The sequence below is a fragment of the Paenibacillus massiliensis 2301065 = DSM 16942 genome (assembly GCF_000377505.1).
Taxonomy (GTDB): Bacteria; Bacillota; Bacilli; order Paenibacillales; family Paenibacillaceae; genus Paenibacillus; species Paenibacillus massiliensis.
The window spans coordinates 115,343-173,013 of sequence record NZ_KB898190.1; the positions used below are offsets into that span (position 1 = coordinate 115,343).

At 51.2% G+C, this 57,671-nt stretch carries 50 protein-coding genes and 1 pseudogene (1 of these 51 cut by a window edge); 6 read left to right on the forward strand and 45 right to left on the reverse strand.

The annotated features are described in order from the left end of the window. From D328_RS0113205 to D328_RS0113265, 13 genes are all read right to left on the reverse strand, one after another. Positions 1-195 carry the beginning of an IucA/IucC family protein gene (locus tag D328_RS0113205; protein ID WP_018885495.1) on the reverse strand. The gene continues 1,635 nt to the left of window position 1, outside the view, so only the first 195 of its 1,830 coding nucleotides appear in the window; it begins with the start codon at positions 193-195; its stop codon lies off the left edge, out of view. Further along, positions 189-1,559: a diaminobutyrate--2-oxoglutarate transaminase gene (locus D328_RS0113210; protein ID WP_018885496.1), complete on the reverse strand. Its 1,371-nt coding sequence runs from the start codon at positions 1,557-1,559 to the stop codon at positions 189-191. Before D328_RS0113210 ends, D328_RS0113205 begins: the two co-directional genes overlap by 7 nt. Before the next feature lie 145 nt (positions 1,560-1,704). Beyond that, positions 1,705-2,139 carry a response regulator transcription factor gene (locus D328_RS0113215; RefSeq protein ID WP_018885497.1) on the reverse strand — a complete coding sequence of 145 codons (435 nt, stop codon included), beginning with the start codon at positions 2,137-2,139 and terminating at the stop codon, positions 1,705-1,707. Positions 2,140-2,178: 39 nt separating this feature from the next. Further along, positions 2,179-4,062 carry a helix-turn-helix domain-containing protein gene (locus D328_RS0113220; protein ID WP_018885498.1) on the reverse strand — a complete coding sequence of 628 codons (1,884 nt, stop codon included), beginning with the start codon at positions 4,060-4,062 and terminating at the stop codon, positions 2,179-2,181. A 339-nt stretch (positions 4,063-4,401) separates the two neighbouring features. Continuing rightward, positions 4,402-5,481 (reverse strand): hypothetical protein, encoded by a 1,080-nt coding sequence (locus D328_RS29065; RefSeq protein WP_018885499.1) that lies wholly within the window; start codon positions 5,479-5,481, stop codon positions 4,402-4,404. Positions 5,482-5,666: 185 nt separating this feature from the next. Further along, the gene (gene mmsB, locus D328_RS0113230) at positions 5,667-6,830 is read right to left on the reverse strand and encodes a multiple monosaccharide ABC transporter permease (RefSeq protein WP_018885500.1); all 1,164 of its coding nucleotides are present in this window, start codon (positions 6,828-6,830) and stop codon (positions 5,667-5,669) included. Further along, on the reverse strand, positions 6,814-8,364 hold the full coding sequence (mmsA, locus tag D328_RS0113235; RefSeq protein WP_018885501.1) for a multiple monosaccharide ABC transporter ATP-binding protein: 1,551 nt from the start codon (positions 8,362-8,364) through the stop codon (positions 6,814-6,816). Before mmsA ends, mmsB begins: the two co-directional genes overlap by 17 nt. 35 nt (positions 8,365-8,399) lie before the next feature. Next, the gene (chvE, locus tag D328_RS0113240; protein ID WP_018885502.1) at positions 8,400-9,485 is read right to left on the reverse strand and encodes a multiple monosaccharide ABC transporter substrate-binding protein; all 1,086 of its coding nucleotides are present in this window, start codon (positions 9,483-9,485) and stop codon (positions 8,400-8,402) included. Positions 9,486-9,964: 479 nt separating this feature from the next. Beyond that, complete coding sequence (locus D328_RS0113245; RefSeq protein WP_018885503.1) at positions 9,965-11,215, reverse strand: response regulator transcription factor; 1,251 nt, start codon at positions 11,213-11,215, stop codon at positions 9,965-9,967. Between the two features lie 47 nt (positions 11,216-11,262). Continuing rightward, positions 11,263-13,368, reverse strand: coding sequence for a sensor histidine kinase (locus D328_RS29070; RefSeq protein WP_233426198.1), 2,106 nt, complete (start codon positions 13,366-13,368; stop codon positions 11,263-11,265). A gap of 127 nt (positions 13,369-13,495) precedes the next feature. Next, complete coding sequence (locus tag D328_RS0113255; RefSeq protein ID WP_018885505.1) at positions 13,496-14,503, reverse strand: substrate-binding domain-containing protein; 1,008 nt, start codon at positions 14,501-14,503, stop codon at positions 13,496-13,498. A gap of 328 nt (positions 14,504-14,831) precedes the next feature. Then, a complete protein-coding gene (locus D328_RS0113260; RefSeq protein WP_018885506.1) occupies positions 14,832-15,824 on the reverse strand; it encodes a proline dehydrogenase family protein in 993 nt (330 codons plus the stop codon). A 385-nt stretch (positions 15,825-16,209) separates the two neighbouring features. Further along, positions 16,210-17,019: a helix-turn-helix transcriptional regulator gene (locus tag D328_RS0113265; protein WP_018885507.1), complete on the reverse strand. Its 810-nt coding sequence runs from the start codon at positions 17,017-17,019 to the stop codon at positions 16,210-16,212. Positions 17,020-17,107: 88 nt separating this feature from the next. On the opposite strand from D328_RS0113265, the gene D328_RS31025 reads away from it, so the two are divergent. Then, positions 17,108-17,272, forward strand: a complete 165-nt coding sequence (locus D328_RS31025) for a hypothetical protein (RefSeq protein ID WP_154659052.1) — start codon at positions 17,108-17,110, stop codon at positions 17,270-17,272. A gap of 100 nt (positions 17,273-17,372) precedes the next feature. Here the strand turns inward: D328_RS31025 and D328_RS0113270 are convergent, their stop codons facing one another. From D328_RS0113270 to D328_RS0113350, 16 genes are all read right to left on the reverse strand, one after another. Continuing rightward, complete coding sequence (locus D328_RS0113270; protein WP_018885508.1) at positions 17,373-18,335, reverse strand: ABC transporter ATP-binding protein; 963 nt, start codon at positions 18,333-18,335, stop codon at positions 17,373-17,375. Further along, on the reverse strand, positions 18,335-19,312 hold the full coding sequence (locus tag D328_RS0113275) for an ABC transporter ATP-binding protein (RefSeq protein WP_018885509.1): 978 nt from the start codon (positions 19,310-19,312) through the stop codon (positions 18,335-18,337). Before D328_RS0113275 ends, D328_RS0113270 begins: the two co-directional genes overlap by 1 nt. Before the next feature lie 38 nt (positions 19,313-19,350). After that, complete coding sequence (locus D328_RS0113280; protein WP_018885510.1) at positions 19,351-20,688, reverse strand: M20 family metallopeptidase; 1,338 nt, start codon at positions 20,686-20,688, stop codon at positions 19,351-19,353. A 120-nt stretch (positions 20,689-20,808) separates the two neighbouring features. Next, on the reverse strand, positions 20,809-22,392 hold the full coding sequence (locus D328_RS0113285; protein WP_018885511.1) for an ABC transporter substrate-binding protein: 1,584 nt from the start codon (positions 22,390-22,392) through the stop codon (positions 20,809-20,811). A 487-nt stretch (positions 22,393-22,879) separates the two neighbouring features. Then, positions 22,880-23,779 (reverse strand): ABC transporter permease, encoded by a 900-nt coding sequence (locus D328_RS0113290; protein WP_018885512.1) that lies wholly within the window; start codon positions 23,777-23,779, stop codon positions 22,880-22,882. 42 nt (positions 23,780-23,821) lie between these two features. After that, entirely contained in the window at positions 23,822-24,832 is a 1,011-nt protein-coding gene (locus D328_RS0113295) for an ABC transporter permease (protein WP_018885513.1), read from the reverse strand. A gap of 386 nt (positions 24,833-25,218) precedes the next feature. Then, the gene (locus tag D328_RS0113300) at positions 25,219-26,757 is read right to left on the reverse strand and encodes a PucR family transcriptional regulator (RefSeq protein WP_018885514.1); all 1,539 of its coding nucleotides are present in this window, start codon (positions 26,755-26,757) and stop codon (positions 25,219-25,221) included. 666 nt (positions 26,758-27,423) lie between these two features. After that, complete coding sequence (locus tag D328_RS0113305; RefSeq protein WP_018885515.1) at positions 27,424-28,065, reverse strand: aspartate/glutamate racemase family protein; 642 nt, start codon at positions 28,063-28,065, stop codon at positions 27,424-27,426. Positions 28,066-28,382: 317 nt separating this feature from the next. Continuing rightward, positions 28,383-29,333 (reverse strand): aminopeptidase, encoded by a 951-nt coding sequence (locus D328_RS0113310; RefSeq protein WP_018885516.1) that lies wholly within the window; start codon positions 29,331-29,333, stop codon positions 28,383-28,385. Positions 29,334-29,361: 28 nt separating this feature from the next. After that, a complete protein-coding gene (locus D328_RS0113315; protein ID WP_018885517.1) occupies positions 29,362-30,030 on the reverse strand; it encodes an AroM family protein in 669 nt (222 codons plus the stop codon). A 374-nt stretch (positions 30,031-30,404) separates the two neighbouring features. Beyond that, a complete protein-coding gene (locus tag D328_RS0113320; RefSeq protein ID WP_018885518.1) occupies positions 30,405-31,358 on the reverse strand; it encodes a DUF1177 domain-containing protein in 954 nt (317 codons plus the stop codon). A gap of 266 nt (positions 31,359-31,624) precedes the next feature. Continuing rightward, positions 31,625-32,017, reverse strand: coding sequence for a DUF6713 family protein (locus tag D328_RS0113325; RefSeq protein ID WP_018885519.1), 393 nt, complete (start codon positions 32,015-32,017; stop codon positions 31,625-31,627). 143 nt (positions 32,018-32,160) lie between these two features. Then, positions 32,161-32,805: a DUF3885 domain-containing protein gene (locus tag D328_RS0113330; protein ID WP_018885520.1), complete on the reverse strand. Its 645-nt coding sequence runs from the start codon at positions 32,803-32,805 to the stop codon at positions 32,161-32,163. Positions 32,806-33,096: 291 nt separating this feature from the next. Beyond that, complete coding sequence (locus D328_RS0113335) at positions 33,097-35,253, reverse strand: glycoside hydrolase family 6 protein (protein ID WP_018885521.1); 2,157 nt, start codon at positions 35,251-35,253, stop codon at positions 33,097-33,099. 1,081 nt (positions 35,254-36,334) lie between these two features. Beyond that, entirely contained in the window at positions 36,335-37,423 is a 1,089-nt protein-coding gene (locus D328_RS0113345; RefSeq protein ID WP_154659054.1) for a hypothetical protein, read from the reverse strand. Between the two features lie 18 nt (positions 37,424-37,441). Further along, on the reverse strand, positions 37,442-38,653 hold the full coding sequence (locus D328_RS0113350; protein WP_018885524.1) for a glycosyltransferase family 4 protein: 1,212 nt from the start codon (positions 38,651-38,653) through the stop codon (positions 37,442-37,444). Positions 38,654-38,889: 236 nt separating this feature from the next. On the opposite strand from D328_RS0113350, the gene D328_RS0113355 reads away from it, so the two are divergent. Genes D328_RS0113355 through D328_RS0113365 form a run of 3 tightly spaced genes read left to right on the forward strand, consistent with a single transcriptional unit; the run spans position 38,890 to position 42,111 of the window. Next, positions 38,890-40,167, forward strand: coding sequence for a nucleotide sugar dehydrogenase (locus D328_RS0113355; protein WP_018885525.1), 1,278 nt, complete (start codon positions 38,890-38,892; stop codon positions 40,165-40,167). A gap of 52 nt (positions 40,168-40,219) precedes the next feature. Continuing rightward, positions 40,220-41,200, forward strand: a complete 981-nt coding sequence (locus D328_RS0113360; protein WP_018885526.1) for an NAD-dependent epimerase/dehydratase family protein — start codon at positions 40,220-40,222, stop codon at positions 41,198-41,200. Beyond that, a complete protein-coding gene (locus tag D328_RS0113365; protein ID WP_018885527.1) occupies positions 41,197-42,111 on the forward strand; it encodes an NAD-dependent epimerase/dehydratase family protein in 915 nt (304 codons plus the stop codon). The genes D328_RS0113360 and D328_RS0113365 overlap by 4 nt, the downstream gene beginning before the upstream one ends. Positions 42,112-42,453: 342 nt before the next feature. Here D328_RS0113365 and D328_RS0113370 read toward each other — a convergent pair whose 3' ends face one another. The 3 genes from D328_RS0113370 to D328_RS0113380 form a co-directional block, all read right to left on the reverse strand. After that, positions 42,454-43,248 (reverse strand): glycosyltransferase family 2 protein, encoded by a 795-nt coding sequence (locus D328_RS0113370; protein WP_018885528.1) that lies wholly within the window; start codon positions 43,246-43,248, stop codon positions 42,454-42,456. A 15-nt stretch (positions 43,249-43,263) separates the two neighbouring features. Further along, positions 43,264-44,418 carry a glycosyltransferase family 2 protein gene (locus D328_RS0113375; protein WP_018885529.1) on the reverse strand — a complete coding sequence of 385 codons (1,155 nt, stop codon included), beginning with the start codon at positions 44,416-44,418 and terminating at the stop codon, positions 43,264-43,266. Positions 44,419-44,600: 182 nt separating this feature from the next. Next, on the reverse strand, positions 44,601-45,530 hold the full coding sequence (locus D328_RS0113380) for a LysR family transcriptional regulator (RefSeq protein ID WP_018885530.1): 930 nt from the start codon (positions 45,528-45,530) through the stop codon (positions 44,601-44,603). A 118-nt stretch (positions 45,531-45,648) separates the two neighbouring features. Here D328_RS0113380 and D328_RS29075 point away from each other — a divergent pair, with 118 nt between their 5' ends. Then, positions 45,649-45,855, forward strand: coding sequence for a DMT family transporter (locus D328_RS29075; RefSeq protein ID WP_018885531.1), 207 nt, complete (start codon positions 45,649-45,651; stop codon positions 45,853-45,855). A gap of 26 nt (positions 45,856-45,881) precedes the next feature. Next, positions 45,882-46,466, forward strand: a complete 585-nt coding sequence (locus D328_RS0113390; RefSeq protein ID WP_018885532.1) for an LOG family protein — start codon at positions 45,882-45,884, stop codon at positions 46,464-46,466. Positions 46,467-46,588: 122 nt separating this feature from the next. On the opposite strand, the gene D328_RS0113395 is transcribed toward D328_RS0113390, so the two are convergent. The 13 genes and pseudogenes from D328_RS0113395 to D328_RS0113455 all read right to left on the reverse strand — a co-directional run bounded on the left by D328_RS0113395 (position 46,589) and on the right by D328_RS0113455 (position 57,560). After that, entirely contained in the window at positions 46,589-47,299 is a 711-nt protein-coding gene (locus tag D328_RS0113395; RefSeq protein ID WP_018885533.1) for a glycosyltransferase, read from the reverse strand. Next, positions 47,296-48,132: a dTDP-4-dehydrorhamnose reductase family protein gene (locus tag D328_RS0113400; protein ID WP_018885534.1), complete on the reverse strand. Its 837-nt coding sequence runs from the start codon at positions 48,130-48,132 to the stop codon at positions 47,296-47,298. The genes D328_RS0113395 and D328_RS0113400 overlap by 4 nt, the downstream gene beginning before the upstream one ends. 63 nt (positions 48,133-48,195) lie before the next feature. Continuing rightward, positions 48,196-49,287, reverse strand: coding sequence for a non-hydrolyzing UDP-N-acetylglucosamine 2-epimerase (wecB, locus tag D328_RS0113405; protein WP_018885535.1), 1,092 nt, complete (start codon positions 49,285-49,287; stop codon positions 48,196-48,198). After that, the gene (locus D328_RS30030; RefSeq protein WP_018885536.1) at positions 49,284-50,876 is read right to left on the reverse strand and encodes a glycosyltransferase family 4 protein; all 1,593 of its coding nucleotides are present in this window, start codon (positions 50,874-50,876) and stop codon (positions 49,284-49,286) included. Before D328_RS30030 ends, wecB begins: the two co-directional genes overlap by 4 nt. 5 nt (positions 50,877-50,881) lie before the next feature. Next, positions 50,882-51,976 (reverse strand): CgeB family protein, encoded by a 1,095-nt coding sequence (locus tag D328_RS0113415; protein ID WP_018885537.1) that lies wholly within the window; start codon positions 51,974-51,976, stop codon positions 50,882-50,884. 53 nt (positions 51,977-52,029) lie between these two features. Continuing rightward, positions 52,030-53,100 carry a CgeB family protein gene (locus D328_RS0113420; protein ID WP_018885538.1) on the reverse strand — a complete coding sequence of 357 codons (1,071 nt, stop codon included), beginning with the start codon at positions 53,098-53,100 and terminating at the stop codon, positions 52,030-52,032. 305 nt (positions 53,101-53,405) lie between these two features. Next, the gene (locus D328_RS29085) at positions 53,406-53,786 is read right to left on the reverse strand and encodes a FliH/SctL family protein (RefSeq protein ID WP_018885539.1); all 381 of its coding nucleotides are present in this window, start codon (positions 53,784-53,786) and stop codon (positions 53,406-53,408) included. A 1-nt stretch (position 53,787) separates the two neighbouring features. Next, positions 53,788-54,084, reverse strand: a complete 297-nt coding sequence (locus tag D328_RS29090) for a hypothetical protein (protein WP_018885540.1) — start codon at positions 54,082-54,084, stop codon at positions 53,788-53,790. Next, complete coding sequence (locus tag D328_RS0113435) at positions 54,081-54,413, reverse strand: hypothetical protein (RefSeq protein ID WP_018885541.1); 333 nt, start codon at positions 54,411-54,413, stop codon at positions 54,081-54,083. The genes D328_RS29090 and D328_RS0113435 overlap by 4 nt, the downstream gene beginning before the upstream one ends. 27 nt (positions 54,414-54,440) lie before the next feature. Then, complete coding sequence (locus D328_RS0113440; RefSeq protein WP_018885542.1) at positions 54,441-54,728, reverse strand: hypothetical protein; 288 nt, start codon at positions 54,726-54,728, stop codon at positions 54,441-54,443. Positions 54,729-55,295: 567 nt separating this feature from the next. Beyond that, a pseudogene (locus D328_RS29095) lies at positions 55,296-56,012 on the reverse strand (sugar phosphate nucleotidyltransferase); the annotation flags it as partial. Continuing rightward, positions 56,009-56,803: a glycosyltransferase family 2 protein gene (locus D328_RS0113450; RefSeq protein WP_026281165.1), complete on the reverse strand. Its 795-nt coding sequence runs from the start codon at positions 56,801-56,803 to the stop codon at positions 56,009-56,011. The gene D328_RS0113450 and the pseudogene D328_RS29095, both read right to left, overlap by 4 nt. Further along, positions 56,769-57,560, reverse strand: coding sequence for a glycosyltransferase family 2 protein (locus D328_RS0113455; RefSeq protein ID WP_018885545.1), 792 nt, complete (start codon positions 57,558-57,560; stop codon positions 56,769-56,771). Before D328_RS0113455 ends, D328_RS0113450 begins: the two co-directional genes overlap by 35 nt. Positions 57,561-57,671: the final 111 nt, after the last annotated feature.

Below are 57,671 nucleotides of genomic sequence, written 5' to 3' on the forward strand. Positions count from 1 at the left end.
GACGCGCAATTTTGCGCTATTCGCCAGCAGCAAGCTTAGTGATACGGCTGAGCCCTGCTGTGCCGCAGCTTCAAGCTCGGCGACTGACTCTATCGCGTCTTTGTTTTCCCGCAGGAAAGCATTAAGCAGCGAACGAGCGGTCATACTCTCGGCCATCCCCTGTGCCGTCGTCACTGTCATCCGTTCTGTCAGCATGACAGATCCTTGCGGGCTGCCCGCACCGATTCGCAGAACCGATCAGCGATATCGTCCAGTTGCTCCTCCGTCACGATGAGCGGTGGCAGAAAACGCATGACTGCGGAATGCCGACCTCCGACCTCCAAGATAAGTCCACGTCTCAGGCATTCCTGCTGGATTTGCGCTGCTAACCGCGGAGCTGCAGGTATATGGCCCAGATGATCCGGCTTACCATGCTCATCGACGATCTCTACCCCGATCATCAAGCCTAGCCCGCGTACATCCCCGATGCAAGGCTCCTGCTCCGCCAACTGGCGTAGTCTTCCTTGCAGGCGCTCACCCAGTTGACGAGCCCGCTCAGGCAGCTCTTGCTCTTTGATATAGCGAAGTGCTGCGAGTCCGGCTGCCATGGCTAGCTGATTGCCACGGAAAGTACCAATATGCGCACCTGGCCGCCACACATCGTAGCGTTCATGATAGACGACAACGGAGAGTGGCAGACTGCCTCCAATCGCTTTTGACAGCACGATGGCATCTGGCTCAATCCCGGCATGCTCAAAGGCAAATAGCTTTCCGGTACGTCCAAATCCCGTCTGAACCTCATCCACAATGAGGGGAATTTGTTGCTCTTGGGTAATACGCCGCAGCCCCTTCAGCCATTCAGCTGGAGCTGGTATCGAGCCTCCCTCACCCTGAACAGGCTCAACAATCATCGCCGCTGGCTTCACGATCCCGCTCTCTGGATCACGCAGCACATTCTCGATATAACGGAGACCCAGTCGCTGTGTCTCATCGCCTCCAACACCAAAAGGACAACGATAAGCATACGGATAAGGCAGGAAATGAACATCGGGCATCTGGCCTGATATTTGCTCCTTCTGCCCCAGCGTACCGCTGATGCTCATCGTCGCATGGGTCGAGCCATGATAGCCTCCATGGAACGCCAGCACGCTTCGTCTGCCAGTCGCCGTCTTCATCAGCTTGATCGAGGCCTCAACGGCATCGCCGCCGGTTGGGCCACAGAACTGAATACGGGCATGACGGGCAAAGGACGGAGGCAAGCTCGCGAATAACTCGTCAATAAAGCTCTCCTTAAGCGGAGTTGTAAGATCAAGCGTGTGCAGAGGAATTTTCTGATCGAACACATTCCTCATCGCCTCAATCACCACCGGATGATTATGCCCAAGCGCCAAGGTTCCTGCGCCGGCTAAGCAGTCGTAATAGACCTTACCGTCCATATCCTTGATATGGACTCCCTCCGCTTCGGCAATCACGATCGGAAGGCGTCTAGGATAGGAGCGGGCCGAAGATTCACGCTCCTGCTGGCTTTGTAGATAACGGCTGTTGGCAGATGCTTCTGTTGCCGCTGTAGCTGGATGCATACGGGTTCACTCCTTGGATACGATTTATGCCCTACCGCTAATGATAATCATTATCAGTAAGTTGCCTAAATCATACCATTTATGGAGTAGAACTGAATATTATCCAGCAGGATTATATTCATACTCTTATCGTGTTAATTTGGGGTTAGTCTTGCGTTCTACTGTGGCTTTTTAGCTTCTCTGCCAGCAGAAAGACGAAATCTCCTCCTGTCTGCTCGATACAGAGCGTTTTCTTAATATTCTGAATATGCTTTTTAACGGTATTAACGCTAATATATAATTCCTCCGCAATTCTACGAATACTGTAGTGGCGGCACAGCAGCTCAGCAATCTCAAGCTGCCTCCCGCTCAGCACCACAGACTCCGCCGGCCCTGTCGACTGTGGGTTACGTGTAGTCGCAGCTACGGGGAGGGCCTCCTGATCAACCGCCTCATACTCCATTTTGACCTGAATACAATCGCGGATGTTCATCTGGATCACCCAATTCATAATGATGCTGTGCAGCTCAGCCAGCTCCTCGCGCTCCCGTTCATTACCCGCGCTGGAGGCGACCGTTAGACTCAGTTTAGTAACAGGCATAGGTCCCTCACCATCCGAATTGGAATATTTACTTTTTAATTACAAATTATGAATACGAAAATTAGAAGTAATGGGCGGCAGCAATGTCTCTTCAATCTCATCAATGACCCTGTTCATCGCCAGTGGCCCGTAATAACCAGTCCATAATGCAGTGTGAAAATGACGCACTCGTCCACTCCGAACAGCACTCATACTACTCCACAAAGGATGCTGCTCATATAGCTGAGTCTGCTCCTGATTCAAATTATCTGTCAGCACAAATAACCGATCCGCCTGCAACTCTGACAACGTCTCTAACGGAATTAAGGAGCTAGTGCCGGCCTGCTTCACTGCGAGCGCTGGCGGAGCAAGGCCAAGATCCTCATACAACAGGCGCGCAGTTCGATGCCGCTCCGTATGTAGTCGTATGCTGCCATCACGTGGTCGAATCAATGCCACCGTCTGTTCATGACCAGCTTCTATTCTGCGACGCAGTCGATCCAGCTTGGTATTGAAGCCATCTAGGATCTCAAGAGCCTGATGCTGTCGACCTACCAACTCGCCAAATCTAAGCAGGGTGACACGCCAATCCTCATTGCGATCAAACATTACTGTCGGCGCTATGCCGAGCAGCTCCCCATAACAGTGCTCCTGAAATGACGTACAGACAATAAGATCAGGTTGTAGCTCGCCCAAGGCTTGCAGATCAGGCTGCTCCTTCGTTCCGAGGTGGTACATGCTTCCCATGAACTGCTTCAGAGGTAAAGGAAGTCCATCCGTTACAATACTGCAAGCCACACTACCTACCGGACAGACACCAAGGGATAGCAGTTGATCTGAATATTGATAATCAAGCACTACGATTCGCTCGGGCTTGCGTTCAAGCTCCAATATTCCTCTCATATGAGGCATGCGAATCCTGTCGTCCACGTAGGCCAGTCCTCCGGTACACATCAGGGTTAGTGACAATAGGGCACGGAAGGATTGCGTGGCGCTCACCCTTTGATGATAACTATCGAATTTGGCAGGGACAATGACCGTTTGCGACGATGAACTTGGAGAAATACGACAATTATCGCAATTTACTCCTGTCATAAATGGATTGGCTGTATGTGTCTGTCTATAGCCTCTTGGAGACTGTCCGATCTTTTTCTTGAACAACCGACTGAAATAGTAGCTATCTGGATACCCGACCTCTTCTGCAATTTGTGCAACGGGCTGCCCGCTTTGCTCCAACAGTCGCTTTGCACGCTCCATACGAATGCCAATTAAATGCTCCATCGGCCCATGTCCGAAGCGAGTCTTGAAGCCTCTTTGCAATTGACGCGGGCTTGTTAGTAATCGCTCAGCCAAAGAGGACAGCGTAATAGGCTCGTTGTAGCAAGCCTCCATATGCCAGAGAGCGGAAGCGATCATATCTTGCTCCTCTGTCTTATCAGCGGCTCCTTCCAGCCGCTCCAGCTCTGTTAGCAGCAGCTGCACGAAGGCATAGAAGCGTTGCTTCGCCTCCAGACGCGCCAGCGGGTCCTCCTGATGCCATAATCTGTCCATATCGGACGCCATGCTTCTATACATGGCAGTGGACCCGGGAGGACCGCCATAACAAGAACCAAAACGATCCACAGCCAGCTCTGGCTCAAGCAGCCCGCTCGGTAATTGCTGTGGAAGAGAGGCTTTGTACAACACCAGGACGTATTCCAGCCCGTTCGACACCTGACTGATATGAAGGCGTGTTCCTTTCCCGACATGAACGACAGGTGAGCCCTCAGAGCTGCAAATTACATCGCCAGCCTCAATTCGAGCCATCCCTGCCCCTGATATGAGGAATAGCTCTGCAGGTGCAACATAATCCAGCTCTTCTCCCAGCTGCAGCTGGCTATGTCGAATATCGACAATATCAATGGAAGCGCAAGTCCATAACAGCATTTGATCGCGTGTCACCATTCGTGCTCCAACCCCCGTTTCCAGAATTTATGTTAGTTCTATTATAGTTTCACTGAGAATCATTATCAAATATCGTTTCAGAAGTATCGAATTCAACAGAATTTAATCTAGAAGCATTGAATTCATTCGAGCCTAGATCTGCGTTCCTACCAGCAAGACTCTTCAAATATAACTAAGCTATAACGATAGCAAAAGCATGATAACAGTAACAATATATATTCAGCAAAATAAATAGACCTCATAGATCCGTTATCACGTCTCTGAGGTCTATCGCAGTAGCGCAAGTATTTTAAAAGATAATTATAAAGAAGATGATTATATACGTCGTCTCTTTAACCGTCACAAAGGTGACATATAACGACCATACGTAACGTCCAGCTCCGCAAATTGGTTCTGCTCCCGTGACAGGAACGTGACGGACTCACCTTCTGCTCCCATCCATTGCACACCTAGCATGAATCCTTGCGGTGTGCGAGCAGCCCACAGGAATGAGAACATCTCTGGCAGGACCTCCCCACCATCGTCCACTCGCCAAGCTGAATAGCCCTCAAGCTGCGCAGGATAATCCTGCACGATCAGTCCATCCTTGCTGTCAAGCACAAGGCTGGCCAGCAGTTCTTGGCCTTTCGGCTCGAATTGGACCAGGTATAGCTTACCCTGTGAGTCAATCTGCTCTAAGGGCCAGATATGTTGAATCTGACGCTTCCGGGTATTCTCCAGACGGCTGACGAGCGCAGCGGATGTCTGCTCTTCACGTATAGAGGTCATGTCCAGTTGAGCAGCTTCAGGCATGTCTTGCTCCATTGTCAGAAAATAGGTCTCATTGGGCTCTGCCTTCCCCTCGACAACCTCATAGAGACTGCCAGGCAGGTGATCAAAATTCTGGGCCGTCTGGCGGCCATTATCCGCCTCATTCCGCTCCTGTACACTCATATATCGAACAGCGAGGCGCTGGCCATGGTAGCCTACGGCGAGATTGTATCTCTGACTCGGTACCTTGCCCTCGTTTGGCGAATCAACTAACAATCTGCTGCCTGACGGATCTGCGAAGCCTAAGGAGCCCTCGGTCAATAGTAGGGAAGGATTGAGAACTGCAAGAGGTTCCGCAGACGACACCGATGATGAAGATGATATTGATGACGATGATGTCGATGACACCGCTGATGAGGAGCCTGGACTCGAATGGCTTGCCGTTGGAGTTGTGGATGCTGAAGCACCTTCGCTGTCTAGCATGTGCTCACTGCTCGTACCCAAGCCGCTGTCCGTCTTAGTTACACCTTGGGTGTTCACCCCCTCTTGCGTCTGTGCCGGGACTGGCTGTTCCCGATCTGCAGCTGAATTCTGCATCCCCGTACAAGCCGCCAGCAGCAGGCTCATCGTAATCCAGACCGGCACAAGTCTCCCAATGCTCCCTCTCATCCCTATCGCCCCTGTTCGCTGTAAAGTCAGCATTTTGCATACATTCAGGCCCAAAATACAGCTCAAGCATCCAGTTGAAGATACCTGGATACGATGTATACACAATGCTCGAAGTGCCTTATCTCCCTCACTTTACATCAGGTTATGAATAGCGGCAATAGATCGTAAATGGTTGATGTTGGTGTCTAAGCAGCGCGCTTATTTTTATTGTAGATATCGAATGCTACAGCCAGTAGAAGTACCAGACCTTTAATACCTTGCTGCCAATCAATACCGAGGCCGATGAGCGACATACCATTGTTCAGCACGCCCATAACCAAGCCCCCGATGATTGCACCATAGACCGTTCCGATCCCCCCGGAAGCCGAAGCCCCCCCAATGAAGCAGGCTGCAATAGCATCCAGCTCAAAGTTCGTTCCTGCCCGTGGCGTAGCAGCATTCAGACGCGCGGCAAAAATCAGGCCGGAGATCGCAGCCATCACACCCATATTGACGAACACCCAGAACGTGACCTTTTTCGTCTTGACCCCGGACAGCTCAGCCGCTTTCTCATTTCCTCCCAGTGCATACACATGTCGTCCGATGACCGTACGATTCATGATAAAGGAATAGGCAATAATAAGCGCGAATAACAGAACCAGAATATTCGGAATGCCCGCATAGCTCGCCAGCATGAAGGTGAACACATTCGTTATGATCGTTACCGCAGCCAGCTTCAGGAGGAATAGACTATTAGCCCCCGCCTCAAATCCATATTTTAATTGCGCACGACGAGCACGCATTTCACTCAGAATGTACCAGACACTCAGTGCAACACCCACTACCACCGATATGATACTAACCCCCGAAAAAGCAACGTCCGGCAGGAAACCTGAGCTCAGCTTCTGGAATCCACCAGGGAAAGGGGAGATGGACTGCCCATCCAGCACAATCATGGTTAGACCACGGAAGAGCAGCATACCAGCCAGCGTCACGATAAAGGCCGGAATCCGTACATACGCCACCCAGAAGCCTTGCCAGGCACCGATTAGGCCACCAACCAATATGGCAGCAATAACAGCTATCCATGTCGGCAGCTGCCAGTCTACCATCATGATCGCAGCTACCGCACCCACAAATGCAGCAACCGAACCGACCGACAAATCAATGTGCCCTGTTATAATGACCAGCACCATGCCAATGGCAAGCACCAGAATATAGCTATTTTGCAAAATCAGATTCGTAATATTGATCGGCTTGAGCAATAGCCCGCCCGTTAACACCTGGAACAGCAGCATGATGACCACCAATGCAAATATCATACCGTATTGCCGTACATTTCCCTTGAACAATCTAGCCAACATGGTCATGCTTCCCGCCTCCTGACTTAGTCATATATCTCATAAGCACTTCCTGCGATGCTTCCTCACGGCTCACTTCTCCGGTCATTCGTCCTGCGTTCATAACATAGATGCGATCGCATAGCCCGAGAATCTCGGGTAGCTCGGAGGAAATGACCAGCACAGCCTTTCCTTCAGCAGCCAGTCGATGAATGATGGTATAGATCTCATACTTGGCACCTACATCAATACCGCGCGTCGGCTCATCCAGCATGAGAATGTCAGGCTCCGCAAATATCCATTTTCCCAGCACCACCTTCTGCTGATTGCCACCGCTTAGATTGCCGGTCTTCTGCAAAATGCTTGGTGCCTTGATATTCATGCTGCGCTTCATCTCCTCAGCCACCAGCACTTCCTCATGCTCGTTCACCACGGTGTTCTGACTAAGCTTGGGCAAGCCAGTCAGCGAGATGTTGCGCTTGATGTCATCCATCAGAATCAGACCGTAGGCTTTGCGATCCTCGGTAACATAAGCGAACCCATTCTCAATAGCCTCCGTCACGGTCCGGTTGCGAATGATGCGGCCCTCCTTGATGAGCTGCCCGGAGATTCCACGCCCGTAGGATCTGCCGAAGATGCTCATGGCCAGCTCCGTCCGACCTGCTCCCATCAGTCCGGCGATCCCGACAATCTCCCCGCGCCGTAGCTGCAGATTGACCCCCTCCAGCACTTTGCGATCGGCATGATGCTCATGGTAGACTGTCCAGTCCTTCACCTCCAGAATGACCTCACCAATCTCGGCGTGTCGCTCTGGATAGCGGCTGGTCAGATCTCTACCGACCATACCGCTAATGATCCGGTCCTCTGTGACCTCGTCCTTCTTCATGTCCAGTGTCTCAATGGTGTGCCCGTCACGCAGGATGGTCACGGAGTCTGCCACTTTGGATATCTCATTCAGCTTATGGGAGATGATGATGCAGGAAATGCCCTGTCGCTTCAGCTCCAGCATCAATTGCAGCAGATTCTCGCTATCGTTCTCATTCAGGGCTGCCGTCGGCTCATCCAGAATGAGCAGCTTGACCTTTTTGGATAAGGCCTTGGCAATCTCGACGAGCTGCTGCTTCCCTACACCGATACTGGATACCAGCGTGTCTGGCCGTTCATGCAGTCCGACCTTGGCCAGAAGCTGCTGCGTGCCCGCATAAGTGGCGTTCCAGTCGATCACTCCTTTACTGGCACGTTCATTGCCCAAATAAATATTTTCCGCAATCGACAGCTCCGGAATTAATGCGAGCTCTTGATGGATAATAACGATCCCCAGCTCCTCGCTTTGCCGGATATCCTTGAACTCGCAAGTCTGTCCTTGAAAACGAATCTCCCCTTCATAAGAGCCGTGGGGATACACTCCGCTAAGCACCTTCATCAAGGTCGATTTTCCTGCTCCATTCTCCCCACACAAAGCATGAATCTCTCCCTCGCGAATCCGTAGATTCACGTCCTCCAGCGCCTTGACGCCCGGGAAAGCTTTGGTGATGCCAATCATCTCCAGAATGATTCCAGCCATGGACCTGCTCCTTTCCAGCTCGTGTCTTCTGCTTGTTACTTGAGACCAATCTCCTCGCGAGTGTAATATCCGCTGCCTACAATATCCTTCTCCACATTGCTCTGATCGACAGAAATAGGGTCCAGCAGATAAGCCGGGACTACCTCTATTCCGTTGTTATAAGACTCTGTATCGTTTACTTCCGCCTGTTGACCTTGTAAGATGCTGTTAGCCATCTCTACCGTCTTCTCCGCCAATTTACGTGTATCCTTGAATACCGTTTGCGTCTGCTCCCCGGCTACAATGGATTTGATCGAGGAGAGCTCGGCATCCTGCCCAGTGATGATCGGCAAGGGCTTGGCACTGCTACCGTAGCCGACACCCTTCAATGAGGATATAATTCCGATACTAATTCCATCATACGGTGACAGCACAGCGTCCACCCGTTCTGTCGAGTAGTAGGCGCTCAGCAGATTATCCATCCGGGATTGAGCCAGCGCACCATCCCAACGCAGCGTGGCAATCTGGGCCATCGTGGTCTGTTGACTACGAACGACGAGCTTGCCCTCATCAATGTAGGGCTGCAGTACAGACATGGCCCCGTCAAAGAAGAAATAGGCGTTGTTATCGTCCGGAGACCCGCCAAACAACTCAATGTTGAACGGTCCTTTACCCTCCTTAAGTCCCAGGCGCTGCTCGATATACGAGGCCTGTTGCACGCCTACCTTAAAATTGTCAAACGTTGCGTAGTAAGTCAGATAAGGTGTATTGCGAATCAGACGATCATAGGAAATCACCTGAATTCCCTGATCATGTGCCTTCTGAATTACATCTGTCAGTGTGTTGCCGTCCACCGAAGCGATGACCATGACATCAACGCCCTTGGTAATCATGTTCTCGATCTGCGAAATTTGATTCTCAACGACATCCTCAGCGTATTGCAGGTCCGTCTTATAACCTTGCTCCTGAAAGAGACGGACCATATTCTCTCCATCAGCTACCCAGCGTGCAGAAGATTTGGTCGGCATAGATATGCCCACGTAGCCCTTCTCTCTGCTGCCCGGCCCGCTCTCTGCCAGATTGCAGGCGGATAGCAGCAGGGTCATGGCCAGCAGCCACAGCATTACAGCTCCTTTGTTCATCGCGAAGTCCCCTTTCCTATTGAATCGCCAACCCATTCGTTCCGAATTGTGCTTGCCGCTACTTGATGTCGGATGTTCAGTGGCACAATGGATAACGCTTTCAAAATGTAATATCGGTACGTCACCTGCATGGATATGGTATCACTTGGGAATAAGCAGGGTCTTTATGATGAATGAACCTTTTTTATAAAATTTTAACTTTTGTCTCCTTGGACTCGGCTTATCATCAAAATTAGTGCGCCGCTGCGTCTAACGCACAACACAAAAAGACCTCACCTGTTCCAGGGAACGGATGAAGTCATTTTGTTTCCACTATACCTTGATTAGATCGGATCATATGAGAGTATAGAGCCGCTGCAAGCAGGGAGCCCTGTCGACCGCTATTAAGCTTGCCGTTCTTTCGAACGAAATAGAAAAGTGGATGAGCAGCAAGCTTAATGGCTGCCAATGTCGTTTCTCTAGGGGTTCCCCGCTTTGCGCTAGGTAGCCGTACCCCCACCTCTGCGGTACTGGGCCGGAGAGACGCCCATAATCTTCTTGAATGCCGTGCTGAAATAATGCTGGCTGTCATATCCAGTCTGCTCTGCGATCGCATGAATGGGCAGCAGGGTGGAATCCAGCAGCTGCACGGCCTTGCGAATTCGGGTACGCGTGACAAGTGTGACGAAGTTATCGTTCAGCTCCTTCTTGAGCACACGACTGAGATACACGGGCGACACCTGCAGGCTGGCTGCCAGCGAATCCAGCGTAAGCTCGCGCTGGGCATAGCGCTCCCGGATGAGCTGACGTGCACGGCGGACCAAGGGAGACACCTGGGCCTCATACTGCAATTGCTCGCGGCAGTTCCGATACGCTGCTCGAAGTCCCTCCAGTCCATCTTCATTCTTCTCCAGGCAGCAATGTACAGCGATATTCAGGAAGCTGCCAATCTTCTGTTCAATCTCCGCTTCCAGACCTTCAGGCGCAAGCTGCCACAGACACATACCAATCAGCCCTCCGCGCGTCTGGAACAACACATACGGGAGCTCCGTCAGCAGCTCCCCCATAATATTCTCGGCACCGAATCGAAGCAGCTGTCGTTCAGACTCCTGCATAATGCTCTGCGACTCCCCTCCTGGCCAGCGTACAAGTCCAATCTGTACCGGGAGATGGGGCGGCAGGCTCAGGAAGGCGAGCTGCTCCAGCACCTCGGGCTCTCCCATGCTCCCCTCGAGCCACTCCAGGCAGCTGCGACGCCGGAGCAAGGGAATATGTCGCTCCAATTGGATGGCCGTCTGCTCCACATAGGCGCTCCGTGCAAGCTCCTCATCCATTCGCTGTCGCAGATCGGATAGTGTCTCATATAATTGCCTGTCGTCTACTGGCTTGAGCAGATAATCCTGTACACCGAGACGAACAGCCTCCTGGGCATAGGCGAATTCATCATGACCGGATATAATCAGACAGCGACAATCCGGACATTCCTCCTGTAAGCGACGGATCAGCTCAATCCCGTTCAGGAAAGGCATGTTCAAATCGACCAGCATAATATGAATATCCAGCTCTCGAGCAAGCTCCAGCGCTTCCTCACCGTCCTCTGCTTCACCGACTACGTCCATCCCTAGCTCAGACCATGGGATGGCCTCGCGTATGCCTTCACGAATAATAGGCTCATCATCAGCGATCAGCACTCTGTAGGAAGCAGTAGGTGGACTCATGCCTATGCTGCGGGCTTTTTCCAGCGGCCACATCATAGGTTCTCTACGACCATCTCCGTTTGTGTTAGTCACAACTTCGCTCAATCCAATCCCTCGCTTTCCGTCCGCTCAGCCTGAGGTGTTGGCATATCAGGCAAAAGTGGATGAATGATGGTTACACAGGTCCCTTCCCCTTCCACACTATCTACTGTGATTCCATATGTGTCACCGAACGACAGGCGCAGGCGAGCCTGCACATTCAGCATACCGTAGCTTCTTCCTGTCCAAGTGGGGTCCTGTCTTCGCTCGTACGTATCCAGCTTCTCCACAGGGGATGCCAGTAGCTCTCTGATTTCCTGCAAGCGCTGCGCTGACATGCCTGCCCCATTATCGCTCACAGTGAGCCTGAGGCTGCCTGTATCTGCGGAGGCTTCAATGCGAATCAGGCCGGGTCCACGCCGGGCCTTGATCCCATGATAAATCGCATTTTCCACGATGGGTTGAAGCAGCAGCTTCAGCAGGTACAATCGCGCAAGCTCTGGTGGCACGACCAGCTCATAGCGCAGCCGATCTCTGTATCTCATTTGTTGAATATGCAGGTAGCTGGAGATATGTTCGGTCTCCGCCTGCAGTGGAATATAATCATCGCCTTTACTGAGTCCGATGCGGAACAGACGCGAGAGTGCTCCTACCATGACAGACACATCTGCAGCTCCCTGCTTACGTGCCATCCAGTGAATCGTATCCAGCGTATTATATAGAAAATGCGGCTTGATATGCTCTTGCAGACTGCGCAGCTCGGCTTCCCGTTTTTGACGTTCACGCACCTTGTTCAGCTGCATTAGCTGTTGAAGCTGCTCTACCATGCGGTTATAGCTCCTGCCGAGCATGCCCACCTCATCCGCTCGCTCCGTCCATTTCCCCTTGCCTAGATCTCCCTTCTCTGCTCTACGCATATAAGACATCAATTGCAGGATAGGCTGGGCAATCGACCGGGATAACCATAAGGACGCCGTCAAGCCGAACAGACAGACGATGAACACAAAGCTGACAATATAAAATTGAATCTGGCGCACCTCCTGTACCGATTCATCGGCAGGAAATACACCTACCGTCTGCCAGCCCGTAAATGAAGAGGCCTGATACATGAACAGTATCTCCCTGCCTTCTGTCTCCCGAGTAAATATGCCTCCGCTCTCACCGCTATGGAACCATTCTGGAGGAATATGCTTGATAGGCGACAGCTCCGGCATATAGATGCTTCTCCCCTCTGCATCCGTCACCATGACGTAGCCGGATTTGCCAAGGGTTATATTTCTCGCTGCCTGTGAGATGCTTCGTTGCTTGAGATCAATGAGGATAACACCCAGCACCTGGCCTGAGGCCGGATCTGTCACCGAGCGAACGATTGACACCAGCTCATTGTTCTGATAGCGGGCATGGCTTGTCAGGTTACGCTGATCAGGCTGGCCCAGCACCGTGAAAATACCGGGGTTCTGCTTTGCCTTGACGTACCAATCCTCCAGCAGTAGACTGCGATCATATCTGGGATACATATCATTGCTAATATAATCTCCTTGCTGATTGACGAGTAGAATGCCTGCAATCTCGGGATAGAGTGTCGTAAAGCCCTGCAGGTATTGCTTCATGCTGTACAGCTGATCCTGGCTCCGGGCCGATGATGCGCCCGTAGCCGACAACGGAGCCTTCGGTAAGTGCTGCTGCCATGCTGGCTGCGATTCAGATTTCGGAGAATCTGAATCCGTCGCTGAAGCCGAGACTGATGATGGCGAGACGGCTGTTGAAGACAAGACTGATGATGACGATGAGAATGATGAAGATGGTGTGACCGCTGTTGAAGCTGAGACTGTTGCCAGCGCCGAAGCTATAGCTGATGAAACCCCAGACCCTGAGTCTGACGTGCCTGCTGTATGCGCGGACTGTCCGGTATAGCCATCTGCTGCCGTCTGTCCTGACATGAAGGCCATGACCTCTGGCTGGAAGCCGATCAGATAGGTCATGTTCTGTAGGTTCTCCATCTGACTGTCCAGTGCCTCATTCACCTTCCCGATCAGCTGTAGTGTATGGCTCTCCACCTGCCGCTCTACGATCCGTTCGACCGTCCAGTTCACCAGAGCTCCCAATCCAACCGATGGGACAATAGCGAATAACAGAAAGAGCAGGATCAACTGATAGCGCAGAGGCATATTCCGCAGCTGCATGTGGGTAAGAAGCTCTCGAAGTCGTGGATGCTGGTCATGGTCCTCTCGTATCTCAGCTGACTGTTGCTCGTGGCTGCCCCGTATCTCAGTCTGTAGCTGCTGACGTTGATGTTTATTTTGCATAAAAGTCATCCACATTCTGGCGGGTCACGAGTGATATCCCTGTGTCTACCGTTACAGGCAGTGGAGCCGTGGGAGCTGTCGGAGAAGGTGCCGGAACGGTCAGGCCGTGCTGCAAATGGAACAAATATTGAAGGGACCAGTACCCCATATTCCAGGTTCCTTGGGCTACTGTCGCCGAGATCGTCCCATCCTTGATCATGTCCAGCGTCGCTTTGTTTGTATCAAATGCAATAACCGTCAGCGATCTGTCAGCAGCAGCGTTCCGAACTGCCTCCCCTACCCCCGCTGCCCCAGTCGCTTCTGTCACAAAGATGCCCGTCAGTCGGGGATGCTCCGTCATCAATCGAAGAGCCTCGCTGTTCGATACCTTCGCATCACCTTCCCCATCCGCAACCTCGACGACCTGTATAGCAGGATATTGCGTTTGGATCTGCTGCATGAACCCGCGAGTCCGCTCCATATGATTTTGTTGACCAGGGAGTGTCAAGACGGCCACCTCTCCTGTACCATCCAGCCATTCAGCCATCTGGTCTGCTGCGGTGATACCGGCTTGATAATTGTCTGTTCCCAGAAAAGAATACGCCCGGCTGCCCGGTGCCCCGGCATCGAACAGTACGACAGGAATTCCAGCATCAATAGCTTTGTTGATCGCCGGAACGACAGAGGTCGGATCAATAGCCGAGATGGCGATCCCAGCCGGCTTGCGCGCTATGACTTGCTCAATCACCGTAGTCTGCTCCTGCACGTCATAACGAGTGGCTCCGCGATATTCAGCCGTCACCCCGAGCGCATCGGCTGCATCCTCAAACCCTTTTAGCGCTCCCTTCCAATACTCCAGCCCAGACTGGAACGTTATCATGACATAGCTTTCCGTCAATGTTCCCTGCAGCGCATGCTCCTCCCAGGTTCCCTGTGTCCGGCTCGCATATTCGTATCGGAACACATAGAGCGCAAACAGGCCAATCAGCACCACATAGATCAGAAGTGTTTTTTTCACATCATCCACGTCCTAGATCAATAGTTATGTTCCATATTATATATGGAATTGTAAACGGTATCACAACAAAAAGAAACCGTTACCCCATAGTAACGGTTGATCCATCTGCATAGCTCGGAGCTGCTTTTATTTGGCTTTTCTTCGTGAGTTTTTTTTCCGGGACGGCTTTTCTTCGTGAGTTTTTATCCGTGAGCTTTTCTTAGTAAGCTTTTCTCGTTGTGCTTGTTTTGATTTATTTATTTAATTTACTTTTTCCAATTTGCTTATGGTGCTTGTTGTACTTGATATACTTGTTGTACTTGTTTGGTATTTTGCATTGTCTGCTTTTTTATCGGGTAGGCCATTCACCATAAGATGCTATAACGTCTATCGGTTCCTCCTGAATCATGTGAATGACGGCGCGGTACAGATTGGGCGGGTACTCGGCAATGCGATGGCACAAATATAGATACCACTCCTGTCCATAGGTCAGATAGATACGAACAGGATGTCCAGCGGCTTGGAGGCGAGCACTGAGCTCCGGTTGAATGCCGTACAGCATCTCGAACTCCACCCCCGGTCTGTCCAACAAGCCCTTCTGCAGGATTACTTCTATTAATGCTTCATCATGAGTTGCAATGGATACCTGATGGCCTTGAGTCACAACGTGGGTCAACAGCTCCAGGTAACGCTCATTCAAAGCTTGTGACCGTGGAAGACAGAGTTCTTCATCCTCCTGATAAGCCCCCTTGACAATACGTACTCTGGCTTGAGCTGGAAGCTTCGCCGTGACATCCTCCCAGGTACGATGTAGATGAGCCTGTAGCGTGATGCCAATATTCAAGTGTAGGGCCACAGCCTGCTCATATACCTGTAAGATCCGGTCTGTCTTGGCGGATTCCTCCATGCTGATGAATAGCTCAATACCCAGCGGCTTGGCCTGAGTTGCCAACTGCAGCAAATATGCTAGCGCCAGCTCTGTATCCAGCAGCAGTCCGATATGCGACAGGTCAAAGGAAACACGGCCTGAACGCCTGGACGCCCCCAGTTCAGCTATGAGATGAGACAGCTCCTGCGCAGCTAGCTCGCATTCCTTCTCGCTTGTCGTATTTTCTCCAATATACTCAAGCGATACGGCGTAGCCAAGCTGCTCTAGTCTAGTTGCTGCAATCATGGCCTCATGACGCTGCTCGCCCGTGACATATTGCGCCGCCGCTCGACGCACCAGCCGATTCATCTGTTCATTTTGCTCCAGATAAGTCTTGATATCCTGACGACGGGCAATAGATTTGAGTGCTTCTGCTAGCTGCTTATCTAGCTCTGTAAGTTGTAGTTGATTCATTCTTCCAGCTCCTTTTCGTAAGACAGCTTTTCGAGACTGAGCCACTGCTACAAATGCCAATAATCTCAAGTGACTGTAACGCTTCATTAAGGGGCTGCAAGAATGCGGCACTGCATTGGCAAAAAAGTGGAGACTCTGCGCGAAAAGCCTTCTGAGTATCCTTACTGTACAGGAGAGGGTGACCAAAATATTGTACAAAATTGCTCCGATATATGGCGCCAAAATATTGCTTCAATGATATGACTCCAGAATATTGCTCGATATGAATTTTTACGAGGTAAGAAGCATCTTGTCGACAGCAGAAGACGAATTGCATTGATGATATTTTCAATATAGTCGATGATAATTTGAATCTAGATAGAGAAGCTTCTATTTCGATAAGTACCTATACGGATAGACTGTACTGGCGCGGCGTGACTCCGACGATTCTGGTGAACATCCGTGTAAAGTGACTCTGGTCATAAAAGCCTGCCTCAATCGCTATATCCGATAGTGATCGACGTGCACGAGCCAGCTCGACTTTGGCAAAATTGATGCGCAACACGTTCTGATAAGCATGAGGGGGCAAGTGGCTCCACTGCTTGAACAGACGAATGAGATGGAACCTGCTGATGCCCACCTGCTGCTCTAGCTCCTCCAAGGTAATTCGCTTCATAAAATGCTCGTTCAGATACTCATGAATCCGTGGAATGTATTGATGATCTCCCTTGCTGTGATGCGCGTGGCGCAGATCATCCGGCTCCGCACCTGTAATGACTTGTAATAGGTCAATGAGGGCTGTCTCCGTCTCCAGTGGTCCCCTGTGCTCCCGCAGCGCAGTCATCACATGCTCGATCAGGACAGCACACTTTTGATTTTTGGCATCTGCGAGCAAATACGGGATATGCACACGCTCCAGCTCCCGCGGCTCCAGCTGCTTTAGCCACTCTGGTTGAATGAAGAGCATACTGTATTGCCAGCCCAGCTCCGGCTCTGGCTGACAGGCATGCAGCATCTGCGGCGGGAAGCTAATGACTCTCCCGGCGTCCACATGTAGCAATTGACCATCACACCACGCGCGAGTACGTCCCTGATGGATCAGACCTATTGAATATTCCTCGTGAAAATGCTTATGGTAAGCCAGATCATCGGCAAGGCAATGCTTGGCCTCCAGAAACGGAGTCTCAGCATCCCGATAAAAGCTAACTCTGGACATGTTCTTCTCTCCTTTCCCTACTGTTCGTCTATGACTCATGCGGCTAAATTCATATGCCATAGGCGTCGTGTAGACGTTAGGTGCACGTATGAATATAGGTGAGGCCATACATGTAGTTCCTGCTTGTATGGCCTCCATGTATGCTCAGTATGTAGCCAAGTACAGTGACGGTCAAGCTTCCTTCACCCCGGATACGACAAGAAGCCACCTGGCCATGAGCTTCGTCTCATGCATTCAGGTGACTTCAATTTAGACAGGAGCAGGCTTAACAGCGGTCGACAGAGCTCCCTGCTTGCTAGCTGCTCTCTACTTACAGTTGATCTAGTCAAGGTACTAGAGTAGATCAACTGTACTTAATACAGATGACAAGCAACCTGACGCCCCTGGGATATTTCACGCAGCTCCGGTACGACGGAGCGGCAGGTATCCTTAACATACGGACAACGAGTATGGAAGGTACAGCCAGACGGAGGATTCTCCGGGTTCGGTACATCTCCGCTCAATACGATCCGCTGCCGGGTGATCTCGGGGTTCGGCACCGGAACGGCTGACATCAGCGCCTGCGTATACGGATGCAGCGCCTCCTTGAACAGCTCGGCCGTCGGAGCCAGCTCCACCACTTTACCCAGATACATGACAGCTACCCGATCACTGATGAATTTAACGACAGACAGGTCATGCGAGATGAACATATACGTCAGCCCGAATTGCTCCTGCAAATCCTGCATCAGATTTAGTACTTGCGCCTGAATGGACACATCGAGTGCTGAGACAGGCTCATCACAGACGATGAACTTCGGGTTGAGTGCCAATGCACGGGCGATACCGATCCGCTGTCTCTGACCTCCAGAGAATTCATGCGGGAACCGATGCGCCTGATAAGGAGACAGGCCGACGACCTCCATGAGCTCCTCTACACGGCTCTTGACCTCATTACGGCCCAAGCTGTGATGGGTCAGCAATGGCTCTTCCAGGGTACGCTGTACCGTCCAACGCGGATCAAGTGACGCATAGGGGTCCTGAAATACCATTTGCATATCGGTACGAAAACGACGCAGCTGCTCAGGAGACAGGGCGCGCACATCCTGGCCTTCGAAGAACACTTCACCGTCTGTCGGTTCAATGAGCCGCAGGATTGCACGTCCTGTGGTAGATTTACCACAGCCGGACTCGCCAACTACAGCCAAAGTCTCGCCCGTCTCTACCGTTAGAGTGACTCCATCCACAGCCTTGACTGCTCCTACTTGCTTGGCTAGCAGGCCTTTCCGAATCGGATAATGCTTCTTCAGATTGCGAACTTCCAATATGGCACTCATCAGGCTCCTCCTTTCTGCTCCAGCAGACAGCGACAGCGGTGTCCCGGCTCGATCTCCAGCAGCTCGGGCTGCATCAGCTCACATTGCTCCTGCTTGACTGGACAGCGTGGAGCAAAGCGACAGCCTGCAGGCATATGTGCCGGATTGGGCACCTGCCCCGGAATAGAGGACAGTCGTTTCTGGTCCCCGGCCAGCTGGGGCAGCGAAGCCATCAATCCCCGCGTATATGGATGCTTGGGATTCGAGAAAAGTGTCTTCACATCCGTCTCCTCCACGACTTGCCCTGCATACATGACCATGACCCGATCACACATCTCGGCGACAACGCCCAGGTCATGGGTGATCATCATGATCGCCATATTCTCCGTACGCTGCAGCTCCCGCATCAGATCCAGAATTTGCGCCTGTATCGTCACATCCAGCGCCGTGGTCGGCTCATCCGCGATGAGTAGCTGTGGGCTGCACACCATCGCCATCGCAATCATGACCCGCTGGCGCATTCCTCCTGATAGCTGGTGAGGATACTGCTCCGCAATACGCTCGGGCCGCGGAATGCCAACCTTGCGCAGCATATCCACTGAGCGCTCCCAGGCTTCTTTTTTGCCTAGCTTCAGATGATAGCGCGCCGACTCTGATATTTGTTTCCCAATCTTGAACACCGGATTTAATGAGGTCATAGGCTCCTGAAAAATCATCGCCATGTGATTCCCACGCACCTGCCGGATTTCTCGTCTGGACAGCTTGAGCATATCCTTGCCTTTGAATCGCACTTCACCGGAGGCGACACGTCCGATCCGCTTGGGCAGGAGCTGCATAATCGACAGCGAGGTGATACTCTTCCCGCAGCCCGACTCGCCCACAATCCCCAGCGCCTCGCCTTGTCGCACAGACAGGCTCACGCCGTCCACGGCCCGAATGACGCCGCTGTCTGTAATGAATTCTGTTCGCAAATCCGTGACTTCGAGCAATTCAGTCATGTTGTTCCTCCTCCCAGAACGAGTATCTACTGCATCATTTACGAAGAAGCTGTGACTCCCTGTGCGGTAGCACCATTAGCTGGGGCATCCTTCTGCGTATCCTCCATACCGTCCACACCGAGATATTTCAGAGCGCTCAGCGCATAGACCTTAGCACATTGAATAATCTGCCATACAGGCGCCTTTTCGTTAAAATTATGAATCGTGGACAGCTCGGCTGGTCCATATTGTAGTACTGGAATATTGTGATTGCGGAAATGACGGGCATCACTGGAGGCCCATTGCAGCACACCATAGGCTTCCTCGCCACTGACCTCGATAATGCTATCGACCAGATTACTAATGATTGGCTCATGCGGTGGTGTCCAGTTCGCGTTACCTTGGAAGCCAAACGGCTTCAGCTCGGATTCAATTCCGGCCTCAAGCAGCAGAGAGCGCGCCCGATCCAGCACATCCCTGTAGTCCACGCCGAATGGCACACGGGAATCTACCTGTACCGTACAACGATCCGCAACCACATTGACCTTGGTTCCACCTGTAATTGTCCCGATATTCACGGTGACATGATCGAAGACCTGATAGGCTAGTCCAGCCTGTTCACGCTCAATCGCATATTGCTGAGAGATACGGATGATCTCCTGCACCTCTTCTGGAATATTGGGCTTAATGTCCCACAGCCGCTGCAGGGACTCAATTCCCTTCGCTGCTTTGACGATGGCATTGTCACCTACGACGGGAGACAGACTTCCGTGTCCAGGCGTACCCTCCACGGTGAACTCGAACCAGCAGCTCCCCTTCTGTCCGATCGTCGGATGCTGCGGACTGGAAGGCTCAGCGATGACGGCCGCAGTACCTGTTGCCAGGCCACGCTCCAGCACCCAAGGCACACCCAGATCGCCACCAGTCTCTTCGTCCGGCACGATCATCAGTGACAGATCACCACGTAGTGGCACGCCCAGCTTGGCCAGAATCGCCGTGGCAAACAGCAGCCCGGCCAAGCCACCCTTCATGTCGGAGGCGCCACGCCCCAGCATGTATCCGTCCCGAATCTCGCCACAGAATGGATCGAAATCCCAGCGCGACAGGTCCCCTGCCGGAACTACATCCGTATGACCGCAGAAAATCAGATGACGATCGGACTTGTCCTGGCCTGCCCCCTCCAGCGTTGAGACCAGATTCAGCATCGTATCCGTAGCCGCGTGAACCTGCGTAGATATCCCCGCCTGCTGCAAATAATCAATAATGAAGGCGCTGATCTCCCGTGAGTCTCCAGGCGGGTTCTCCGTCGGATACTGAATCAGCTTCGAGCACAGCTCCAATAGATCATCCTGTTGCTCCTCGATTGCCTCCAGCACTTTCTTCTTCCAGTCCATCATGATCAGACTCCTCTCCGCATCGTCTATTCAAATATTCATACAGTTAACCATATCGTCCTGAAAAAAGGTCGGAAGACAGGTATGCACCTGTCTCCCTCCTGCTTCTTGCTGCCTGTGCTGTTATTCGCCTTTGTTAAGCGGGTAGAAACGCAATACCTCATCTGGATAGTACACGTATCCGCTGACTTTGTTACTCATACCCACAACGCGATTGTATTCATACAGGTAAGCCCAAGGTGCTTCTGTTGTAATGATTTCCTGTGCTTTCTTATACAGCTCGTTACGCTTGTCCGCATCTGTCTCTGCGCCCGCTTCTTCCCATAGCTTGTTGACTTCCTCATTGTTGTAATGAATGTAGTTGGAGGAGCCTTTGCCGTACAGCAGGAAGCCCAGATGGTAGCCAGGATCATTCACGAAGGATGTCCATTTGGAGATGTAGGATACCAGATTACCTTCCTTTTGTTGCTCCAGGAATTGAGCACGAGCGACCTTGTTAATGTTCATCTTCACACCAATCTTAGCCAGCTCTGCCTGAATCAGTACCGCATCATATTCCCAGTCATCAAAGCCTGATCCCAGTGTAAAGTCGAAGCTGAATCCGTCTGGATAGCCCGCTTCTGTCAGCAGCTGCTTCGCTTTATCGAGGTTATATTCATAGACGTAGCCTGCATCCGTAGAGCCTGGTGTATTGCTGGCTACCGAGCTCTTCATCACTTTTGCTTGTCCATACATAACGTCATTGATCAATTGATCGTAAGGAATCGCATAATTGATAGCCTGACGCACCTTCACATTGTCAAACGGCTTCACATTGTTGTTCATACCGAAGAACAAAATACGGTTACTGGCATTGGATTTAACGGTCAAAGCGCTATTTTCACTCAGCGCCGCCACGTCCTTCGGCGGAATCTCAATCGCCATATCCACATCGCCCTTGTTCAGCAGCAATACACGGTTAGAGGCTTCCTTGGTGAACTTCAGTGTAACTTTGCCAAGCTTAGGAGCACCTTGCCAGTAGTCTGCATTAGCCTGGAACACCGCTTCAGTTGCCGGGTCCCACTTCTCCAGCGTGAACGGACCGGAGCCAGCGGCATTGGTCTTGAGGTAATCCTCACCCTTCTCCTCGACGAGCTTCTGGTCCACGATCGAGAAGGTATACATCGCGATAATCTGTGTGAACATGTGGTTCGGCTTGTTCAGCACGATCTCCACAGTGGAATCATCCTTCTTCGTTACGGTCTTGATGTCAGCCATTCCATAGAGGAAACTACCGGAGCTGGAATTCTTCACCCGATCATAGGAGTAGACGACCGCATCGGCATTTACCGGGTTGCCACTTTGGAAGTTCACGCCACTCTTCAGCTTGAAGGTGTAGGTCGTATTGTCTGGCGATACCTCCCAGCTCTCTGCGAGCATTGGTTGGATATCTTCTGTATTAGCAACCTCTGAGCCATCCAGTGTCTTCACCCCATACGTTACGAGCTGGTCGTAAGTGGCCAGTACCAGGGTATCCGAAGTCAAATCATTGGCTTCCGCCGGGTCCATCGTCGTACCGCCTTCAGAGTAGGCTACCGTCAGCGATGGTGCAGGCTTCGCTGCTTCTCCTTCGCCGGATGCCGCTGGCTGCTGGTTCGCGTTGCTGGCACAGCCGCCGAGTACTACAGTAAGGGCAATCAATGCTGAGAACCATTTGAGCTTTTTCATGTCTGTTTTCCTCCCCAATTGAACCTTGTCATCTGATGAAGCCTTCGTTACCACGTAGAAGCGAGTTGAATCAAGTGGAATCGAGTTGAAGCCGTGTTGGATCGGTAGAGCGATTGCTGCTTGAATCCTTCAAGCCTTGATACCTTGAATGCGTTGATTTCTGGATGTCTGGGTACCTGGATGCTTGAAGTTGACGACTATGAATGAATGCTGGTGCTAATGCATGCAGCAATGAAGCCAGGTATCGAATATACAGCAGTCAGTAAAGTATGATTCACCATATGATCATCACACTGTGAAGTCATGCAGCGATATCGCATCAATTCATCAGAGTGCATGGATACACATAGATGGTCACTTTGGATACACATGGATGAAGGTGCTTTACGGTACCTGTTTGTACAAGTATGAATCATCCTTCTCCCAGACCGGAGAACCCATTCACTGGCTGGAGCGAAGCTACGTTCGGTCCGCTTATTCACCCGGGCTATTTACCCGAGCGTAGCCGTGGATCAAGTACATCGCGGAAGCCGTCACCCAGCAGATTGAAGCCCAGAATCGACGTCGCAATGGAGAGTCCCGGGAACGTCACCAGCCACCACTGGCCTGAAATGATGTATTCCCGTCCTTCGGAGATCATTGCGCCCCACTCAGCGATTGGTGGCTTGACACCAAGACCGAGGAAGCTAAGGCTTGAGGCTGTCAGAATGGCAAATCCCATTCCCAGCGTAGCCTGCACCAGCAGAGGAGCAAGTGCATTCGGCAAAATATGCTGGAACAAGATCGTTCGATCCTTCACGCCGATGGCCCGGCTGGCCTCGACATATTCTTTTTCACGTAAGGACACGGTCTGTCCATACATCAAGCGGGCGAATTCGGGAATGCCCACGATACCGACAGCGATCATGGCTCCAGTCAATCCGTTCCCCATGGAGGCGGCAATCGCCATCGACAGCACCAGGGAAGGAAAGGCTAGCAACACATCCATGATACGCATGATGATTGTTCCAGTACGTCCGCCATAATAAGCAGCGATGCCACCTAGCGGTACGCCGATCAGGAACGAAATACTGACTGCAATGAGGCCAGTCCAGATACTAATTCTGGCTCCGTATAGTACCCGGCTCAGAATATCCCGTCCATAGTTGTCCGTTCCGAACCAGTGCTCGCTTGTGGGAGCGGTAAGCTTCACAGAGGTGTCTGTAGCATAAGGATCATAAGGTGCAATCCAAGGCGCGACAGCTGCGATCACGGTCCACATGATGATAAAGGCCAGTCCTACGGCTGCCAGACGATTGCGCAGCAGGAGTCGAAAGAACGTTCTTGGCTTGGGAGTCACTGCCTTGGCAGGTGATGTGCCCAAGCTCGTCGGTGCAGCAGTATTCACAGCGTTGTTCCTCCTTTCACAGCACCCATCGTTACTGAGAAATTATTCATAGCGGATTCGTGGATCGATTAATCCATACACCAGGTCCACAATCAGGTTGATGAAGCTGAACAAGATGGCACTGACCAGCGTAAATGCTTGAATCGGTGCATAGTCGGCTGCGAGGATCGAATCCGTCACATAGCCACCGACACCTGGCCAGGAGAAGATCGTCTCCGTGATCACCGCCCCCCCCATGAGTCCGCCGAACTGCAGTCCAAGCACCGTCATGGTCGGAATCAGTGCGTTGATCAAAGAGTGTTTTCCGATAACTGCCGTCTCACTGAGGCCCTTGGCCCGTGCGGTGCGAACGTAATCTTGTCCTACCACCTCCAGCATGCTGGAACGGGTCATTCGTGCCACAATCGCCATCGTACCTGTGCTCAGACAGATCGCGGGAAGCAGGAGATGTGCGAGGCTGCTCTTCAAGGCAACCATATCGCCACTTAGCAGACTATCTACTACATACAAGCCTGTAATATTCGTCGGCGGATTCAGATCACCGCTGATGCGTCCCATGGGTGCAGGAGCCCAGCCTAGAATCGAATAAAAAATATAAATACCGAGCAGACCAAGCCAGAAAATAGGTACGCAGGCTCCGATCAGCGAGAACACCCGTGAAATATGGTCAATAATCGATTCCTTCTGTGTAGCAGCAATGATACCTACTGGAATGGCTACACAGATAGCAATAATCATGCTCGCCAGGGTCAGCTCAATCGTCGCCGGGAAGCGGGTGGCAAAGTCGCTCATGACCGTATGACCGGTATGATAGGCGAAGCCCAGGTCACCCTGCAGCAGCTGCCCTACATAAGCGAAGAACTGCATGAATAACGGCTTATCCAGCCCCATGTCCGCCCGAATCTTCGCGATGACCTCATCCGTGGCCTGTTCTCCCGCCATCACAAGCGCAGGATCTCCAGGCAGGACCCTGGACAGAATGAACGTGATGATGATAATACCGATTAATGCCGGAATCATCTGCAGCAGCCTGCGGACTGTAAAAGCAAACAATGGATCAACCCCTTTTTATCTCTGTTGTCATCACCTTGCTGTGTGCCAATTGCATCTCTTCTTCAGCATTCTGCATTCGATTCATTCCAATCGTTCATAGTTCCAGTACAAGCAGAAAGCTGCCGATCGCGCTGGAACATCTTGTAGCTCGGACATTGTACTTCAGGTTTGCGGCACTTGCTCTTTAGTAATTGTGCTTATTTTACATAGAATCCGAGGGCTGAACTACGTCCATTTCAGCTAAAAAAAAGCACAACCGTTTGTCGGTTGTGCACTAATGTACCTCTCCGTGTCATTTTAAGTCACATTATAAAGTTCTTATGGGCGTTCGATTTTACCAATTCAATCGCCCCCTGTAAGGACTGCTTCCCCCCATGAATGAAGTCTCAGCCTTCCTGCTCATCCTGTCTTAAATAGTAATACACCAGACATAAATGGCATACGAACTGCTCCCTCGGCTGATTGAGATCGAAGCCTACGATATCACGAATACGCTCTAGCCGATATTTTACAGAATTGCGGTGAATATAGAGACGCTGAGCCGTGTCCACCAGGCTCCCCCGACTCTCCAGGTAATAGAACAATGTACGCAGCAGGTCCCCTGCATGCTCCTGATCGTACTGGCATAGCTTGCCCAGCTTGCGCTCGAACAGTGCGGCGAAGCCCGTATCCTCAATGGATTCCCCAAGAAGGTGGTAGACCTCGACCTCCTCGAAGCGAGTCGTGCGTGATCCGTACAGGCGTACAGATACCTTCAATGCATTCCGAGCTTCTCCGTAGCTCTGGTGCATGTTCCACAGCTGGACCGGGCTGCCTATCCCGGCTCTGAAGCCCCCTAGCCGATTCGCAGAATCCTGCAGCCAGCCATCTACCGTCTTGGCCCAGGCACAGGGCTTCTCCGTATCATCAATGCCTGGTCTGTAATCGGGTGTAGGCAAGAACAAGACTGCCCGATTCGAGCGAAACTCCATATGCGGCGTTACACCACGTTGTCTGGCTTCGAGCTCCAGCAGAGCAGTCAGACTTTCCTGATTCGGCTCATCCTCCCCCTCAATGACAGCGACCTCCCACAGATGCTGTGGATTCATCCCCAGCTTGCTGCCGCGAGCTTCAGCCTCGTGTCTTGACATCAGAGGAGGTGTAAGCAGTTCGTCAATGAAATTGCCACGTAGCCGATGCTCGGTGTCTTCTGCCACCTTGTTGCGCATCAGTTCAAGCGACAGCACCAGTCGTGCTTGCTCGATACCAACCTCCTCCATCTCATCCAGCTTTGGCTTGTCCACCAGCAATCGTGCGACCCGCCTCCGATCCAGGTTAATCTCCCATGATAACGGGGCATGCTCCGTCGTCTTCCAGTTATAGTTCTGTGGAGATGAGACAATAATCTTTCCTGCATTATCAATAACGCCAACAGGAGCCTGCAGCAGATCAGCTACGTTGTCACCAACAGCCTGAATGCCGCTATTTTCGAGGACCATCGTGGTCAACGTGCGATAGACCTCCTCCGAACGGCGCAGTAGCGCAGCCTGACGATGGAGCACTAGCTCCATGATTGGCTGGGTAATATCCATATAAGGAATATCCGGCGGAATTTCGAGTATAGGCAATCCGCATTCATTGCTGGCATTCACAGCTTCTATAGGAATTTCCTTGAGAAAACGAGCGGGCTTGATTGCCAGCGCAGCTGCTCCCGCCTCATTCAGCGTATAGATCAGCTCACCCAAGATCGCAGGATCATGTCGGATGGAGTAGGCCGTCGTCAGCATAAGCATACCTTCTCGCAGCCAGCCCTTCAGCTCTGGAACTTCCATAATATCCACGAAACGGACGACCCTGTCCAATCCCTGATGTCCACTAATCACCTTGGCTCTGCTGAGTATGGAGATATTCATTAGCTCCTGCAGTGTAATTCCTGTCGTTCTCAAGTCTATCGCCCCCTATGACCCGGTAGTGGCACTCATGATGATAAATCCTTCCCGATCTGCTATGTCTTCTTATACGTATTATGTCGTTACTGTCATTTCATCATGTGTTAATGTTCCAGATAGTGTACCAGACTCCATTCGTAAACAAAACGGAAATTCCTGAGACTTTTTCTTTTATTATCTTGTTTTCATGAAAATAGACTTTATTTTCATGTTGTTATATGAAATTTATGGATACACAAAAAAATTCATTACGTTATCACTTAGAAGGAGTAAAGTGGTCTAGTGAATAAAATCTTATCCGCCAATCCATTGGTTGGATTGTTGCCCACAGAACATAGAGACATAGAGCCATAGAGACATGAAGACATGGAGACATGGAGACATGAAGACATGGAGACATGAAGACATGGAGACATGAAGACATGGAGACATGGAGACATGGAGACATAAAGCGTAGAACCATGAATCATAGAATCACATAGTCATTGAGTTATAAATATCTCCAATCATACAAAATAGCACCGAGCAGGCATTTAGCCAACCGGTGCTATTTGCACACAAACCAGCTCCTAGCTAGTCTTGTATTGCGTTTACTATGGGGAAATGCAGCAGCCTCTGCTTAGTTGTTCATCTGCACAAGGTTGTTCGTCTACAGAAGGAAGATCATTTTCCCCCAACATGCGAAGCTGCCACGGCGGCTCCCAGCGAGAGAATCGGATCCAGCACGCGGATGCCGAGCGTTCGTTCTGCTTCGGCGGCGAACCCCATCGTTGCAAAGCCCGTACAGGATAATGCGATGCAGTCAGCACCCATTCTCTGCAATCGCCGGGCCGCTTCGAGCGCAGCTGTCTTACCTGCTGGTGTATTCAAATCCACCGTCGTCACCACCCCCTCAGGACGATCCATCCCTACGAAAGCATCCCCTAGAATGGAGCGAATCAACGGTGGTACCTCCTCCAGAATGGTAAGCACTCCAATGCGCTCTGAAGCGGTTAAGGCCAGATGAGCAGTGCAGGAGCCTGCTCCGAATACTGGTATGCTGGTCGCCGCCCTCACCTCGGCCAGACCAGGATCGGCGGCACAGCTAATCCCGATCGCTGTACAGCCTAATTTCTCTAGTTCACGAGCCAAGGCAATAATCTTCGGAATGGCTTCCTGCTCCGTAGCCTCATCGTACACACCCAGCGATTGGTCTGGAATGCAGCGACTGATAACGGGGAGTCCGTACTTCGCCTCAAGCAAGGCCCCGTGCCTATGAACCGCTTCCTCCTGCTCTAGCGTAATTACCCGAATCATCCCTAACATCCGTCCGCCTCCTAGCTGATGTGTAATGAAGTTGTAATTAATGAAGCCCTGCACCTTATCTACGAGACAGTCTTATTACATTACAGATGAACTGTTCGAAAGTATCGTACTGTGCATATTAAGTACCGTACCACGCATAGAAGATGCCTTTATGTAGCAGATTGTATTTAACACTTTGCTTAACATATTTAGCATATTGTATTTAAGATATTGTATTTAGCATGTGTACTTTGCATGGTGTATGTATCTTAACGTTCCGCTCTTCCACGTGCTGTTCTCTGTCTAATTCCTTGTGCCCAGCAACGGGCAGATCACTGTCATTTGGAGAGCAGCTCTCCTTGTCGCATGATCAGGACACCGTCAATATACACATCCGGTTTGCACACCACTGCGTCGATGTGTACACCCGCAGCAATAGTCCCTCCAAAAGTGTTATTACTGCCAAAAGCTACATGAATCGTGCCGTACACCTTTTCATCCTCCAGCACCACACCAGTAATGCGGGCTTTGTCATTCGTCCCAATACCGAATTCACCGAGCAGGCGTCCATCACCTTCTCCCAGAATCTCCAGCAGCTTCGCTCCTTCTGCTCCGCTCGCTGCAACCAGACGACCATTGTCCACGGTCAGCGTGATCGGCTCAGATAATGCACCGATTCCTGCGATCGAGCCGTCGACCACAATACTGCCGTGTGCTTGACCCTCCACAGGTGCGATGTAGGCCTCACCAGAAGGCAGATTCCCGGACTCTCCAGGGTTCAAATACATCCCTGTGCTTGGAACACCTGGACGATCTTGAATGGAGAACGACAGCACCTGTCCATCCTTCTCGATACGGACTTCGCGCCCTTGAGAGAGCAAGTCTGTCACTTGTTCAGTCAGTGCTTTCACTTGGGTATATTCAGCCGTTATGGCTCCGTTCATGAACATGTCATCCGTCATGCCCGGCATCGTCGCGACTCGTGTACCTGCAGCCGCTGCCGCTTTGCGTGCTTGCGTGTGTGTCACCGAGTGACGTGTCACGCAGACAGCTACATCGGCACGAGCCATGGCTTCAGCGATCGGAGCGGGTGGCTCCTCACCTGATCGGCTTCTTTCCTTCATGACCAGCAGCACCGCTTCCGCACCAAGTGCCTTGCCTGCCTCATAGATGGATTCTGCCAGCTCACGCTTGGCATCATCCGCCACGACAGCCAGATTCTCACCGGGGCGTAACCCCAGACACTGAATCAGTACATGCTTGCTAATCTCGATACGCTCTTGACTCATTGGTATTGCCTCCTTCTATGCCTATAGGTCATACCGTCTCGGAGACGAGCTTGCCCATTAATGCATTCGACAACATCACCGGAACTCCCTCCGCGGCCTCGCTTACCCACTGACGGTGTCGTTCATCATACCCCATGCAGTCCAGCAAAATCAAATGGGCCTGATCCTTCAGCGCTCGTGCTGCCTGGCGGAACTCCGCTTCTCCTGAAGCATAGGGGGATGCTGCTGCAAAAAGAGGTGGAGGCGTAGAGGTAAACTTTTGCCCCAGCTGATCTGCTTGCTCCGGTAGAGGGCCAATCAGTCCTAGCCTACGACCATCAGCCAGCGCTTCAACTGCTGGGGGGATAATGCGGTCTGGCTCAATCAGGTGGGCACGGTCTACCCGCAGCCCTGGAAATGATCCCGTACATAGCAGCAATATATTCAGGATGCCGCGCTCCTCCAGCTCCCGAATTTTTTGCTCCAGAATCGGTCTGATTCGTTCCCGGGATACAACCGCGGCGCTGCCATCACGCAGACGGGAGGTCAGCACATATTCTCCGGCTTCTGGTGCCAGCTCTGCAATCTGATTAAGTGTGAGCTCGTCCAGTACTCCACATTGCACAAGCTCCGCACGGCCCTCCAAATATTTCTCAATAATAGGGGCCACATCAGTTCGAGGAGATTGACCAATCGTAATCATGCCAAGCTGCTTCATAGCATCGACTCCTTTGCCCTGTTCATCATAACTCTGCATCATCAGCTTTGGCACAGTGGCAGAGTCATTGACTACATAGGGTATTAGACTATTCGACTATTAGAAATTTGAGTATTAGACGATTGGACTATAAGTATCTTGACCAAATCTGATCTCAGGTTGAATGATCTGGAGAGCGTAGTGGTTAGCGGAAAGCGGGGAAGCCCTAGAGAAACGACAGTGGCCTCCTTTAAGCTTACTGTTCATCAGCTTTTCATTTTCGTTCGAAAGAACAGCAAGCTTAACAGAGGTCGATAGGGCTCCCTGCTTGCAGCGGCTCTACACTCATTTGATCAGGTCAAGGTACTAGCCTATCAAGCTGTAGGATTCAAGAATTAGGCCGTAGGGCTACCAGACTTAGCGCCCGAGGTCTGCAGCACTTTCATGGAGCCATAGAGGCTGTGAATACGCTCAAATTCCGCAGCGTCATAGAAGGAACAAATCCCGCCGGTGAACTCCTTGGCAACTTCAATGGCAAATCGAACCGCCGTAGCGATATCAATCTCATGGCTTGCTCCCGTGCCGCAGCCTGGTACAGCAGCCTGAGCTGTAATAGCGACACCTACTACCGGAGCATGTGTAGCTACGGCTGGCTGCAGAATTGAATTGATATGGTACAGGTCATTACCATAAGGCGTAATATCCTGCATTGTGATCGGGAAGGTCACAGGCAATTGTCCTGTTGCCATCTCCATCAGTCGCAGCAGGTCCTCGCTAATGCGCAGAATATAGCCTTCCTTGACCGTCGGCGAGATCGCAATCCCTTTATGATTAATGACACGGTTGCCCTTGGTCGTATCAATCGACAGAATGGCTTCCATCTCGGGCAGGACCTCTTGCTCATTCATTTGCTGGATGTCTACAGGAGAATCCATGAAATCAACCGGCTCATGCGGCAGTGTCGGCGCGTCTGGGCAGATGTGAGTCGTCAGAATGACATCTCCGCGAAGCACATCTCCCTTCGTCTGCATATCTGCCAGCTTCAAGGCCGCAGCGATTGCAGCTACTGCACCATCCGCATCCGAGACGATACCAATGCGCCCGGGGCGTGCTCCAATGCCGCCAAGACGACCGACAATCCCCATCGTTGGGGCTTGCCCACCGCCTGATTTCCCGTCAGCTCCTGGCACTACAATTTTCACAAAATCCGTGCTACCTTTTTCCCCCTGCACCGTCTTTACCTCTACCGACACACGCGGGTAGGAAGCAAACAACTGCTTCACACTCTCTCCTGTAACATAAGCACTATCCAGAGCCTCAAGGGCCAATAATGTTTTTTGAAGTGGCATGGTTACACATCCTCTCTAAGCTGTTCATCTTGAGATCAAGTCTACCTAGTTCGGAAGAGGGCTACAATGTACCACTTTGCCAAAATGATTGCGGGTTTATTGTGCGAGAAGGATAAAAAGAGTTATTGATAGCGCTTTCTTTATTAAAAGTTAACTCACTATGTCCTTTAATGTGACATACTCATCCATGATATGGTGCTCCTTACAATAAAAAAAGAATGTCATGGAACATGAACATGCTCCACAACATTCGCACAATTAAGTCACTAGAAAAGTAACATGACATGAACCATTGCCAGAATACCCATGCCATAAATAATGGATCTGGAATACGCATTTTTCATTCCATTCTGGGGGTGTTTTTCGAACAAAAGATGCAATAGAGCATGAATCATGAAAAACAGATCGAGAACCCAGAACACAATGGTCTGGTGAGGACTGAACAGGAAATACAGAATGATTAGGTACAGAGGTAGATGAATAGCTGTGAAGATTTTATATGCGGTGGAATCCTCCATTTCCTTGAGCACGACAAACATTTTCCACTCCGCATGTCTGATCGCATCCATTTCGTGCAGGAGAAATAAAGACAAATTCAGCAAAAATACTATAAGTAAGTGATTTGGCAGTAAGCGATCTGGCAACAAGAGGTCAGACAATCGTGAAGCCTCCTATTAAGCTTATATTTGTATGAGTGCATCGGGTCATTGTAGGTACCAAAACAAACACATTTGCTACATTCAATTCATATCTTGCGATCATTTCTTAGTGATAATAAGCGTTCCCCGAATCATGGCATGGGTTAGTTGAATGTGGCATCAATTCTGTCACGGTCATAGTCCAAAATCCAGCCGTTATACTGCTCATATATCGTTCTCAGCATCTCTCTGTCCGCAGCTACTATATCCAGTCCCCGATCATCATAGAGATGAAAAATCGTCCTGTTCGTTGTGTTCAACACATAAATGTCGCCATCTACCGTAGGTTCCACCCCCAGCGTCTGCTTAGCAATGGCCTCCATAAGGTCAGCTATTTTCACATATCTGGATTTCACACGCACCGCATACCGAATCGTCATCACATCATCGGAATCATCCGGTTCCTTATACCGATACTCCTGTTCTTTTTTACCTAGTGGCCCTATGTGATTCTGGTCTATATAGGTATTGAAGGCTTCCGTAACCCCCTGCTCAAGCGCATCCACAGGCTCATCCATCCACTTGTCCATGAATAGCACCACAAGCACATCGTCCTCAGGCTGGTTCAAGGCATTATATAAGGCTACGGCCCTTTGCTTCACTTGCGCAGCTCTTGCTTCGGGCTCCTCCACATTTGCCCCCATCTCGAACCGAATGGCTATGCGGGAGTTGTAAAACAAAGGCTTCTTCAGATCATTTCCGTCAAAATGTTCCTTCAAGAAGCTGTCTATATATGAGTCTCGCTCCATGCGAACCTCCTTTGTGTGATAGTTGGTCTACTTCTATTTTACGCTGAGAGTCAAGGGTATCCCTTTTTTGACAGCCAGGACATAGGTGTTAAGAAATATAGTACATTCCGTGTCCTTTGTTGTTCGGATGGATCCTTGAGTACAGAGAAAACCGCCATTCCCTAGATTAAGAGAATGACGGTTGCTTCAACAGCACGTGCAGGCTAACGAATCAAATCCGAAAATCGGTTCGGTTGGTTTGCCTGTCTGAATTAAGGAAGCACCTACAAGTAGAGCTATAAGAAGACATGCTTAAGGCTCAATACCCCAGACCAGAATACCGTCTTTGTAGAGCGTCACCTTCTCCCAGTCCTGATACGATGTTTTGGTAGAGTCATATGAGTAATCATTCGTTTCATCAAAATTGCTCCAATCCGTCTTGTACATACGAAGCTGAATATCCCCGGATTGTCCGCCTGGCTGAATCGAACCAGCTGCAGCTGTGAAGCTGAGCTCCACATACGAATCCGTGAAAGTGCGTTGAATGTTCTCGCTGCCAACCTGGGCCCAGTCGATTGCCGAATCCATATCTGCCGTACCTTCCTTGGTAAAGTAATAGCGGATTGTGAGATCACTCAGGCTAACAGGAGTATTGCCAATGTTTTTAATATTGAAGTTTGGTTTGATCTGGCTGTCCGTTGCATTGGTATCTCCTGTGCGGTACTGCAATACCAGATCGCCGCTCGGAGCCACCACACTCTCTGGCGTTGCGGAAGCGACGGAGGAATCAATGCTCTCTCCAACGGCATTCATGGCACTAACGACATAATAATAGGTCGTTCCATTAGTCAGACCTGTATTCGTGTAGGATGTAGTGTATACATCGGAAGCTACCGTTGTGAATGGACCGGAGGCACTTAGTGCCTGCTTGATGTTATAGCTCGTTGCGCCTGTGGAAGCAGTCCAGCTTAGTGCAATCTGTTCATTGCCTGCTGTTGCTTTCAGTGCTGTTGGAGCTGCTGGAGCCGTTGGTTCGCCGCCTCCATTGTCAGTGCCTGAGAGCACAGGGTATGCATTTTGTACCAGCATCACGAATTGATCATGGAACCAGTGGCCCGAGATGGGTGCGTTAGGTAGGGCACCTGTCAACACGCCATCAGGGGTTGTAAACGTTGGATCACACATCCGGTCAAAGCCTTTGCCTTCATTGTTGGGAATTTCAGAGCTAGAACCATCGGACTCACCTGGAGGCTTGACCCATACATAGGCATCCAGATGTGCAGGACCAGGCGCTACCGTAGGTGGTTCACCGATACCTGCTCCACTGTTGTTACACCAATTGCCTCGGTGGTCCCTACGATCGACACGACCGGAGTCTACATACGTGTTAATATCGTTGCCAGACGCAACTGTTGGACGATTCGCGCCGCCCCAGCCATTGCGGCTGGTATCGATCAAAAAGCCAATACTGCTCGGCCAGCCCGCCTGTACGAAATCAGAATAGAGTGCAGCTGTGAAGTCCGTCTCATCAAAATACGGATTCCATTCATAGAACTTGGCGGATCTGATCGGCTGTCCTCCAACATTCAAGTCCGAGTTGGGCAGATTCGGCTCGAAGAGGGGAGTACTGTTAGCCGTATTTGTAATGAAGCCGTCAACACTGTTCAGACCAGCCTTTGTTTCCCTAACCACGTTCGTATACAAGGAGACTGTACCTGAGCGGTTGTTATCCCATCCGAGCCAGCCGGAATGGGCGATATCCAGATACGTATAGACATTCGGGATCGCATGCAGCTTGTCCAGAGCGTATTTCACTCCGTCCGCATAAATCCCTGTCGAGCTGGCCTGTCCACAAGCCGGGGTACTAAGGTTGGTTACGAGATTCGGCAGACTGTCGGGCTCAATAACGGTGACAATGCGAATATCTTGGTATTTGGGATTGGCAAAGATATCAGCGATAACATCAATATAATCTGTTTTGTACGTCTGCAGGGCAGCCTGCGTCAGCGGCAGCTCTCCGTTGGAAGCCAAGGCGTGGCAATCACGGCCAGGCAGATTATAAATGACGAATGAAGCTGTAATGGGTGTACCGGCTTTCTTTTGTGCCAGAGCGGCATCCAGGTGCTCCTCGATGCTCTTGCGTCCGGCATTGTTATCTCCCCCATAGATGGCTGCTATGCGGTCGATCCATACCGCTGTCGGATAGGATTTAACCGTTTCCATCTTTGCTGCTAATGAGGCATCAGTGGTAAGCGCAATGGATGTATCGACTAGGTCGGAATAATCCTGGTTCAGGTAAGCCGTAGCACCAATAAACGGATTATCCACATGGGCTTCTGCAGCCTGAGTACCACTCGGAGGCATCCAAGGAAAAATTCCCGCCGCCAGCACGGTGGCGGCGAGGATGTGCTTCATACCTTTACGAAGCGTATTTTGTTTTTTGGGTCCCGCTTTCAGTTTTGTCTTCATAGTACCACCTTTCCTTTGTATAAAGTGAGAATAGCAAGCTTGCTCCTCTGTTCTGACACGATGTGCGCACGCTAGCGAGCGTACGGATGAGTCGTGAATACTCACCCCCTTTCTAAAACGATTTCGACATGAGAAGACGACAACTACAAGTGAGATTCGTGGCTCTTATAGGTGAGTTCCTGGGTGAGGTACAGAAGGTGTGGGTGATTGTGAGTCAGCATCGGTGCTCGAAATTTAGGACACGAGCAGCCGAACTCTAAAAAAAGGAAGCGCTTACTTTTCAGTGTTTGAACAAACCTACTCCTACTACATAAAAGCTTCTACATGACAAGCTCATCCCCTTTGTAACCAACTGCGAAATATGAAAATATTAGACTTAATTGAATTGATTCTTATAAATTATATTTTATCCCAAAAATAACAAAGATTTTGAGAAAAATCTACCCTTTTCGCAAAAAAATGCTCTTTCCCTCTAAATAAATTAGTATCTGACCTCAGTCAGACGCACGTAAGGTATCCTTGGTAGACGCGACTCGTAAGATGATGGGCTTTTGTCGATGCGGATGCTTCAGCCCGGAGCTCAAAATGTAATTGGAATGAGCTCTTCCGAATCGCTGAAGGCAGGGGAGGATGGATTGTACTGTGCTTCATGTATAATCAAGCGGCTAAAGGAGCTAGAGGAGAGCTGCCAAAGCCTTCAGCTGGAAAGGCAAATGGGCACTGAAGGACGTTACAGTGATCATTAATGCCGTACCACCCTCCTTCTCCTTGTCAGGTGTAACGAAGGAATGAAAGGGCAAAGACCCGTTGAGACATGGAAGGGTAAGCTACAAGAGCTAGATAGAGCATGCATCCTGCAATTTAGTGATGTTCTAGCAAATCCACTGCTCTAGGCTCTCCCAGCTGAGTACAAAAACACAACCTTCAGACGCCGGGGAAGCAGCATACTGAAGGCTGATTTACACTGAATCTTTTTTCTTGAAAGTATCGCTCCCCTTGCTCCCTGCACACTCGCGCATTATAAGAAACGTCCCCTCATAACCCCTTCCCAAAGAGGCTCAAGCAGCATCTACAACAACTACTATAGCTCTGGTGGACTGACCTGTTGGGCAAGCTGATCTATCTCATCCTTAGACAGGACCGTCCCCACTCCCTCATCTCTTCCCATGCCCTTAGCACTCGACAAGGCTGCAGGTGAAGATGTCAACAATACCTCCAGGAAAGCCGGGTCCAACTCCAGGCTGGTGATCACGGGTAAATTCTCCTCTGGGGCGGTATGCTCTCGCACTCCAGGCTCGCCTGCAGCTGAATCAGGAGATGCACCGCGAGCTACAGGAGCGCCCCAAACGCTTGTATCCGTTATATCGTTTGTTATATTGTTCGTTATATTGTTCTCCTGCACCGTGTGTCCTGCAACAAAAGAAGCCTCAGTTGCTTCTTCCTGAACTGACGACGGACTAGCCACAACAGGATGAGACGGTACATGCTCGACAACTTCAACAGGATGAGACGATACATGCTCGGCAGCTTCACCTGCTAAGTGCTCAGAAGTAAATCCTGAATGCTCGGCAATGAACGCTGCAGAATGGGCTCCCCATTCATCACTGCCTGCTACCTCTCCTTCGTGCTGCAGCGCTGCTGCTGCCAGATTCGGGAGCACCGATTCCGACAGCTCTACTGGGTGCAACGGGTGTACTTGCTGAATCAGCTGCTCAGGAGTAGGTGCTGCTGCTATAGGCTGTACTGGGGGTACTGGAGGCACCAACGGCTGCAGCATCTGCTCAGGTGGGCAAGCCTCAGCCTGCTGCGGCGCTCCAGGCCATGGCGGTAGCGCAGGAGCTATGAAGTGGTTTCTCTGCTGCTGCAATGGACTGCTCGGCTTGAGCTGCTTCACTTGCTTCGGCTTCCGTTGTCTCACTCCCCTGCTGCCTCTGGCCTGATTGCTCCTCCTAAGTCTTCTCGCTTGTCGCTTGACTCCCCCGCCGCTACCGCTATACGACGTTGGCTTTCTTTTCCGACTCTTCAAGCCTTCTGACCGGCGTCGCTTACGAGCAGAACCCCAAGTCGCGGTGCGTTCACTTTTGGTGCGTTCGCTTTTTGTACGTCTGCTTTGGGTTGGTCTGCCCACAGCGCATTTGGTCTGTCTGAGCAGCCCCATACGATAAGCCATATGCGTCATTCCTTTCTCTTAGCTAGGTTGATTCGTCACTTCTTCATAGAGCTCCATCGTCTCAGTCATCATGCGTGACATGGACCAGTATTCCGTCGCCCACTCCTGGGCCTGCTTACTCATCTGAGCCCGTAGCCCCGGATTGTCCAGCAAACGCTTGAGGTGTATATATAGCGCATTGCTCTGTCCTGGAAGGCAAATGAAGCCCGTCTTGCCATGTTGCACCATCTCGGGAATACCACCGGCTCCTGCCGTTACGACGGGAGTCCCAGCCAGCTGAGCCTCCATGACGGAGAACGGCAGATTATCCTGCAGACTCGCCAGCGCGAAGATATCCGATTTCTTGAGCAAGGCTGGTACGTCTGCACGATCTCCCAAGAATAGGACATGCTCCTGCAGGCCGAGCCTTTGCGTCTGCTGCTGTAGCTCCTCCTTGAGTGGTCCATTTCCTAACAGCCAGCACACCCAATCTGTACGTTCTTGCTTCAAGCGAGCCAGCGCGTCAATTAAGTACTTGTGTCCTTTGACAGGCACCAATCTGGCTGGACACACGATCACCTTGGTCCCCTCTGCTGCACTTATTTCTGTCGGATGCTGCGTCCGCGCCATGAAGGCATCTACATCAATACCGTAGGGCATGACCTTTACATGACGGTTCGGAATACCGAAGTCCGATACCATCAGTTGCTGCAGCCAGCGGGAAGGTACCACTGTCGCATGACTGGAGGTAGCACCATACAGCTCCTCAGCCGCAGCATATTTCCAAGCTAGTGTGTTCTTTCCTGTAACCTCTCCATTGTGCAGGAACTCCGTAGCAATACAGCCATGTATGGTGGCCACCAACGGCGTCTTCTTCGGCTTCACCCTCCACAGGGCTCGGGTAGAGACAATATCCTGCGTATGAATCAGATCGTAGGATTCCAGGCCGAAGGAGGCTGCCGCAATCTCGAAGCAATAGCGTTCGATATCTCGCCAACGAATCCAGTGCTCCACATGTGGCATGTGTTGCTCATAGTAAGCGCTGAGCTGACCATGTACACGTTCCTCAATAAGTGACTTCTTGAGCTTGCGACCGTTGTTCGACATGTAATAATGCGCCATATCCGGGTGATGGGCGAACACATCCACCTCATGTCCCAACTGTTCAAGCCCCTGCTTAAGCGTGTCTACGTAGGTCGACAGACCGCCGACATGGGGCAAGTAAAAATACGTACTTAGCAAAATTCTCACCTAATCCAGCACCTCCCCAAGACATTTCACACTATTCTATGTGCTGGTGTCTGTCACCGTCAGGGACATCCAACCATTTTCCATGACGTCTGCCATTCATAGCGCCATTCACCATAATCTCTTGAATCCTGGAACAGGCATGGTATTCTACCATTTTTGCGCTGACGGTACTTTAATCTATACGTTTGGAAGAGCGAATGAGTAGGATATACAAGCACTGGAAAAGGAGTGAAAACATGAACAAGTCAACCTTCAACATTGCCGTAATCGGATTAGGATATGTAGGACTCCCCTTGGCTCAGCTCTTCCTCAGCAAAGGACACCACGTCTATGGAATAGATGTGGATAATAGCAAGATTCAGAAGCTGCTGCAGCATCAAAGCTATCTTTCGGATTTCTCTGCCAAAGAGATTCGATTGATGTTCGCAGACGGGCTCTTCCAGGTCAGCAGCGACTTCGCCGATGTCGCGCATGCAGATGCCATTATCATATGTGTGCCTACACCACTGGACCGTGACAGCCAGCCTGATCTCACCTATGTCAAAAAGGCCATGGAAGCCGTGCTCCCCCACCTGCACAAGGGCCAGTTAATTGTACTGGAGAGCTCAACGTATCCGGGAACAACGGAAGAGATTTTGCAGCCCATGCTGGAGGCTAAGGGACTTGTGGTCGGTGAAGAAATCCATCTGGCTTACTCTCCCGAGCGTATCGATCCGGGGCCGCAGCAAGCTGCTCTACATGCGATTCCGAAGGTACTTGGCGGCGTGACAAGACAATGCACAGCCTTTGCACAGCAAGTCTATGAAAGTATCTTCGATCAAGTCGTCGTCGTATCATCCCCGAGAGTAGCCGAGTTCACCAAGATCCTGGAGAATTGCCAACGGCTGATTAATATTTCCTTCATTAATGAGCTGACGGTGCTCTGCGAGAAGATGAACATTAATCTCTGGGAAGCCATTGATGCAGCGAGTACCAAGCCTTATGGCTTTACCCCCTATTATCCTGGACCCGGCATTGGAGGACACTGTATTCCCGTTGATCCACTCTACCTGCTCTGGAAGGCCAAGCAATACGGCTACGATCTGACATTCATTGATCTGGCCCATAAGGTGAACCGCTTCATGCCCAACTATGTCGTACAAAAGGTTAGCCAGTCCCTATCAGCCCGCAAGGCACTGAACAAGAGTAGTGTCCTGGTCCTCGGTATCACCTACAAAAAGGATGTCAATGACATGCGGGAATCCACAGCCATTCCGATCATGGAGAAGCTGTCACAGCTCGGTGTCCGTATAAGCTACTCCGATCCGTATATTCCCGAGGTTACCGTAGGACGTGCGAAGCTTCAGAGTATCCCACTTACCAAAAGAAACATCCAGCAGCACGATTGTGTGCTGATTCTGTCTGACCACTCTTCTGTCCCCTATGAGCAGCTCCCGTCCGTCTCCAATCTGATTATCGATACCCGCAATGCTACCAAGCATGTCAAGGATCGCAGCAAAATCATCCTGATCTGATCATTCAAGTGATCCAGTACAGCTACAAAATCTATTAAAGGCGGTGTCAAGCATGAACATTCTGGTAACCGGCGGAGCTGGCTTCATTGGCTCACATCTGGTAGAACGCTTGCTCCAGCTCGGTCATCGGGTATGGACGCTGGACGACATGTCTACAGGTCGACTGCATTTCCTTGAACAGGTATCCCACAATCCCAATCATACCTTTATAAAAGGCTCTGTGACGGATGCAGGCGTGCTTCGCGAGCTCGTGGCCAAATGTGACGTTATCTTTCACCTGGCTGCCGTACTTGGCGTAAAGAATACAGTGGAGAATCCGCTGAAGGTGATTGAGGGGAATATAGACGGTACCCGCAATATTCTGAAGCTGGCATTCGAGCGCGGGATCAAGGTCGTATTCTCGTCCACCTCGGAGATTTATGGACGCAACACACAGCTTCCGTTCCGCGAGGATTCGGACCGTGTGCTTGGTGCACCTTCCATCAATCGTTGGTGCTATGCGACAGCAAAGGCAACAGATGAGCATCTATGCTTCGCTTATGCGCAGGAAGGACTCCCGGTCAGCATCGTCCGTTACTTTAACGCTTACGGTCCGCGGCAGACCTCCTCTCCCTATGGCGGGGTCGTATCCCGGTTCATCAAGGCTGCGCTGCTAGGTGAGCCGCTCCAGGTATACAACGATGGATCGCAGATTCGCTGCTTCACATATATCAGCGATGCGGTCGAGGGCACCATCGCCGCTATGGAGAGGGAGGTGGACGGACTGGCATTTAACATTGGCTCTGAGAAGCCAATTACTATTGCCGATCTGGCCGAGAAGATTCGCACTATTGCAGGGTCTTCTTCCACGATTGAATACATTCCATATATCGATGCTTATGGAAGCAGCTATGAAGACATGCCTGTGCGCGTACCTGACATCTCTCGTGCGCGCAATCTGCTACAGTACGAACCGCATATTTCGCTGGAAGAGGGGCTTCAACTGTCGATTGACTGGTTCCGCAATCAGATGAAAGCGGGTCGACTGTCATGAAGGCTGTCGTCACAGGAGGAGCGGGATTCATCGGCTCCCACCTGGTCGATGCCCTGCTCTCTGCAGGGGCAGAAGTCCACATTATAGACGATCTTTCAACAGGCAAACAGGAATACGTTTCCCCACAAGCTCACCTACACCTATGCGACATTGGTAGCCCGCAAGCACAGGAGCTGCTGCTCCGCATCCAGCCTGAGGTGCTGTTCCACCATGCCGCACAGGCAGATGTGCAATATTCCGTCAAGAATCCTGGCTACGATGCCACAGTGAACATTGCCGGAACAGCTCATTTGCTGGAGGCTTGCAGGCTAGCTGGAGTGCGTAAGGTCATTTATCCCTCCTCTTGTGCCGTCTATGGAGAGCTGGATCAGCTCCCCATTCGGGAAGAGGATCTGGTGGAGCCTATCTCCTTCTACGGGATCTCCAAGCTCACACCAGAATCTTACCTGCGTGTCTTTCACAAGCTCTATGGCCTTGAGTATACTGTTCTGCGTTATGCGAATGTATACGGACCGAGACAGACACCCAAGGGGGAGGGTGGTGTCATCTCCATTTTTCTGGAGCGTCTGAAAAAAGGTCTGCCATTGACCGTCTATGGAGATGGACAGCAGACACGGGATTTTGTCTATGTGCAGGATGTCGTCGCGGCCAACCTGGCCGCTGTTAGGCGGGGACACCAGCACATCATTCAGATCGCCACCACGACACCTACCTCGCTGAACACACTGGTGCATGAGCTGCGTCAGCTGCATTCTCAGCCCTTCCAGGTACGCTACGAGCCTGAGAGGCCTGGTGACATCCGGCACAGCGTGCTGCATCATAGCGAGGCAGTTCGACTGCTTGGCTGGAAGCCCTGCTATGATCTGCGCAGCGGTCTGAAGGAAGCCTATGAATATGTTATGGAAGAGTAACAGCTTATTGAAATAATGAAATAAAGGCCTCATGATCTCATGTACGGAAGTACATAGATCATGAGGCCTTTCTAACTGGAGGTATCCTATATTGGAAATAGCTTATAACCACCCTAATCAGGAACAGCAATTCACGCATGAACGAGTATTAATAGACTCATTACTGAGGGACAGAGCTATAACAGCTCTGTCCCTCAGTTACTTCTATGAACGGTCGATTTCGATCTCCAGAAATCTGCAAAACATCTATTCTGTACACTAAGTTGTTGTCCCCATCTAATTTCCTCTGTCGCCAAGTGATCTATAATCGTGTTCTATAATCATGTTCTATAATCCTTGTAGTCACGTCTTGTGTCCTGTGGGAACAAGTCGGACCGACTGCCACAGCTCCGGTGGTCCGACCAGTTCACAGCGATAGTGACCACCCCAGCGCTGCAGGGCCTTCTCTGTATAAAAACGTCTCAGCTTGTTGTAGACGGCAGCATTTCGATCATGACTAAGGTTCGATTGATGGTACCGGAAATGGTACAGATCACGGTTCACGTAGGCAAATCTGTAATGATCCAGCAATCGCAGCAGCATGCGCCGATCCTCCATTTTCCGGCCACCGGTAAGCCTGTCGATCTCCCAGCCTCCGACACGTCTGACACTAGAGGTCCGGTAGAAGCGAGGCTGCACCATGGGATCATATACGGCAAAGTCATACCTGCTTGCGAAGCTTCGCTGCTTCACGGTCTTGTGATAGTGCAGCTGTCCCCCATACTCATGCCAATGTACAGTATTCCCGTAAGCAAGTGCTGTAGTCGCTGGCTGTCTGGTCATCGCATTGTACAGCACCTGTACAGCATCCCGCTCGATCCAGTCATCGCCGTCCACCTGAATGAAGTATTCGGTCCTGATATGCTTGAGCGCCTCATTCAGTACATGACAGATCCCTTGATTAACTTTGCGTACGATCATTCGGGTACGGGCTGGGTCTGCATGTCGTCTGGCAATCGCAACAGTCTGGTCTGTCGAGGCATCATCAATGATCAGCAGCTGCCAGTTCCGATAGGTCTGAGCATGAATGGACTCCAGGGTGCGTTGGATGTAGGCTGCCTTGTTATAGGTAGGGACGACAATCGTCACCTGACTCATGCATGCTCACACTCCTTAGGTGCCGGGGCCCGTCCCCGGTCCTGTTCCAGGTCCTGTGTTGGGTCCAGTCCCCAAGCCCATGCCAGGAGCAGAACCCAGTCCCTTCCCTTCCGTAATCTTCAAGCCTGTGTACGCTGCTGCTGGAGGGGTAGAGGAGGTAGAAGATATGGGTGGCGTTGGCGGCAATAATGGCGCTTTTGGTGGTGCTGGTGCCTTTGGTATCGGTGGTGGAGTGGCTACCTTTGGTGCCGCTGTTACAGCAGGCTTAGCCGTACTGGCAGGGGCTATTGAAGGCGTCGGCGGCGAAGTCGGGATGTCTGGCGGTGCCTGGAGTGGCTGAGGTACAAGCCCCGGCTTGAGTGGTGGGGACAATCCTTTGGCCGTCTTCAGTGGAATGAGACGATCCAGTCGCTTCCAGCCGACCCCGAAGGTCAGAATGACCGGCTTGTATTCATTTCCCCAGCGGCTTAGCGCATTGTGAATCGTCCATTCTGCCATCTCGGCATACACACGAACATTATTGGTCTGATTCGTGTCATGACGACGGTGGTTATAGAGCAGCTTATCAATCCAATGGAAATGATATTGCTCAATCAGACGGAGCAATACACGCTTATCCTCCAGATATCTGCCGCCATATTTGTCATCAATGGGCCAGCCCCCGATCGAGCGCAGTGCGGATACCCGATAGCATCGCGGCCATACCGACGAATTAGCGAGCAGGAAGGCATACTTGTCTTTGTAGTGGCGACCCTTGTAGACCTCGGTCATCAGACGATTGCCATAAGCGTCCTCATGGACAATATGAATGTTGCCTGAGATGACGGCTACCTTCTCCGGAAGCTTGGCTGCCTCCTTTACCATAACCTCCAGCGTATACGGGAAGAACCAATCATCCGCATCCAGTTGAATGACAAGCGGGGTCTTTACCTGGGACAATCCCTTGTTCATTGCCTTTGATTGTCCAACATTCCGTACAGTCTTTAGCAACATAACCCGCGGATCCTGCAAATATCTTTTCAATCCAGGCGAGTAAGGCTGTGTTGACCCGTCATCCACGAGAATAAGCTTCCACTGGCTGTAGGTCTGTCTAAATACACTTTCGATAGCTTCCAGCAGAAAGGGTCCTGGATTATAGAACGGGATGAGCACTGTAATCTGTTCGTTCAAACCTGTAACACCCTCCTTCAAGGTTCCTGCAAAGCTGTCCGGTGCAAGGAAGCTGCTACCAGAGCTCTATTTAATATATTCATAGCAGCAAGAAAGGATATGGTCAGCGGAACAAGCCATGCACAGAATCCGCATGTACCCTGATCGGAACCAAAAAGAAGCATGTTCTCTAGATAAGAGAATCATGCTTGGTTGGATGCAGCATCAGAAGGGGAGGTGGCGTTCATGCCTACAAATATATCTATAAAAGCCTGTGCCGCTGTCGATAATGGCATTCCTTTTTTGATAGCCGCTACGAGATGCCTTGGAGGAATGCTCTCCTGTAAAGGTATCTCAACAAGCTGCCTGCTCTTAAGCTCTCTTAGGACATACTCTTTGGCTACACAAGCAATACCCAGTCCATTGACAGCAAATTCAACCATTAAATCCAGATGACTTAGTTCAATCTTCGGCGATAAGCGTATTCCACACTTATGAAAATAATTCTCTATATACTCCCTCGTACTTCCTCCCTTCTGTAGCAGGATCAGCGGATAATTCTGTGCAAGCTCCCGAATATGAATCGGTTGTCGGGACAAATGCTCGTACCTTGTTCCTGCTACAAAACAATCCTGGACTTCTATTTTTTTGACAACAGTTGCGGTATGCTCATCCCAATTCCTCAAGTTCATAATCCCGATATCGATCTCACCCAGATTAAGCCGTCTTGCAATTTCCTGACTGGATTGATCTACAATGTCTATTGTAATAGCTGGATTCACATGACAATACTGGCTAATTGCCTCCAGCAACTCATATTTGCACACCGCACTGCACACAGCAATCCTGATATTCCCTGCATTTAACTGCTGTAGTTCATCGAATTTACGCTCGGCAGTCAGCATCATATGATATCCCGGCTCAATATATCTGAACAGAACCTCTCCTTCTACAGTGAGGGTTACGCCTCTAGCATTGCGATAAAATAAGGCTCCCCCAAGCTTGTTCTCCAATTGCTTGATCGCTTGACTAATAGCAGGCTGCGAAGTGAATAATTCAGCTGCCGCTTTGGAGAAGCTGCCCATCTTTGCCGTAACATAAAATATTCTATAAAGCTCCAGATTAACAAACATATAATATTTTAATATACCTCCTGAACTAAATAGTTATTTTTATTATGTTATGTTCCCTATTATGATAGTCCTGCTAAACATCGTCAACGAGCCCTTACAGAAAGGAGGGATCATACTTATGTCATGGCTGTATTATCTGATATCTCTATTGTCAGGTGCTGCACTAACCTTGCAGGTCGGAGTGAACAACCAGTTACGCGAGAAGGTGAATAGTCCTATGCTTTCCTCGCTACTCAGCTTTAGTGTTGGAGCGCTTTGCCTAGGAATTGTATTTGCGGGCGTAGTGCTGCTCTTGACAGGGGCTTACATGATCCAAAAATTCTAATGACATACTAGTAGAGGAGTTACAATATGAAAAGAGTATGTGTCTACTCTGGCTCAAATCTCGGAGCACGTCCCGAGTATAAGAGACTTGCAGTCCAATTAGGAGATCTCTTCGTTCAACAGAATATTGAGTTGGTGTACGGCGGATCAAGAATCGGGCTTATGGGTGAACTGGCGAATCGGATTCTGGAGCGAGGAGGAAGTGTGACGGGGGTCATGCCAGCAAATCTTTTTCCCAAGGAATTGGTACATACCAGGCTTAGCCGGCTAATTGAAGTTAACAGTATGCACGAGCGCAAGCAGACCATGGCTGATCTGGCTGATGGGTTTATCGCCTTGCCTGGTGGCGTCGGTACCTATGAGGAGCTCTTTGAGATGCTTAGCTGGAGCCAACTGGGCATTCACCACAAACCTATCGGCCTACTGAATGCCGACAATTTCTTTGAGCCCCTTCTTTCACTTTTGCAGCATACAATCCAGGAAGGGTTCATGAACGATTCAAATATGAAGCTGCTTCTTGTTGCCTCGGAGCCTGCCAACCTCCTGAATCTCATGAGTCAATACACGCCCCCAGTATTGGATATAAAATGGCGTGAGTTGAACAGGGCATAATGAGCCACATTCATTCGCATTCATTCGCATTTCTTCGCACGTCAATAGCAACAGCCACTCCCGTTTGGAAGTGGTTGTTGACTATCATTAGTCTTCTTTATTCTTCAATATTCCTCAACTCTTCAAAAAGACTGCAAGAACTGCTCCATCCGCGCCCGGGTTCGCCCTTGTACATAGTCATACTCACGCTGAATCACATCACGATAGCGCAGCGTCCCCATTCCCCCGTGCCAGCGGTAGCCGACCAGCGACTGATTCAGAAACGGGAAGGTATAGCCGTTCACAATCGCCCGATACCAGAAGTCTACATCATGGGTATAGGGCAGCGACTCATCGAAGAGCCCCAGGCGTTCGAATATCTCCTTCCGAAACATCACAGTACAACCGTTCACAGGATTTGCAGTCAGGAAGAAGGTGTAGAACTCCTTCAGATTGGCAAACAAAGGGGCTACCCCATGCCTGGAGATGTTACTGTGCAGATCGATATAGTCAAAGTTGGTATGAGAGATATAGACCTGGTGCTCCAACATGAAGCATACCTGGTTGTTGATCTTATCGGGGTAAAAGAGGTCGTCGGAGCTCAGCCAAGCAATGTACTGACCGGAGGCATGCCTTATCCCATGATTGAGAGCGCTGGCTGTTCCGCCGTTAGCTTTGCCCAGATAAATTATACGGGATCGATAGGGATCAAGACGTTCCTGGAACTGTGTGGAGCCATCATCGACGACAATAATCTCCACGGGGCTATACGATTGGGCAAGCACGCTTCGTACAGCCTGATCGACATAGGGACAATTATAGAACGGGATAATGACGCTAACCAGTGGCCTCAATGTACTCCTCCTTTCATCTCCCAGTCATGTAGCTCCTGCAGCATTGTCTCATACGATGGCACCTGATACTGCAGATCCTTGCGAGTAGAGAGCAAGGTCTTGTCTTGCACGATTCCCGCCTCTGGCCGGATTGTAATATCGTCACGGCTCCAGATGCGCTTAAACAGTACTAAGAGATCATGCTTGCTGATCGGCTGAGGTACGGCCAGATGGATGAGCCCATCGAGCTGTTCATTCAGCAAGGCATCAATCGCCTTGGCCAGCTCCAGCGTGGTTACTCCATTCCACATAACCCTCGTATAGCCGGCTACCTCCCCGGATTGCTGCATGAACCAGTGCATGAGGCCGATCGCCCGGGATCGTATCTCAGGACCAATAATGGATGTGCGTATCGTGAGATGTCCTGGCTCATGTATTTCCCCCAGAATCTTCGTTAACGCGTAGGCGCTTGTACCATCTGGTGGGTCAGTCTCGGTATAGCGACCGCGCGATCCGGAGAAGACACAGTCCGTACTGATATGGATGACCCTCGCACCTACCTGATTCGCACTCTCCACCAAGCGATGCGGCAGCAGACCGTTGATCCAGTAAGCATCCGTCTTCTTCTGCTCTGCATGCTCATTTAGCACACCAATAGCATTAATAATGACCGCAGGACGTACAATGCGAATGAGTAGATCAACCATACTACCATCCAGCACATCCAGCAGCAGTCCTCCCTGGTCCTTGGAATCACGAGTCGTATAGAATACCTGGTGCACAGCCTGATGCTTGAAGTAATTGACCAGTACATGCCCGGCCATGCCGTTACCGCCCAGAATCAGGAGCTTCAATGAGAACCCTCCCTAATATCCATATTTCCACGACGCTTTATGGCTAGCGCACTCTGCTATTGCTCATACATGTCGTTTTCCACCGAGTACATATTTGACTACAATATCCGAGACGTCCTCCGCCAGATACCCTTCCGGGCACTTCCAGCTTTGCGGCAATGAGGTCATAATGCTGACGGCCTCCGCAATCGCATCTCCGTCTAATCCTGATATGACATTGCTGCCGCAATCCACCGTCTCGGGCCGTTCGGTTGTCTTACGCATCGTGACGGTCGGTACGCCCAAAATACAGCATTCCTCCTGGACGGTGCCGCTGTCCGTTAAGGCGCACCAGGCGTGGGCCTCCAGCTGTACAAAATCAAAAAAGCCAAAGGGCTCATGGAATTCCACAAGTGGATGTCGAGTCATGCTGGGGCTTGCGGCAATCCGGGCAGCGGTGCGAGGATGAATGCTGCATAACATGCGCTTGCCACTGCTCGCAGCGACCTTATTCAAGCCATCCAGGATCGCTGCCAGATGCACTGGATCATCCACATTTTCGGCTCTGTGGGCCGTCACGATGCAGTAATCTCCCTTACTTAGCCCCATGATGTCCAGAATTCGGCTTCCTTGAATATCCGACTCGTAATGCTTCATTACCTCATAGATTGGATTCCCGGTACGGACAATGCGCTGCACCGGAAATCCCTCTCGCAACAGATTCTGCTTACTCTGCTCCGTGTAAGGCATATTAATAGAAGAGATCGCATCAATGACTCTTCGGTTCTTCTCCTCTGGAACGGCCAGATCGAAGCAACGGTTACCTGCCTCCATATGAACGACGGGGAAGCCCAGCCGCTCAGCAAGTACCGCACATAATGCACTATTCGTATCCCCCAATAACAGCACCTGATCCGGCTGCTCCTGATGAAGGATCGTCTCCATCTGCCCGAACATGGCAGAGAGCTGTTGCCCAAGTGTTCCTGCCTTCTGCTGCAGCACATAATCGGGCGCCCGCAGCCCAAGCTGGCGGAAGAACTGTCCACTCAGGCTCTCCGTATAATTCTGGCCCGTATGCACCATGATGTGCTTGTCGGCATACTGATCCAGCTTGGTCATGACCAGGCTGAGACGAATGATCTCCGGCCTGGTACCGAGTATGGTCATGATTTTCATCTTCTGCTTCCCCACCTTTTCTTGCCTCTGCCCACTTTGCCCAGCCTGTACGTTCGCTTCATACGTTGATGTATGCGGCGACGACCCTTCAGGTGTGTACGCTGACCCTTGCGTCTTCGTATGCTCCTGCGCTTGCCTCCAGCACGCACTTGTATGAAATCTCTCACATATTCTGGCTCTGGAGCGGGCGGCAGAGCTTGCGGTAGCTCAGGTGCAGCCCGATGCTGCACGGCCTCCAGCTCAGGAGCCGATTCCTGACGCCGCAGAGGCAGACTTTCAATGATCTGTGCCGGGAATTGCCGAATTCGTGGCTTGCCTTCCGAGCCTTGTGCGGTCCAGTGCCCATAACCTTCACCATTAGCATACAGAGCTCCATCTGGATGCTGTAGGCAAGGAAACCATGATGGATGCTCGGCAATCCAGCGTACGACCATCTCCTTGCAGCGGCTACGATACACATCTGCCCCATACATGCGCATGGATTCCTGCTGATTTCGTTTACTAACCCGCACCGCTTCCTCGCGATTGTCTATTAGGTACGCTACTTTTGCCGTTAACTCATAGCTGTTCCCTGGCTCCACCAGATAGTCACCGTTGCCGGATAGCTGCATAATCTCCACGAGGCCTCCGTGCGCAAAGGAAATGACCGGCTTGCCGTACATATGGCCCTCCAATGCCGTTAGACCAAAGCCCTCCTCGACCATACTGGGAATGACCACCATATCCATGGCACCATAAGCCGTTGCTACGGATTCCTCGAATTTGGAAAAGCGAAAGCGTCTGCTGTAGCCGGATTCGCGAATTTTGGCCTCACATTGCTGGTAATATTCCTGCTCAATCGGCATTCCAATGATCCAGAAGCGGCAGTCCCGGTACCTGTGACACAAGGCCAGCGCCATGTCGATGAATGACTTTAGCCCTTTGGATTCGGTGATGTAGGAGGAGATATAGCCTATGCAAATATGCTCGGGGCGTAGGCGAAGCTTCTCCCGCTTACGAGTGCGCTGAATATAGCGCTGGGCCTGCCCCATCGAATCTATGGAGGTCGTCGGGTACAGTACATCCATCCGAATCCGTATTCCAGCCTGCTGTAGCGGTCGTAACGTCGCATGGGATATGCCCACCAGCCGATCAGCCAGCCGTTCCATGATTCGTGCAGCAAGCGGAGTATACTCATTGCTACGAATAATCTCCGTAATGCCCCATATGACAGGTACTCCAGCCTCTTTAGCCGCTAGTGCAGGCAGTACATGGATACAGGTATTGACATAGATCAGATCAGGCTGATGCTCTCGAATCATGCGCACAAGAGCCGTGTATGCAGACGAATGCTTTAATTGCTCGATATCCCTCTCCAGCTCAGGGTAAGGGGTATACATGCCGTACAGCACGGGTATTTCCTGAATATGTGTGCAAATGTTATCGCGACGCGCCTCTGTAGTCAGCTTTCCCTCCTCCGGAGCGACAAGTATGCAATCGAAATAGGAGCCCACTTCCCTGCAAAAGTGGAGCAGCAGCTTCTCAGCTCCTGTAATGCTCCGATTGCTGCTAATGTGACTGAATAACATCAATGTAGGTCGTTTGCTCATCTCCATCACCCTGGGAACAGAGTCGTCAGCAACTGATCGATTCTGTTCATATACGTATGATCCCGGAGTGTGCGCTCCAGCCCTTTGAGCGCAATGTTTCGCCGCTGCTCCTCATGCTCCAGATAGTAATGCACCTTATCCAGCAGCTCATTGGGAGAGCTGTAGGTCTCGATCTCTACACCAGGCTCGTAGAATCTGGGAAGATCCTCGCGCATATCCGTCAATTGAAAAGCAGACGAGGCCGCGACCTCGAAGGTGCGTGGATTCGGTGAATACCCCGGTAGCTTCAGCAGGTTATTGTTCACAAGCTCATCCTCATGCGAGCGGTGCAGATTAATAATAATCTTGCTTCCGTTATAGACCTCGTTGGTCTGACTCGGGTCCAGCCAGGTGCCTACATCAATTCGATCTGCATACAATGGATAATCCGGCATCCGGTCCCACCAGAGTCCGTTGATGCGGAAGTCACGCTGCATGAGCTGACCCATAATCGGCTGCAAGTAGAAGATACGACTCCAATAAGCAGAGCCGGTAAAGCTCAGCTCGCGGCGGTTATTGGATGGATAAGCCAGCGGATGAAAATGTGACGGTGCCACGCCAAGTGGCAAATAATGAACAGATGCACTGCAGGCCTGCTGGTACAGCTCTAGACAATTCAGCTCCAATGTGAAGACGTGGTCGAAATGCTGGACCAGTGGAATGGTCAGATCGGTGTAATACGGATCGTCCGTCAACCAGACAGCTGTACGAATTCCCTTTCGGCGGATTTTATCCATCTGCTCCTTGTCGACGTCCAGACCATCCAGAGCCAGTACCAGATCCGGGTGCTGCTGGAGAGCAACCTCACTGAATGGCAGGGAAGGGTCCGTCACGGTTACCCGGGTTGCCAACAACTGGAGCGCATCGATAATCGCCGAATCAATCGGGGAATAAGGGAATGACTTGCCAGAAGGAATATACAGAATATGCAGGGGACGAACCGGAAAAACCGGGCGCGGCAGAGCTGCAATCGCGTTCGCTCTTCCCCGCATATAGCCCTCCTCATACCCCTGATGCCAGCCATGCGGCTTGAGCATGACCGTAATTGTATTCTCAGACATCGCTCTCTCTCCTTTAATAAGCCTAATGGTTGAATCTAGCTGACGTTTCGGCCTCAGGTCACGGCCAGTTGGAGCAGCTGCGGGATACGATGGGCAAACGTGTGCTTCTGTAAGGTGGTACGCATTCCTTCCCACGCCAGTCGGAGCCGCTCCGTCTCATGTTCCAGGTAATAGGCCAGCTTCGCTTGCAGCTCTTCAGCCGTAGCGAAGGTCTCAATATCGTGGCCTGGCTGATAGTAACGGAACAGATCATCGCGGATGTCCGTCATCTGCAGCGTACCGCAGGCACTGATCTCGTAAGTGCGCGGATTGATGGACTGGGCAGGGATCTGGTGCAGGTTCTCATTATCCAGCCCGCTCTCGGCAGGTCTGTGAATATTGAGCACAATCTTGGCACCGTTGTAGTAGTTAGCCGTCTCCTCAATGTCCATCCAGCCTGGACGAATGAAGGGACCAAGGATATCCTGTCGCTGCATTCGTTCCCAGGAGCCACCTACGATGAGCACCTTTTTACCTTCGAGAAAAGGAGCCAACTGGTCGAATAGCGCCACCCGATTCCAGAATGCACTGCCGATGAAGCAAATATCATATTTGTACTCTGGATTGACCTTCCGGGGATGAAATACACTCGGGCCAACCCCCAGTGGCATATAATGTACCTGTTTGGCCTGCATACTCTGGTAAAAGGGTACACAGGACATTTCGTGTGTGAACACTACATCGTAGTACAAGCAATTTTTAGCTGTCTTCTCCGTAAAATAAGGATCGTCAACGAACCAGACCGCCGTCCTGATCCCGAAGGCACGGACTTGTCTCAGCTGTTCCTCATGGTCCTCCGGCAGTCCATGAAGACCATTCATCACCAGCACCAGGTCAGGACGCGACACGATGGCATCGGCCAAAATCGTCCTGATATTGCCCACGATGCATTCACGTACGCTCTGGCGGAGTGCGTCGATGACGCCCGTATCAATGGCTGGAAATCCTTGCGGAATATACAGCACACGTAAATCTGACATTTGCGGAGTGACCGTGAAGCTCTCCAGTATAGCCTTGCAGCCTCCTACTCGTCGTCCTTCCTCATAGCCGCTCGAATACCCCTCTGTATGTGTCAGGTGACTCACTTCCTTTCCAAGTTAGGACACGTCATTTCAGATTCCACGGCTTGCAGCCTACCCACCCAAGGTCCTCTAGTGTGATCCCGCCATCCATGCAGGAGCATACAGGCAGATAGTGTCGTTCTTAACCTATATATGCCGTGGGGTTATTTGCATCATGGACGACAGCCGTGTTTTGTGAAAATTGGCTCCAGCCCTGTCTTGTCTGCTCATCTTCGTTGTCAGAATCTGCGGGACCATAACACAAAAAAGGTACGAATAACCGATGTCTTTCGGTTATTCATACCGTCTAGGTGGACGAACGATATTCCCTATCCTTGTGGCTTAACGGCAAGCTCGTGCCCTTCTGCATACCCTTTGGCAAAGCCTTCGTTGAACCCTTCATGATATGCCTCGTCGAAGCTCTGGCTGACTGGAGCCGGAACGACCTCTACCTGTTGGGGTGCGGGGGCTGGCTCCTGAGTCGGAACAAATATATTCTGCTGCGGAGCGAACCCGGCAGCAGCCCGCAGCTTGCGGCGAGATCTATAGAGTCCCTTCTTGCCACGCTTGGTCACATGCTTGCGCCCTTTGACCAGCAGTCCTCTTCTTTTCTTCTGGAGTCTCAGCTTGGCCCGAGAAGCCCGACCGAGTGTTTTGCGCCCGGAGCGTAGTCTGGACTTCTTGTATACGCGTCCCGTTTTCTTCTTCATGTCAGTCCTCCTTATAGTTGATCATCGGCTCTATCCTGATCCGCTGCTGCGGAGGTAGCCAGGGACTGGACGGCACCCCATGTCGTGGCTTGGGCAGCGAGATGCCCCCCAGCATACGCGCCATCTCATGCTGATAGGCTGTAAGTAGCCGCAGGCTCTCCTCCAGGCTTTTGGCGGATACTTCGGCATGAGGTATCACATCGGCCATACTGTGCAGCAGCCTAGCAATGGCATGCTGGCTGGCTGCTATGGAATCCACCAGCTCCAGCTTCACCTCATGCTCCCGCTGATAGCTCATGAATCGCTGTCTCCGTCACCAAAGCTGTCGCCGAACATCCCGTCCAGTCCGTCTGCAGACTCCTCCTCCAGCACAGCCTTCAGATTGCTGCACAGACCTGTCTGCAGACGGGTTAATCCCTCCAGCATTTCCACCATCTGCTCATGAATCTCCAGTGGCTTCTGCAGCTGATCCTCGTGCGTCTCAAAGGTATGAGCCATGACATGATTAATCGTCCAATTGCGAGCCTTCTCGGCTTCAAGAGCCTTGGCCTCCAGGATGAGCGCCACATTTCGCTGCAGCTTGGCAGCGGCATCCAGCATATGCATCATGGCCTGTTCCCTGCTCATCTTCACCTCACCGCCTTTAGTAATACGCTATTCCTCATCCTGCCCATTCATTTCCTTCATGACCTTCGTAAGCATCTCAGCCATGGCATCCTGAAAGTCGGCCAGGCCATTCAAATAGGCAATCACACTTTTGTTAACCTCCGAGGAGCCGTCCATCAAGCCGGATATGCCATCCAGGTCCGGGTCCTGATCCGGCAGCTGATGAATGATGTGGGCCATCCTCACCACAACCTGCCGCTCGGTGTCCAGCAACCGGGCCATCTGCTGATGTGACTGGGAGATGTGCTGCAGCAGATCATCAATTTTGTCCTGCATGAACCACCCGATACCTCCTTATTCTTTTCACCACTTGTATATCCTGTGGGCTAGAATCAGTATGCCGCCTCCTACAACCTATTCGCCTGCCTGCATTCGGGTTCTTCCAAATTCCATCGGAATTGAAGCTGATCACATAATTACTCTGCTCAGTGAGTCGGTCGCTTCCCAAGATGCAGATTCCCCCACACGTTCCGCCTGAATATCAGCTTGTCTAGATGCCAAAATCATGAAAAGGCCACGGCATACTCCAGTACACCGCAGCCTTGCTTCCTGTTCTTACTCATCACCTTGCTTGCTAGCCTCAATATCTTTGGTATCCTTGTTAGCTTTGGATTCCTTGGATTCCTTGATAGCTTCGATATTCTTGGTAGCTTCGGTATCGTTCTCAGAAATCTCGATCACCGAGTCAACCATCCGATTGTCCCTGTCATCTATTCCTTCATGGGCCAGCTCATCGCTATCATTCTGGGATTCAGCCACTACCTCATCCAGCGAAGTCTCATTGAACTCCACTGTCGAGGTATCAGCCTCCACCTGCTCCGAAGGAGTAGCCAGAGCAAAATCCCTCATGTGCTCGCTGGCTTCCCGCAGAGATTCGAAGGTGCCTGCATCGCTCCAGTAGCCCTCCAGAATGTCATACTCCAGCTGACCTTCTCTGGCGTACCAGTTATTCACATCCGTAATCTCGAACTCGCCTCTTGCTGAGGGAACCATTTGTTCGATGACCGAGAAGACAGATACATCATAGAGGTAGATGCCTGTCACACAATACTGGGACTGCGGGTTCTCCGGCTTCTCCTCAATCTGCAGAATCTTGGAAGGCGCATCGGGGTCAAAGACAGGCACACCGTAGCGATGAGCATCCTCTACTTCCTTCAGTAGTACCCTGGCGCTGCCGAACGGCTGCTCCATGAATTTTGCAATACTTGGCTGCAAATCATCCACGAAGAGATTATCCCCGAGGAGGACTACGAATTTACCGGCATGCTCGACAAAGCTCTCGGCCAGGTTCAAAGCCTCCGCAATCCCCCCGGCCTCCTCCTGAATACGGTAGGAAATCTGCACCCCGTAGGCATTGCCACTCCCCAGCAAGTTCGTGTACAACCCGGCAGAATGCTTACCCATCACAATCAGAATGTCCTGGATCCCCGCTTGACGCAACCTCTCAATCCCGTACAGAACCATGGGATATTTGCCGACAGGCAGCAGATGCTTGTTAATGATCGATGTCAGGGGCATTAGGCGTGTTCCCGTTCCCCCGACCAGAATGATGCCTTTCATGTCCCACCACCTCCGCTCTCATACGGTTCACCACGAACCGTGTTCTCTGGAAGCTCAATATATTCGCGAGGATCGGTATGCCATTTGCTCATGAACCTGCGATAGTTGCGCTCTATAAGAGCTTCCAGCTCTGGCTGTCTGACTTTGGCAAAGCTCGCGCTACCCTCATGATGTACAAAGCAATCGCTGCACATCAGTAGTCTGCTGCCCTGCAATCGGGCCCGGAAGCAAAAGTCATCATCCTCGTAATGCCCTGCACCGTATCCCTCATCAAGGTAACCAATGCGGTCCAGCAACTTTCGACTGAAAAGCATACAGAATCCTACCAGCCTCTTGACCTCTCGCCAGCGCACTGCATCACTGACATTGTTGCGTACAGCATAGCTCATGAATTGTTCCATAGAGTTCGCCCCGCAATCGACCTGCTGCAAGCCACTCACATAGTTCGTAACTGGACCTACAATCCCAATATCGGCTGCGCTATGCAGAGCAGAACGTAAATTCATCAGCCAGCAGGGAGTCACAGTAACGTCATTATTCAGCAGTAGCAGCTCATCTCCCTCTGCCAGACGAAGACCGAGGTTACAGGCTGCCGGAAAGCCCCGATTCACAGGCAGACGTACACTGCGTAGATTCTCTTGGACACAATAGCTACTTGTGCCGTCTGTTGAGGCATTATCCACTACGATAATCTCGTAAGGTACGTCCGTATACTGCCGGATCGCAGCCACACAACGCTGCAAGAGCGGCAACCCATTATACGTGGGAATGATGATGCTTGTGAGGCGTATAGCGATTCCTCCCTTCGGCAATCTTGGCGCGGGACGGTAGCGTGCGAGTGCTGGATTCACCTCGGGCATTCCATTCGGAGGCATTCAATATGGCAGACAGCGCTTCTGCATGATCCCCAATAATTAGCTGCTCCACTGGATTCCCTGCCCCACGGTTCATGCTGGCCCGACGGCGGTTACGCGCCAACACGTTCACACTGCATACCCCAGCAATCCTCATTCCCTTCATGATTGCACGTGCCTGTGCCAGCGGAGGAACGGCAAGGACGTCTGTGCCAACGGCATCAAGACAGCGGCGAGAGAGTGCATGTGGAATAGCTGTCATGGAATCTGCTCCAAGATCGGTACGATCCAGCATCCGATTCAGAAAAGCCTTGCAACGCGTAACCTGATCCTGCTGCTCGAATACGGGAATCAACGGCGTCAGATGATTCAATGCGACATCCGTTCCTCGCTGTACGGCAAGCAGGAAAGGCGCAAGCTCCTCAGCACGGAGTGGAATGTCCGCATCTGTGAACAACACGATATCTGCTGTGGTCAATCTGGCCCCAATGCTCCTGCCGACGTCGTAGCCAAGCCTTTCCGGAATATGAACGACAGTCACACCTGGGTGTCCTATCGCCTGCTCATAGGTCCTGTCCGTACAACCATTCAGGACCACAATAATATCTTGTAGGGGCAGTCGTCTTAGCTCGCTTAATACACGTGAGATCGTCTTCTCTTCGTTGCAGGCTGTCACGATGGCAGCAGCCTTCATATGAATGGGAATCCGTAACTCCCTTGTATGTTGGAAAGCTCTGGCCCTGCCGTTCACAAGCGGGATATGCTGTGATGTCTTGTAAGAGCCTCGAAGTGAAGCCCGGTGTGA

Excerpts from the sequence above, each read along its gene's own strand:
- D328_RS0113210 (WP_018885496.1), bottom strand. The coding sequence starts at position 1,559 with ATGCATCCAGCTACAGCGGCAACAGAAGCATCTGCCAACAGCCGTTAT.
- D328_RS0113215 (WP_018885497.1), bottom strand. The coding sequence starts at position 2,139 with ATGCCTGTTACTAAACTGAGTCTAACGGTCGCCTCCAGCGCGGGTAAT.
- D328_RS0113220 (WP_018885498.1), bottom strand. The coding sequence starts at position 4,062 with ATGGTGACACGCGATCAAATGCTGTTATGGACTTGCGCTTCCATTGAT.
- D328_RS29065 (WP_018885499.1), bottom strand. The coding sequence starts at position 5,481 with ATGAGAGGGAGCATTGGGAGACTTGTGCCGGTCTGGATTACGATGAGC.
- mmsB (WP_018885500.1), bottom strand. The coding sequence starts at position 6,830 with ATGACCATGTTGGCTAGATTGTTCAAGGGAAATGTACGGCAATACGGT.
- mmsA (WP_018885501.1), bottom strand. The coding sequence starts at position 8,364 with ATGGCTGGAATCATTCTGGAGATGATTGGCATCACCAAAGCTTTCCCG.
- chvE (WP_018885502.1), bottom strand. The coding sequence starts at position 9,485 with ATGAACAAAGGAGCTGTAATGCTGTGGCTGCTGGCCATGACCCTGCTG.
- D328_RS0113245 (WP_018885503.1), bottom strand. The coding sequence starts at position 11,215 with ATGTGGCCGCTGGAAAAAGCCCGCAGCATAGGCATGAGTCCACCTACT.
- D328_RS29070 (WP_233426198.1), bottom strand. The coding sequence starts at position 13,368 with ATGCCTCTGCGCTATCAGTTGATCCTGCTCTTTCTGTTATTCGCTATT.
- D328_RS0113260 (WP_018885506.1), bottom strand. The coding sequence starts at position 15,824 with ATGAATCAACTACAACTTACAGAGCTAGATAAGCAGCTAGCAGAAGCA.
- D328_RS0113265 (WP_018885507.1), bottom strand. The coding sequence starts at position 17,019 with ATGTCCAGAGTTAGCTTTTATCGGGATGCTGAGACTCCGTTTCTGGAG.
- D328_RS31025 (WP_154659052.1), top strand. The coding sequence starts at position 17,108 with ATGAATATAGGTGAGGCCATACATGTAGTTCCTGCTTGTATGGCCTCC.
- D328_RS0113270 (WP_018885508.1), bottom strand. The coding sequence starts at position 18,335 with ATGAGTGCCATATTGGAAGTTCGCAATCTGAAGAAGCATTATCCGATT.
- D328_RS0113275 (WP_018885509.1), bottom strand. The coding sequence starts at position 19,312 with ATGACTGAATTGCTCGAAGTCACGGATTTGCGAACAGAATTCATTACA.
- D328_RS0113280 (WP_018885510.1), bottom strand. The coding sequence starts at position 20,688 with ATGATGGACTGGAAGAAGAAAGTGCTGGAGGCAATCGAGGAGCAACAG.
- D328_RS0113285 (WP_018885511.1), bottom strand. The coding sequence starts at position 22,392 with ATGAAAAAGCTCAAATGGTTCTCAGCATTGATTGCCCTTACTGTAGTA.
- D328_RS0113305 (WP_018885515.1), bottom strand. The coding sequence starts at position 28,065 with ATGTTAGGGATGATTCGGGTAATTACGCTAGAGCAGGAGGAAGCGGTT.
- D328_RS0113310 (WP_018885516.1), bottom strand. The coding sequence starts at position 29,333 with ATGAGTCAAGAGCGTATCGAGATTAGCAAGCATGTACTGATTCAGTGT.
- D328_RS0113315 (WP_018885517.1), bottom strand. The coding sequence starts at position 30,030 with ATGAAGCAGCTTGGCATGATTACGATTGGTCAATCTCCTCGAACTGAT.
- D328_RS0113320 (WP_018885518.1), bottom strand. The coding sequence starts at position 31,358 with ATGCCACTTCAAAAAACATTATTGGCCCTTGAGGCTCTGGATAGTGCT.
- D328_RS0113330 (WP_018885520.1), bottom strand. The coding sequence starts at position 32,805 with ATGGAGCGAGACTCATATATAGACAGCTTCTTGAAGGAACATTTTGAC.
- D328_RS0113335 (WP_018885521.1), bottom strand. The coding sequence starts at position 35,253 with ATGAAGACAAAACTGAAAGCGGGACCCAAAAAACAAAATACGCTTCGT.
- D328_RS0113345 (WP_154659054.1), bottom strand. The coding sequence starts at position 37,423 with ATGGCTTATCGTATGGGGCTGCTCAGACAGACCAAATGCGCTGTGGGC.
- D328_RS0113355 (WP_018885525.1), top strand. The coding sequence starts at position 38,890 with ATGAACAAGTCAACCTTCAACATTGCCGTAATCGGATTAGGATATGTA.
- D328_RS0113360 (WP_018885526.1), top strand. The coding sequence starts at position 40,220 with ATGAACATTCTGGTAACCGGCGGAGCTGGCTTCATTGGCTCACATCTG.
- D328_RS0113365 (WP_018885527.1), top strand. The coding sequence starts at position 41,197 with ATGAAGGCTGTCGTCACAGGAGGAGCGGGATTCATCGGCTCCCACCTG.
- D328_RS0113370 (WP_018885528.1), bottom strand. The coding sequence starts at position 43,248 with ATGAGTCAGGTGACGATTGTCGTCCCTACCTATAACAAGGCAGCCTAC.
- D328_RS0113380 (WP_018885530.1), bottom strand. The coding sequence starts at position 45,530 with ATGTTTGTTAATCTGGAGCTTTATAGAATATTTTATGTTACGGCAAAG.
- D328_RS29075 (WP_018885531.1), top strand. The coding sequence starts at position 45,649 with ATGTCATGGCTGTATTATCTGATATCTCTATTGTCAGGTGCTGCACTA.
- D328_RS0113390 (WP_018885532.1), top strand. The coding sequence starts at position 45,882 with ATGAAAAGAGTATGTGTCTACTCTGGCTCAAATCTCGGAGCACGTCCC.
- wecB (WP_018885535.1), bottom strand. The coding sequence starts at position 49,287 with ATGAAAATCATGACCATACTCGGTACCAGGCCGGAGATCATTCGTCTC.
- D328_RS30030 (WP_018885536.1), bottom strand. The coding sequence starts at position 50,876 with ATGAGCAAACGACCTACATTGATGTTATTCAGTCACATTAGCAGCAAT.
- D328_RS0113415 (WP_018885537.1), bottom strand. The coding sequence starts at position 51,976 with ATGTCTGAGAATACAATTACGGTCATGCTCAAGCCGCATGGCTGGCAT.
- D328_RS29085 (WP_018885539.1), bottom strand. The coding sequence starts at position 53,786 with ATGAAGAAGAAAACGGGACGCGTATACAAGAAGTCCAGACTACGCTCC.
- D328_RS29090 (WP_018885540.1), bottom strand. The coding sequence starts at position 54,084 with ATGAGCTATCAGCGGGAGCATGAGGTGAAGCTGGAGCTGGTGGATTCC.
- D328_RS0113435 (WP_018885541.1), bottom strand. The coding sequence starts at position 54,413 with ATGAGCAGGGAACAGGCCATGATGCATATGCTGGATGCCGCTGCCAAG.
- D328_RS0113440 (WP_018885542.1), bottom strand. The coding sequence starts at position 54,728 with ATGCAGGACAAAATTGATGATCTGCTGCAGCACATCTCCCAGTCACAT.
- D328_RS0113455 (WP_018885545.1), bottom strand. The coding sequence starts at position 57,560 with ATGAAGGCTGCTGCCATCGTGACAGCCTGCAACGAAGAGAAGACGATC.